The sequence below is a fragment of the Clostridium sp. B9 genome, assembly GCF_050509515.1.
GTDB lineage: Bacteria > Bacillota > Clostridia > Clostridiales > Clostridiaceae > Sarcina.
Genome location: NZ_JBNWKA010000003.1, coordinates 2,241,345 through 2,299,015, shown reverse-complemented (window position 1 = coordinate 2,299,015; position 57,671 = coordinate 2,241,345). Strand labels below are relative to the sequence as shown.

The window sequence follows — 57,671 nt, the reverse complement described above, 5'->3', positions numbered from 1 at the left end:
AAAGACTGCTGCTATAGTTTGGCCTGTAACTGGTAAAATGAAAATAGATTATAATATGCCAGAGATATTTGAAACAAAACCATGGCATAATCAGATAGTTATGTCAGCTTTAGCGGGGACAATAGGATATCAATTAAAATTAAACAATAAATTTGGACATATAAGAAAGGGAACAAAAGAACCATATTTAGATGACTTTGTAACAGAATGCACTAAATATACAATAGAAAATTATAAGCCAAATTTAACTATGGTACATTTAATAGATGTTGATTCACATAGACATGATTATGGATATAGTAGCAAGGAAGCTTTAGAGGCATTAGAAAGGCATGACAAAAGAGTTGGAGATATAATAGAGGCTTTAAAAAGGGCTAATATATATGATGAAACAACTATAGTTTTATTAGGTGATCATAGTGCTATAGATACGGATAAAGAAATAAGGTTAAATAGTGAATTTAGAAAGAAAAATCTTTTAGAAGTTAAAGATGATAATATAAAGAACTTTAAAGCTATTGCAAGAGAATGTGGAGGATCCTCTTACATCTATTTAAAAGATAAAAATGATAATGAAACAAAGAAACTACTTTTAAATATATTAAATTCATTGAAAGAAGAAGGTGCAATAGAGGAAATAATAGATAAAGAAGAGGCTATTAAAAGGGGCGCTAATGACCAATGTGACTATATGGTAGAAGCTTCAAGAGGATATTATTTTAGTAATTCATTTTTTGGAAATATCGTTCAAGACATTAAAAGTATAAAAGAAGATCATGTATATAAGGCTGTTCATGGATACTCTCCTAATAAAGAACAATATGAAACCTTCTTTTTAGTAAAAGGAAGAGGAATAAAACATGGGTTTGAAATTGATGGAGGAGAGCTTGTAAATCATGGACCAACTTTAGCAAAAATACTTGGATTACAATTTAAAAATAGTGATGGAAAAATTGAAGAGAGAATTTTTGAGAGAGCATAGAATTTAAAAAATATGGTAATAATAATTAATTTATTTAAAATTGTTGAAATTGTCGCAAAATTATGATAAATTAAAATGGTAGAAAATAATATTGCCAATAATTATTTCATAAAATATGTAGATATGTAATTAATTAAAAGAACGCTTATGAATAGCGTTTTTTTTGTTTTATATAGTTAATAAAGTGTTAAAAATGTTAATAAAAATGATATAATGGTGTATGTTAGCAATAAATTATATATGGAGGACAAAAGATGAAAATACTTAAATGGCTTTTAATATTCATACCTATAAGTATTATAGGTGAATTTATGCACTTTTCACCAACAATTATGTTTTTATTAGCGGCTTTAGCTATAGTTCCTTTAGCAGGATTAATGGGGGAAGCTACAGAGGAAATATCATTTTATACAGGACCAAAATTAGGTGGGTTTTTAAATGCTACATTTGGAAATGCTACTGAGCTTATAATATCTTTCTTTGCATTAAAAGATGGACTTTTTGATGTGGTTAAGGCATCAATTGCTGGTTCGGTAATAGGAAATATACTTTTAGTACTCGGTGCTAGTATGTTAGCTGGAGGTTTAAAATACAAAACTCAAGGCTTTAATAAAAAGGTAGTAGAGACAAGTTCAAGTATGCTTTTATTTGCAGTTATTGGACTAACAATACCTGCTATATTTACACATACTATAAAACCTGAATTATTAAACACTACATATGAGAGCATAAGTGTTATTGTAGCAGTAGTAATGTTTGCTATATACATATTAAGTTTAGTATTCTCATTCTTTACTCATAAGGATATTTATGCAGTAGAGCAAGAGGAAGAAGAGGGAGAAGCTAAATGGTCACTAAAGAAAGCTATATTTGTTTTAGTAATTGCCACTGTAATTATAGCCATAGAGAGTGAATTTTTAGTCGGAGCAGTAGAACCTATGACACAAAGCTTAGGATTAAGCGAATTGTTTGTAGGTATAATTCTAATCCCTATAATAGGTAATGCAGCAGAGCATAGTACAGCTATTATAATGGCTATGAAGAATAAAATGGATGTTGCAGTAGAAATAGCTATAGGATCAAGTCTACAAGTTATACTATTTGTTGCTCCAGTTTTAATATTCTTAAGCTTGATATTTAAGCCTATGAGCATTATATTCAATCCTTTTGAATTAGTTGCTTTAATAGTTTCAGTATTAATAGCGAATAGAGTAGTTAATGATGGAGAATCTAATTGGCTTGAAGGAGTTCAACTTTTAGCGGTTTATCTAATAATAGCAGCAATGTTTATGATAGTTTAATAGAAAAATAAAAAACTACCTAGGTTTTATTAAAACTTAGGTAGTTTTTTTCTTGTAATTGGATTTACAATAGCATATTTAGAAATAATATATACTAGTTATAGAAGATTTCTTTTAATAGTTTTATAAGCAGTTTGTTGTCCTCAGGTTTCAATACGCATACTCTGAAGAAATATTCGTTTAATCCTTCAAATGAGGTACAGTTTCTTATAATTATTCCTTTTTTCATAAGGATATCATAAAGTTCTTTAGCAGTTAGTTTTTGTGATGAAATTTTGCAAAGTATAAAGTTGCTATAACTTTTAAATACCTTTAAATCTGCCATTGAGCTTAGTTCATTAAATAAATAGTCCCTTTCATTTTTTAGTTTGGTGGTATTTGATTTTATGTACTCTTCATCTTTAAACATAACTTCACCCATTGAAGTTGCAAATATATTTATATTCCATAAATCAAGTTTTTCTTTCATCTTCTTTTTTGTTTCTTTGTGAGATATAAGTCCATAGCCTAATCTTATTCCGGGAGTTGAGAAGAACTTAGATGTTCCTCTAATTAAGAACAGTTTTGGAAATTTATCTACTAGAGTAGTTGATGAATATATTTCAGGTTCAGTAAATTCAACATAAGTTTCATCAAGCATTACAAAAGTGTTAGTATTAGCTAATAATTCAGTTATTTCATCTTTTGAGAAAGCAAATCCTGTTGGATTATTTGGGTTACATATAATAACTAAATCATAGTTAGAAGAGTTTATTGAATATATTAGCTCTTTGACATCAATTTTAAAGTCATTTTCTTCTTTTGAAAAGAATTTAGCTATTTCACAATTTATTTTTTCAAGTTCACTTTCATATTCTGAGTATGAGGGAGAAAGTAAAAGTGCTTTTTTAGGATTTATTATCTCTATGAAAGAAGAGATAAGTTCAGTAGCACCGCTACCTACTATTATATTTTCTTTTAAGCAGCCACAGTAAGTAGAAATTGATTCTTTTAAAGTTTTATATTCAGGATCTGGATACATAGAAACCATATCTATATTATTTAAAACAAATTCCTTTGCTTTTTGTGATGCTCCAAAAGGATTTATATTTGAACTAAAATCTTTAATTTCTTTTTTTTCAAAACCTAGCTTATTTGATAAGTCAAATAAGTTAGCTCCATGATTTGTACTCATAATTAACCTCCTAAGTTAAGTTCTACTATTTATTATATACTTATAATAAAGTTTTTTAAAATAAAAAATAAAAGGTTTAAGTCTTTAATATGACCTAAACCTTTAAAATTTATGCTATATATCCTGCAGTTGTATTTTTTGAACTCATAGCTTTTATTAATCTATTAATAGGTAAAAGAGTAAGTATTATTATACATATGATTCCATCAGCACCTATTAAAGAGCCGTTTACAAATAGTGAATAAATTATTGGAGACATTCCTTCTGGAGCATAGCTTCCGAAGAAAACAACTCCAGAAATAAAATGACACACAAATCTTAAGAAGATTGCAATGATGGCTCCCGAAATTTTGTGGTTTTTAAAGAATCCTGCAACTCCTAATGCCATATAAGGCAATGGATAATCAAATAAAACTTGAACTGGCTGAAGAATATATGGATCTATAAATAGTGATATTATACCAAATAAAAAACCAGTAAGCATACCAACAAGTGGACCATAAGCAAATGCTATAAGTATTATAGGAACCATAGCTCCTATAGTTATACCTCCTCCTTGAGGAAACTTATATATTTTTAACATGTTTAATACAGTAGTTAAAGCTAATGCTATACCAATGGTTGTAATCATTTTTGTATCAAACTTAATATCTTTGGATTTTATAAGTAGTAAAAATATTAATAGACATGCTATTAATGTAAGTAATGTAAGTGGATTAGTTATTATTTCTTTAAAGTTTCCACCTAAGTTAATCTCTGAAAAACTGTTTATAAAGTCATTTATTATTTCAGAAAATGACATCATAATTTAACCCCTCCTTTTAATAAATGCATAGGGAGGGTAGAAGAAAGAATAAAAAAACCGAATTCTTTAATAAGAATCCGGTTAAAATTCAGCCTAAAACGCTTCCCTACGCTGGAATTAACCAGATCAGGTGTTTGAGGGTTAATAGCTATAAGCTATTTCTCAGCCAAAGGGCACCCCTAGCACATGAAAATAATTCTAAATTAATTTTAGCTCTAAATCTTATTTAGGTCAAGTTAAAATAATAAAAACTTTCAATTAATAAATATTATTCCTTAGGCTTTCTTATAAACAAATTATTTATATAAAATTCTTCATCGGTTGATTTAGAAATTGAATTAGATCTACTTAAAGTGCCTAATCTTAAACTGTTTACTGTTCCAACCAAATCTAAAATACCATATCCTAGATTTCTATTAGGGTATTTATCGTTAGGTCTTTTTTTACAACCTCTAATCAAAAATGTTTGGAGTTTTTGAGCATACATTGTTGGATTGTTTCCATCTATAATACTCCATTGGAGAAGTAGAGCACAACAGCCCGCAGTTACAGCAGCTGCTACACTTCCGCCTGAAACAAGGGAAGAGCCACCACCTGGTTTAGTTGCTATTGCATTTATTCCTCCAGCAGCTATGATTGGCTGAACTATATTATTTCTAGTAAATCCCTCACCAGAACTTGACACTATGGCATTATTATTTTGATTATAGTATGCAGCAGTAATTATATTTGCACAAGTACCAGGCTCTGTTAAGGTAGTTTCCTTAGTTGGAGATAAGAATTTAGTGTTTGGAGCGAGTAATTCCCTTTGAAGAATCCATGCGTCATATTTACCATATACTATATATTCTCCTGTTAGAATGAATTTCCATATACCTTCTGTTATATTATTTGCGCGAATAAGTATGGATTCATCACCAGTGAATTCATCAGGTGAGTCGTAGGCAATCTCCATAGTTGTTCCTTCATATATAAATTTAATATTATAATATAGACCAAATAACCCGACTTTAGTATCGAAGACGGTAATGTTTTTTATTGTTTCGCCAGAAGGAGATGATATACTTAAAGTGAATTTATCAGGTTTTTTACCGTAAATTTGAAGTATGATGCCTTTTTGATTCTTATCTATATTTAATTCTATTATGCTATTTAAGCCTTTTCCAGGTATTTTACTAGAAGTATGTGTATCTGTATTACCTTGATTACCAGTTGAGTTAACAACTACAATACCTCTCTTAGTAGATATTTTATTTATATATCTTTCTAAATTGCTTTCACCAGAATGAGGTCCAAGATTACCACCAATACCTATATAGATTACAATGGGTTTCTGATACTTTATTGCTTGGGTATAAAGATATTTAACTGCAAGGATTGTATCAGTATTTTTATATATAGGAATATTATTTTTAGGATAAAATAATTTTGTAGAGCTTTCAAAGGCTTCTTCTAATTTAACTATTATAAATTTACAGTTTGGAGCGGCTCCTATGAAATCTCTGTTTTTACCACGACCACCTGCAATAGAAGCCATTTGGGTTCCGTGTCCTATATCATCTTTTGATGGAACTATTGTATATGGATCTCCTCCAGCTTTGAAAAGTTTTATAGCTTCATTAATTTCATTTTCACTATATTCGCTGCCATGAAGCATTCCTTCGGGAGTTTTATCTGAATCAATAGTTTGATCCCAGATAGAGATTATTCGTGTAGAATCATCTTCTAGCATAAATTCATCGTTTAAATAATCTATACCAGTATCAATCATACCTATTATTACATCCGTTCCTGTAAGGTTTATATACGGGTTACGATGAAAATTTGTTGCAGAGGAAGCTTCTACTGGGGAGACATTTTCCAAGGTATAGAGTGCTCCTATTTCTGCAAGTATAAAAGGTTGTACCTCTTTTAGCAAAATATCAAGCTTGTCTTCTTTTAAAGAGAGTATAGCTATTCGTTCATCTATTATATATATACTTGCATCTGGAATATCTTCAATTATCTTTTCTATATCACCAAAATATTCAATAACCAGGTTTATAAAATCTGGGTCATTATAAAAGTTTTTTATCATAATAGCTCCTAATTAAAGTGATAATAATTATATTATTCATAAAAAAAATTAAAGTTCTATAAATAATGAGAAGATAATATTTAACCTATACCACCATATGCTATTCCTAATACAATTACTAGAACAGTTACTATCACGAATACATATTTTCCAAGAGGAATAAACCATTTTCCAAGAGGGTGTTTAGCACCTTTATTAATCTCTAATAATACTTCTTCTCCTCCAATTATATAGTAGAATACAAAAGCGACAATTAAAGCACAAAGAGGGGAGATTACTATTGTTATTAAGTTTGAAAAATTATCAAATGAGGTCATATTTACTGCAAGTGGAAGTCCTAATATAAAACAAAAAAATGATATTACCAATGAAGTTTTAACTCTATTTTTATTAAAAATAGCCATGAAAGCTTCAACAGGCCCTTCTAACATGTTCACTGAAGAGGATATAGCAGCAAAAATTATGCTAAGGAAAAATAATGAACTTAATAGCGTTCCAAAATTCATCTCTTGAAATACTTTTGGTAAAGTTATAAATAATAGTGATGGACCAGAAGATGGATTTAAGCCATAAGAAAATACAGCAGGCATTATCATAAATGAAGCTAAAAGTGCTGCAATTGTGTCAAAAATAGCTGTCTGTACAGCTGATTTAGGAATATCAAAATCAGTATTAATATAACTTCCGTAAACAACCATTCCACAACCATTAAGAGAGACAGTAAAGAATGCTTGGCCTAACGCCATTACCCATGTATCAACTTTTAAAAGATTTTCCCATCTTGGAACTAATAGGTACTTTACACCTTCAGAAGCTCCAGGAAGTGTTAAAGATCTTATAGTTAAAATGATAAATATCAATAAAAGAAGAGGCATTACTATCTTATTAGCTTTTTCAATTCCCTTACCTATACCTAAACAAACTATTAATAGAGTTAAAATTATTGCTAGTCCAAACCAAAAGATAGTAGAGGAAGTTCCTGCAAATTCATTGAAATATGAAGTGGTATCAATTGAAGTTATATTTCCACTTACACTTAAGAAAAAGTATTTTAAAATCCATCCAATTACAATAGAGTAGAATATAAATACTCCAATTAAACCAAGTGGAGGAAGTATTCCAAAAAGTCTACCACCTTTTAATGATTTACTTTTAAATGATTCCACAATTCCAGTGTAAGAACCAGCTTTAAATTTTCTTCCAAAAGAGAATTCAGTCATAAGTCCAGTAGTACCTAAGATAAAAACAAATAAGAAATATGGTATTAAAAATGCAGCTCCTCCATATTGTCCAAGTCTGTAGGAGAAAAGCCATATATTACCTAATCCTAAGGCTGCGCCTACACAGGAAATTACAAATCCAAACCTCCCAGTAAATTTTTCACGTTCTTTCATAGTGATTACCTCCTAAAAATTTTTTGTTCGTGGCCATCTTTTAAACTAGTGTTTATTTATAGAGATAGATGAAAAATCATCTTAATGAGTAATATAAATCTTATTAATCATTGAGTTGGTTTTAAATATATAGCTAGAAATCAACACTCACTTAAAACAAAGCCTTATTTATAAATAAAAAAATAGGTCATATAGTTAAACTACATGACCTATTGAGAAATCACTTATGTAAGGTCATATAGTATTACCTATGTGACCTATTTTTGTTAACGTAAACTAAGCCATCATAGATACATTCCAAATTTCTTGGAGTTTGTATCTATGACTTAATTTTATTTAAAATCATAAATACAAACTATCTATAATAGCAATAATAAAAGTTATTAAGTTTTGCTATGCATAAGTTTGTATTACTCATAATCTTTTCTCCTAAAATAAATTTAAATTGATTATATATCTAATATTTAAAAAAAGCAAGTACATTTTATTAATTTATATCATAAACTATATTCAGATTTAATGATTTAGCAAGTTTATAAGCCTCTTCCATAGTTGAATCCCAAAGGTCTTTAGGATTATGACAATCAGAATTTATTATGGTTTTAACACCTTTTTGAGAGACTTTTTTCCAAAATGCTTCATGGGGGTATGGATATCTTTCACCATCACAAAATTTAGTTAATCCTCTTCTTAAACCATTAGCATTAAATTCTAATATAAAGTCATATTTTTTAGCAGTATCAATTATTAAATTACAAGCTTCCTCACAATTTTCATCCCAAGGAAAATCATTTATAAATATTAAATCAGGGTGAGCTATAAATGAAAAGTAGTTTGTTTTTATTCCTTCACATATACTTTTAGCATATTCTATGTAATCTTGTGTGCTTTCCAAGGAATATGTATGCTTAAGCTCACCATCCTCATTTAAAAACATGTGTTGACCAAGACCTAAATAATCAAAATTTAATTCGTTTACAAGATAGTTGTAGTAGTAATCATCAGAGTTTAAATATTCAATTTCTAAGCCAACTTTAATTTCAATAGAATCTTTAAATCTTTCTTTAAAAGAACTTAAAGTTGAATGATACTCATCTAGTTCATTAAAATTCATTCTAAGCCCAAATCTATTATCAGGATAAGGTCCATGATCACTAAAACCTAATTTAGAGATATTATTTTCTAAAGCTTTATTTATATAATCTATGTCTTCTCCTACTGCGTGTTTACATCTTTTGGTATGTGTATGAAAGTTAATTTTTTTTAACATAAATCCCACTCCTTTCCTTCAAATTAAAGTATATCAAAAAATAGAATAAAAATTAAATGTTAATAAAATATTAACTGAAGAAATGTTAACAAAAAGTTCTTTGACTTTTTTTGCGCTATAAAATAAAATTAATCCACGCAAGTAATAACGTAGGTTAAGAGCGGATATTTGTTAAAAAAATAATTATTAAAATAAGATTTTTTTATTATTAATATTTAAAGGAGATATGAACATGGGGTAAAATTTTGATTTGATTTTTTGAACTTAAACATTATTTTAAATTTATTATTAGAAGAGGTAAAAGAAAGAAATGAAAATAAGATTAATAAAAGAACATGAGATTGAAAAAGTTAAAAGTATTTATGATAATGTTGTTAAAGAAATGAATTCAAGAGGTCTTTATAACTGGAATTCAACCTATCCCAATACAGATATTATATTTAAAGATATTTCAAACAAACATCTATATGGGTTAGAGTTTTCAGGTGAGATTGTTGCAGTTGCAGCTATAAATGATTATGCTTACGATGTTTATAATGATATAGAGTGGAAAGTTGAAGGACCATTTTTATCTTTTCATAGAATAGCCGTTTGTCCATGTCATAGAGGCAAAGGATATGGAAGGAAAATAATAGATTTTGCGGAGGCTATGGCTAAAGAAAAAGAGTACAAGGCTATGAGAATTAGTGCTTATCATAAAAATGAGAGTGCAGTAAATCTTTATAAAAATTTAGGATATATTCATGTAGGGGATATGTCATCTATGAGAGATATAGTTGAACCTTTCTTATGTCTTGAAAAAGCTATAATGTGATAATGATATAAACCAACTTAGAGTATTATGAAAATACTGTAAGTTGGTTTTTTATTGTTAAATTCGTATTAATGTTAGGTTAATTTAGAATATTTAAATTAGATTGAACATAAATATATTAATAGGGCATTTTACAAAATAGAAGTTTTTTCATCAAATTTTTAACTAATCCTACTTTGAATTTAGGACTAGTTATTTAAATAATAAACAAATAAAGAGTGATTTAAACATATATAGTAAAATGTCTAAGTTTTAGAGAGGAGGTAAAAATAACAAATAAATATAAAAAAACAAGGGGGATTTTTATGAGAAAAAATTATAAGGTTTTACTTACTAAGGCTTTAGCACTTAGTATGGTAGGAGGTCTATTTTCAGCATATCCAGTTTTAGGTGCTGAGAATAATAATGAGCTAGCCGAAGATTTAATAATATCAGAATATTTACATGGACCTTCAAATTCTAAAGCTATAGAAATTTATAATGGAACAGGAGAAAGTGTAAATCTTTCAGAATATGATTTAGCCATATATTCAAATGGAAATTATAGTGGAAGTCCAGTTTCACAAGGGTTAAATGACTCTATAGTAAATCATGGAGAAACTTTTGTAGTTTACAATATTCAAGGGAATGATGAAAACTTTAATTTAAAAATAAATGGAATTGAAAATAAATTAGGAGTAAGTAGTCAGCCTTTAGGTTTTAATGGAGATGATGTTGTACTTTTAAGAAGAAACAATGGATCAGAGTATGAGATTATAGACTCATTTGGAGCTAAAACTATAAAAGGAAGTAAATTTTATACTAGTAAATCTATAAGTGCACAAAGAAAGGGAGAAATAAAGGATGGAGAAAAGAATATAGATAATACTCCTTTTGATATAAATGTGCAATGGGATTCTGAAGTAACTAATTTATATGATGATTTAGGAAAGCATGATATATCTTGGGATGGAGGAGAAACATTACCGCCTTCAGAAGAGATTATTTCAATAGGTGATGCAAGAGAAAAGAATTTAGGAGAAGAGGTTACGGTAAAAGGAGTGGTTTCTTATAATGATAGAAATTCAACACTTCATATACAAGATGAAACAGGTGCTATAGCTATATCAAATTTTGATTCTAAAATTGATTTAAGTGAAGCTACAAAAGGTAACGAGATTGAAGTAAGTGGAGTTTTAGACAATTATAATTCATTGCTTCAAATTCAAGCTACAAAAATAAAAGTCTTAGAAGATAAGGGGATGCCAAACCCTAAGGTTGTAACTATTAAAGAGCTTAATGAACAAAATTTTGATTCTCATTATGTAGAGATAAAAAATGCAATAGTCAATATAGAGGAGAAGACCTTAACTCAAGGAAATGATGTATTAGATATTTACTACATTCCATCAGATATAAATGTGGAAACTGGTGATTTGGTAAATGTAAAAGGTGTTGTAGGAAGGTTTAGAGGAAATGTTCAATTATATGGAGCATCATCAGAGTTTACTGAAATAGTAGATGATAAAGAAGCGCCAGTAATAACTCATGAGGCATTGACAAAGGCTAATTTGAATGAAAATTTAGTAATTGAAGCTATGGTTAGTGATAATCATAAAGTAAGTGAAGTTTCTATTTATTATAAGAGCGTAAATGAAGTTGAATTTAAAAAGATAATAGCAACTGAAAATGATGGGAAATATTTAGCAACTATAAATAAAGAGGAATTAGATAGTTTAGGATTAAATTATTACATTGAAGCTAGCGATGGATTAAATACTTCAAGAGTACCAGTAGAGGGAGTATTTACTGTAGAAATAGTAGATGAAGATTTAAATGGACCAGAAGTTATAAATGTTTATCCAAGCGAAAATTCAAGTATAGGAGAAAATAGAACTCCTATAATAAGTGGAGCCTTTAAGGATGCTGCAGGAGTAGATGTAAGCAGTGTACTTATTAAAGTAAATGGACAAGATGTTACTTTAGATTCTAAGATAACAGAGGAAGGTTTTACTTTTGAAGTTAAAGAAGCTTTAGACGATGGAGAACATAGAGTAGAAGTATCTTTAAGAGATAATTTAGGAAATGCAGCTTCTAAAGAATGGAGATTTAGAGTTGGTAAATTAAATCATTATTATGGACAACTTCATTCTCATACCAATATATCAGATGGTACAGGAAGCTTAAATGATGCTTATGAATGGGCAAAAAACCAAGGGAATGCTGATTACTTTGCAGTTACTGACCACTCAAATTGGTTTGATAATGATACATCAGCAAATATAAATGATGGATCAATGAGTAAGGCTTGGACAGAAGCACAAGCAATATCTGATAACTATAATATTGATGGTGAGTTTGTTTCAATGTATGGATATGAGATGACATGGTCTGGCTCAACTGGAGGCTGGGGACATATAAATACATTTAACACTCCAGGGTTTGAAACAAGAAAAAATAGTGACATGAATTTAAAAGCTTATTATGATACAATCTCAAAGCTTCCACAATCAGTTTCTCAATTAAATCATCCAGGTAAAACTTTTGGTGATTTTGGAGACTTTGGTTTCTATAGTGAAGGTGCTGATAATGTTGTTAACTTAATAGAAGTAGGAAATGGAGAAGGTCCTATAAGAGGAAGTGGATATTTTCCAAGCTATGAGTATTATACAAGAGCTTTAGATAAAGGTTGGCATGTAGCTCCAACTAATAACCAAGATAATCACAAAGGAAAATGGATGACAGCTAATGATGCAAGAACAATCATAGTTGCAGAGGAAAAAACAAGAGAAGCCTTGTATGAAGCAATGAATGATAGACAAGTTTATTCATCAGAAGATAAGAATATGACCATTGATTATTCAGTAAATGGACAAATAATGGGAAGTAACTTAGGTGAACCAGAAAAACTAAACTTCAATATATCAATAAATGATGAAGATAAGGATGATATTATAAAGAAGGTATCTATTATAGCTAATGGTGGAGTAGAGGTTGCATCTAAAGAGTTTACAGGAAATGAAGCTGAATGGAATTTTGAGCTTAGTCCAGAGTACACATATTACTATGTAAAAGTTGTACAAGCTGATAAGGATATAGCAGTTACTGCTCCAGTATGGATTGGTGAAAGTATAAATGTAGGATTAAATGAACTAGAAACAGATAAGGAAATGCTTTTTGTTGGAGATACAGCTAAACTTTCAATAGCATTTTATAACAATAGTTCAAATTTATTAAATAATATAAAAGTAGAATTTTTTGTTGGAGAAGTTTCAGAGGAAAATAAAATCGGAGAAGAAGTTATTGAATCATTAGATGGAAATAGCTTGAAAGAAACTTCAGTGGATTGGATACCAGATAGAGCTGGAGAATTTAATATATATGCAAAAGCTACAGTTAATGTAGACGGTGCAGACAAGATATTTACAAAGAGTTTAAAGCTTGAGGTAGTGAATGAGGGCGATGTCTATAAAGTAATGATAGATGGAGCACACTCTAACCAATATGTAACAGGAAATTATGCAGGTAAAATTGATGCCTTTGAAAAATTATTAATGGATAGTGGTGCTATTCCTATGATAAATATGAATGAGATAACAAAGAGCTCTTTAGAAGATATTGATTTATTAATAGTAACTGATCCTCAAGGTACAGATAATCCTAAATATAATGAGTATAAGAGTAAGTTTACAGAGGAGGAAATTAAAGCTATAGATGAGTATGTTGAAAATGGAGGAAATCTAATAGTAACTACAAGAGCTGACTATAAGGACGGTATTGGTGAATACAGTAATGGAGCTCAACTCAACCCTATATTAGAAGCAATAGGAACTGCATTAAGAGTAAATGATGACCAAGTAGCTGATTATGAGAAAAATGAAGGACAACAATACAGATTAATGCTTAATAATTATGACTCTTCAAATTATAACTTAGTAGAAGGACTAGGAGAAGAGGATTTATTTAGCTTCTATAGTGGAGCATCAGTTGTATTAGCTGATGGTGAAACTGGGGAAAATGTTGATTTCTTAGTAAAAGGTTATGAGACTACAAGTACAGATGATGCTGATAAGGCAGCAGATAATGTACCAGTTGAGAAGGGAAATGTAAATGTATTAGGCGCAGAAGAACTTTCAAATGGATCAAAAGTAATAGTTGGAGGAAGTACATTCTTCTCAAACTTTGAAATTGATGATACTAATGCCCAAACTAAGAGTAATAAAGAAGTAGTTCAAAATATAATAGATTGGATTTTACCAGAGAAAGAAGCAGAGAAAATAAGTATTAAAGATTTTAGAGTAGATGAAAATGGAGATGGTGTTCCTGATAAATTAGGAGAAAAATATGTTCTAGAGGGAATAGTAACATCTCAATCAGAAGCAATAGAGCCTAAAAATGCTTTCTTTGAAGTAATATATATTCAAGATGAAACTGGTGGAGTAAATGTATTTGGAGTATCAAACACTCCTGTTAAAGTTGGACAAAAAGTAAGAGTTAAAGGAACTGTTCAAGCTTATCAGGGAGAATTTGAAATAGAGATAAGTGATGAAGATAGTGATATAGAGATAATAGATGAAACTATAAATGAGGTTGAAACTAAGAAGTTATCAACAGGAGATAGTATGCTTCATGAGAATGAAGGATGGCTAACAGAAGTTAAGGGTACTGTAGTCGATATGGATGAGAGTAATCTTTATATAGATGATGGTTCAGGAGTTTCAAGAGTATATGTTGAAGGATATATATGGGATGGAATAAATGAAGACATGAAAGGTAAGTGGAATCCAAATATAAAGATTGGTGATACTGTATCTGCTATTGGATTAGGTTCAGAAGATCCAGAGGGCAATAGATTGAGGGTTAGAAATACTGGAGAGATAGTCTTACATGAAGAGGAAGAAATAATAGTAAGTCCAGTAAAGGAATTTAAAGCATCTGAAATTAATAAAAAGAATGTTACAGTAACTTGGAAAAGTCCAGAAAATACTACAGGCTTAGAAGGATATATTCTATATAAAGATGGAAAAAAAGTTATGGAAGTTAATGCTTCTAACTTAGAATATACTTTTAAAGGTTTGAATAGACATACAATCTATAACTTTAAGATTGCTGCAAAATATTCAAATGGAAAAATTTCTAGTAAAGAATCAATAACATTAAGAACGAAAAGATAAGGAAAAGTATAGGGAAAGTAGGATGAACTTAGATTTTATTTTCATGTTTGTATGAAAATAACTCTAATTTTGATTATATTTTATGTTTTTAATCAAGTGGTGATTTTTAGTGAAAAATGCAAGTCAGTATTAATGAAAAATTAGAGTTTTTATTAATATAAATAGATAATGGAAAGTATTCAAGAAATTATTTTAGGCTTGAAGATATTACTAGAAATCTCCACTAATTTAAAACAAAATATTTAAATATGTATGTTAGGGAGAAATATATGATAAGGGTGAAAAAAGGGGTTAATGCTTTAATAGTTGTTATTTTATGTTCTTTTTCAATATTAGGAATATCTGAATTAATATTTAGAAGTGGATTTATAAATGATAGATTAAATAAAAATGTAGAATATTATGAGGGCAATGTAAAGAGAATAACAAAAGAAATGTTAGAAAGTGATAAATACATAGAAGGAATAGATTTAGGGTATCAGAATATTGTTATAGAAATTTTAGAGGGGCCATATGATGGGAAAGAGTATGAGATAGTAAACAATGTGAGTAGAATTTATAATATGCCTGTAGAAGAAAATACAAAGGTTATTTTAGGATTCTTTTATGAGGGTGAAGAAATTAAGGATATATCAGTTTATAGCTATAAAAGAAGTAACATAATATTTGTTTTAGCAATTTTATTTGTACTAGCTATTGTAGCTGTTGGAGGATTTAAAGGAGTAAAATCTTTAATAGCTTTAATTTTTACTTGCACTTGTGTAATATTTTTAATGATTCCACTTATGCTTAAAGGAGTAAATCCTATATTGTCAGCTATAATTTCAGCATTTTTAAGCATTGTTGCCACCTTGATTTTGATATCAGGTAATAATAAAAAAACACTAACGGCTATTATAGGTACATTAAGTGGCGTAGTAATATCTGGAGTAATTGCAATGATATTCGGAAAGCTTGCAAAGTTATCTGGAATTAGTATGGAAGAAGCTGAAAGTATGATGTATATAGCTGAAAATACTTCTCTTAATATACATGGGTTGATGTTTGCTGCTATTTTAATAGCATCATTAGGTGCAGTAATGGATGTATCAATGTCTATAACATCAGCTATATTTGAAATAAAAGAGATTAATCCTGAATTGAGTAGAGTTGGATTGTTTAAAAGTGGAATGAATATAGGAAAAGATATTATAGGAACAATGGCCAATACTCTTATATTAGCTTTTGCAGGAGGATCCTTAAATACATTAATAATGCTTTATTCAGCTAATATGAGTAAAAATCAAATTATGAATTTAGATGTTATAGGAATAGAGATTATACAAGGGTTATCAGGAAGTATAGGTATAATATTAACGGTTCCAATTACAGCGCTTGTAGCAAGTTACTTTTGTACAAAAAATATTGTCAAAAGTAAATATAAAGTTAAAATATAATTAACTTATATAAAGAGTTGAAGAAATTATTTTATAAATTGCTAATAATATGGTAGTATATTTCTAGCATATTATGTTATTTAACTAAGACCAAAAGAGGAGAGCTAGAATGAGTAAACAGAAGAAAGAGTTTTTGATTATTGGTACTGGATTAATAGGGTTGTCATTATTTCTTCACTATGTCCACTATCTAATATTTAGAGACCTACATCACACATTAATATTTTTATTTGCTGATATAGCATTTATCCCTATGGAAGTTTTCTTTACGACACTAGTATTAGATAAGCTTTTAGAAAAAAGAGAGAAAGATCACTTAAGGGATAAGTTAAGTATGCTTATAGGAGTATTCTTCAGTGAACTAGGAACAGATGTTTTAAGTACATTCGTTCATACAGATCATAACGCAGAAACTATTGCTAAGGAAGCTATAGTAACAAAAGAATGGAATAAAAATGATTTTAAACATTTGGAGATATTAGTAAAGGAATATGATTATAAGGTTAATATAAATGAAATAGATTTAATAGCCTTAGAAGAGAAGTTAAATGATCAGAAGGATTTAGTAATCAATTTAGTTACAAACCCAATGCTTATAGAACATGAAGAGTTTTCGGATATGTTAATGTCAATGCTTCACTTAAGAGAAGAACTTACTAGTAGGTGTTCTCATAAGTTGGAAAATTATGAAATTATGCATTTAGAAAAAGATATAAATGTAGCTTATAAATATTTAGCTTTTGAGTGGGTACAGTATATGAAGCAATTAAAGGGAAATTATCCTCAATTATTCTTAAAGGCTTTAATAATGAATCCATTTGATAAAAGAAGTTTAAGAGAAAGAGAACGCAAATACTTAAAAGAAAATAAAAATTGTATAGATTAAATAAAAAGGACAAGGTATTAAATCTTAATACTAGATTTATACCTTGTCTTTCTATTCTGTAATATGCTCTATTTTTGAAATGTAATTTTTAACATTTTCTAAAACATCATCGTCTCCAACATACATAATTATGTCATCAGCCATTATTTTGAAGTATGGACCTGGAGAAAGGAACATTTCACCATCTCTTTTTATTCCTATAATTGTAGCTTTTGTATTATGCCAAAAGTTTAAATCACCAATGCTCTTGCCAACAGCAAAGCTTTCACTTTCTACTATGCTTTCAAAAGGGATTACAGTTCCAACATTTCTAAGTTGAGTGGCAAACTCTATTAAGCTATCTATATTATCGTGTAGCTTTTTATCAAGTTCTCTCTTTGCCTTAAGTATTTGATAAGTATCGTTACTAAGTGCTGTAAAGTCCGATTGAGCTTTGAATTTACTTAAAAAGTCTCTAGCATTTTTTTTGCTATTTATTATAATTCCACTTTTTTCGTTAACTGACACTACATCCATATCTTTAAGTAGGGCAATTGAGCGACGGATTGTTTCAGGTGAAACTTTATATATACTAACCAGGGTAGTACGTCCTGTTATTTTGCTTCCTTCTTCAAAATCATTATTAATAATTCTATTTGCTATATCTATAGCTATTTTTATGTAATTTGGTGTTTTTGTACGTTTAGCCATTTTAGACAACACCCTCCTATGAAATATGGTAAATAAGGGAGATAAAGATACCCTCATTGATTTTATCACTTGAGATTGGAAATGTAAATCACTAATGGTATTTGAATGCTAACAACTTATATGATAATATAAAAGTGTCAGTTTGATTCGAAAAGTTTTATAGTGGATTTTAAATAAAACAACTTTGATGAAAGGTTGCTTTATTTTTTATCTAAACTGACAACTTTATATTTTTATAAAGATTTCAGAAAGGGGAGAGATTATGAATTTGAATTTTTTAGAGAAAAACTTTTGGAAGAAAAACTTAATATATTTAAGTTCAATTATATTTTCATTAATTATATTTGTATGGGGAGTGTTTTTTGAGGAACAGTTTCAAAGTGGAGTTAGTACAACCTATAATTTTATAATAAAAAATCTATCTTGGGTTTATTGTGGATTGATTTTAGCTTTCTTTATATATTGCATATGGATAGTATTTAGTAAATTTAAAAATGTAAAATTAGGTGATGACAATTCAAAGCCTGAATTTTCAAATATAAGCTGGTTTGCTATGTTATTTAGTGCTGGAATAGGAGTAGGTCTTGTATTCTGGGGAGTAGCAGAACCACTTACACATTACTTTAAGCCACTTGATATGAAAGGTATGACAGATCCTGCTTTAGAATTTGCTTTTACAAAGTCATTTTTACACATGGGGCTTTCAGCATGGGCTTGCTATGCAGTACTTGCTTTAGGACTTGCTTATATGCATTTTAGAAGAAAGAAGCCTATGCTAATAAGTAGTTTGCTATCACCTTTAATAGGAGAGGAAAGAGCTAATGGAGTTATTGGTAAGATAATAGATATGATGACTGTTTTAGCAACGATGGCTGGAATAATAACATCACTTGGTATGGGAACATTACAGGTTTCTAGTGGATTAAATTATGTTTTTGGAATTCCAGAAACTAATACTATAAAAATAGTTATAGTTCTTATAATAACAGTTTTATTCTTAATATCAGCTTGTTCGGGAGTTGGAAAAGGAATAAAGATAATATCTAATACAAATATAATTTTAGCAATGATTTTATTTGTAGGCGCTATGATAGTTGGACCTTTTGGAGATATGGTAAGTAACCTTATATTAGGATTAAAAGGATATGCTATAGAAATGGCAACAACAAATAATAATATATTCATAAGTGGAGAATGGTATGGGAAATGGACTATATTCTACTGGGGGTGGTGGCTTGCATGGGCTCCGTCAGTAGCTATATTCATAGCTAGAATATCTAAAGGAAGAACAATAAAAGAATTTATTTTGGGTGTCTTATTCGTACCAGCAGGATTTTGTATAGCTTGGATGACTGTTTTTGGAACATTAGGAATAAATGTTGCAGATGCAGTAGGAATTGAAGCAATAAGCAAGGTTGAGACAACGCTGTTTGTAGTATTCAATCAGTATCCTATGGGAAAATTTTTATCAATACTTGCGATAATTCTTATCTTTACATTCTTTATAACAAGTGCGGATTCAGCAACTTATGTTTTAGGAATGATAGTATCTAATGGAGAGATAAAGGTTAAGAATTCTAAAAAGATAGTATTAGGAACTATTCAGTCATTATTAACTCTTGTTCTTTTATTTGCAGGAGGATTAGAGATAATCCAAAACTTCTCAATTATAATGGCTTTACCATTTGGAATTATAATGTTTTTAGGAGTAATAGCTTTTACAAAAGCATTATATAAAAATGAGGTTTTAGAAGAGAAAAGTTTAATAGCTAAAACTAAAGAAAAATTTAATAATTTTAAAATTAAAAAAGTTGAATATGATGCTTAATTAGATTAATAAGCGCTATAAAGGATAAATTTAGACCTTTATAGCGCTTGTTTTTATTATTTTTTTAGGATATATATATAGGAATTTGACATATTATTTTTGTATCAATCATATAAATATAAAGTAATGAAAATATATAATAGTGTAATGGAACTTTGGGGGTGGAATTTTGTTAAAGAATAGGGATAAAATTAAGAGATTGATAGCCTGCGGAATTGCAGCAAGTATAGTGTCAGTTAATAGCTTTTCTGTTCTTGCAACGGAAACTAATAAGAGAACAGAGAAGGTTAACTTAGCTTTAAATAAACCAACTCAAGCATCATCAAGAGAGGTACAAGATAAGTTTGGATCAGAAAAGATAACTGATGGAATTAAAGATAAGCCATCAGATTCAGCTTCTAAACCAGGTGATTCAAGGTGGTCTAGTGAAAGAAGTGTTCCTCAGTGGATTTATATTGATTTTGAGGAAGCAACTACATTTGACCAAGTAGATATTCTTTGGGATGGATCATATTCAAGTAGTTATAGTTTAGAAGTATCAGACGACGGTAATACTTGGACTGAAGTTTATTCAACTACAGAAGGAGATGGAGATCAAGATTCAATTAATCTTGAAAACGATGTAACTGCTCAGTATTTAAGAGTAAGTTGTAATAACTCAGAGCATGATTGGGGAAATGTATCAATTTATGAAGTAGAAGTTTATGACAATGAGGGAGAAGTAGCTCCTCCTACAGAAGAAGGGGTTAACATAGCTCTAAATAAGACAGCTACATCTTCAGGAAATGAAACGAATTCACTTACTCCGGATAAAGTAGTTGATGGAGATACTGAATCTAGAACTTCAAGATGGTCAAGTAACCATTTCACAAGTGGACATCAATGGCTTACTATAGACTTAGGAGAGGTTAGCACTTTTGATAAAGTAAGATTATTCTGGGAAGCTGCTAATGCAAAAGTTTATGAAATTCAAATTTCAGATGACAATGAAAATTGGACATCAGTTCATAGAAATGAAAGTGGACAAGGTGGAGTTGAAACAATAGAGCTTGCAGAAAAGCAAAGTGCTAGATATGTAAGAGTATATTGTGAAGAAAATAATCCAGCTGTTTGGTCAACAGTGTCATTATATGAAATTGAAATATACAATGGAGATATTCCTGCATCAAATAATATTGATGATGTTATTAATAATTTAGAGGTTCCAGCTATAAATAAAGGTGATACTAAGCTTCAAATGCCGACGGTTCCAGAAGGGTTTGAAATATCATTTATAGGAGCTGATTATAATCAAATAATTGGAGATGATTTAACAATAAATGAGCCTTTAGTTGATACTACTGTAATTGTTGATTTTGAGGTTACAAAAGGAAATCAAAGTAGAGAGACTAAAGGGATTGAGATTACTGTCCCAGGTAAATATCAAGGTTCTTTAGGAGAAAATACAAAGCCAGAGGTTGTTCCAAGCTTAAGAGAATGGGTTGGAACTGATGGGAACTTTATAATAAATGACTCAACAAGAATAGTTATAGATCCAGCTTATGAAGAAGAATTAAATAGAACAGCTACAGAGTTTAAAGCAGATTATGAAGAGATTGTTGGGAATACAATTGAAGTTGTATATTCAACAAATCCTCAAAAGGGAGATTTCTATTTCACATTAGCTTGTGAGGATAAGAGTATTGGTGAAGAAGGATACTATATGTATATTGCTGACTACTTAAAAGTAGAAGCTACCCATGACACTGGAGCATTTTATTCAACAAGATCAATACTTCAAATATTACAACAGAATGGAGATACAATTCCACAAGGAATAGTAAGAGACTTCCCAAGATATGAAAATAGGGGATTTATGCTTGATGTTGGAAGAAAGTTCTTCACTATGGATTATCTAGAGCAATTCATGGAGGTTATGTCATGGTACAAAATGAATGATTTCCAAATTCATTTAAATGATAACTATATATGGATTAATGAAGAAAATTATCAAGATGCATATTCAGCATTTAGACTAGAAAATGAAACTTATCCAGGATTAACAGCTAAGGATGGTAGCTATACTAAGGAGGAGTTTAGAGAGTTTATAGAAATGTCAGAAGAACATGGAGTTGAAATAATTCCTGAAATAGATGTTCCGGCACATTCTTTAGCATTTACTAAGTATGACCCAAGTCTAGCATTAGGACCAGGAAGTGGAAGAGATCACTTAAATATAAATAAACAAGAGACTTATGACTTTGTTGATGGATTATTTGAAGAATATTTAGGTGGAGATAATCCAGTTTTCGGAGATAATGATTTTCATATTGGAACTGATGAATACTCATCACAATATTCAGAAGCTTTTAGAAGATTTACTGATAATTATCTTACAAAAGTAAGAGATGAGTATGATAGGACTCCTAGATTATGGGGAAGTTTTGATAGGTTAACAGGAGAAACACCAGTTACTAGTGAGAATATCACTATGAATATATGGAGCTTAGATTGGGGAAGACCTAAATCTATGATAGATGCAGGTTACGATATAATAAATACTAGAGATACTGATCTTTATATAGTACCTCAAGCTGGATACTATAGAGATTATTTAGATACAAGAAATCTTTATAATAATTGGGAGCCGAAAAATTTTGGGAATACTGTATTAGCAGCAGGTGAGCCACAACTAAAAGGTGGAATGTTTGCAGTATGGAATGATCAAATATGGGAAAAAGCTAATGGTATAGGAGAAAGGGATGTTTACGATAGAACATTACCTGCAACTCAAGTATTAGCTGAAAAAATGTGGGCAGCCCCAAATGATGAGAGAAGTTATGATGAGTTTATTGAAACTGCTGAAAAGGTAAAGGATATTCCAAACTCAAATTTAACTTACGATGTTGAGTCTAAAACTGAAGTTGTAATGGATTATGACTTTGAAGGAGAGTCTGTAGATAATATAGAGGATCTTTCAGGAAATGAATATAATGCTACATCTACTAATGTAACTTCAGTAGATGGAAAAGAAGGAAAAGGAATTAAATTAGCTGGTGGAGAAAGCTATATTGATACACCGGTAGAAAATAAAGGCTTAGACTACACTGTATCTATGTGGGTTAAAAAGGATGCTAATGGAGATTATAGTGAGCAAATCTTAAGTGAGTCTAATACAGGAGTATTAAAGGCTTGTCAAAAGGAAACTGGTAATGTTGGATTCTCAAGAGAAGGTTATGATTATTCATTTGATTATAAATTACCAGAAGATCAGTGGGTTGAGTTAACTTTTGTTGGGGAATTAAATAAGACTACTTTATATGTAAATGGAGAGTTAGTTGATACTATAAACAAAGCTAATGGTGGAAAAGTTGGAACTTTCATTTTACCTTTAGATAGAATAGGAAGTGAAACTAATTCATTTAAAGGAAGTGTGGACGAAGTAACTGTTAAGGATGGAGCATTTAAAATTGTAGATCCTACTGCTATTCCGCAAGAGCAAATGACTGCTACTGCAAGTAGTGAACATCCTAATATAGGTTCAGAAGGAATAGCAGAGTTTGCTATAGATGGAGATGAAAGTACTATTTGGCATACTAAATGGAGTCCAGTAGAACAATTACCACAGCATATTACTTTGGATTTAGGTGGAACTTATAATGTAAATAAATTTACTTATATGCCTAGACAAGATGCTTTAAATGGAAGTATAAGTAAGTATGAGCTTCAAGTAAGTACTGATGGTGAAAACTTCACTAAGGTTACAGAAGGTGATTGGACAGCTGATAACACAACTAAGACAGTAAAATTTGATGCTGTAGAAGCTACTCATGTAAGACTTATAGCTAAGGAAGGACATGGTGGGTTTGCATCAGCTGCTGAAATAAATGTTCATCAAGAAATAGAGACTCCAGAAGTAAGTGCTGGAACAAGCTTTTTAACTATGCCAGAGAGTGTAAATGTTAATGAAAACTTTGATGTATTCTTAGGAGCTAACGAAATTAGAGAAGGATTATCAGCTTATGCTGCTGAGTTTACATTAAAATATAATCCAGAAGTATTTGATTTAGTGGAAATTACAAATGGAATAGATGGAGTATTTGTAAATCATAAAGAAGTAGAGCCAGGTACAGTTAAGATAGTAGCTGCTAGTTTAGGAACTCCAATTGAGAGTGCTTCAAACTTAATCAAGGCTACACTTACTCCAAAAGTTGCTTCAGTAAGTGAAACAATAGAGATAACTTCAGCTAATTTAGGTGATGGAGAAGCTGGTAAAGTTCATGAGTTGGAATTAACTAGTGGAACTTTAGCTGTAAATGAAGATGCTCAGGAAATCGTAGTTAATCCAGTAAGAAACTTTGATGCTACTACTATCAATAAGAAGAGTGTAACAACATCATGGGAAGCTCCAGAAACTACTCATGGATTAGAGGGATATGTTCTCTATAAAGATGGTAAGAAAGTTGCAGAAATAGGTGCTGATGAAACTGAATTCACATTTAAAGGATTAAGTAGACACACAATATATAATTTTAAAATTGCTGCTAAGTACTCAAATGGAGAACTTTCAAGTAAGGAATCAATTACTTTAAGAACTGCAAGATAGTTATATAATAAAATTGGGACTAGGGTTTGTTTTAAACTCTAGTCTTTTTTTATATAATAAAGGTAACTGGTTTAGAGAGGAGAGAGTATCATGATTAATTTAACATTACTTGGTACTGGAGGCGGAATGCCTATGCCAAATAGATTTTTATCATCAATAGTCATGAATTTTAAGGGAAGAAAAATACTTTTAGATTGTGGAGAGGGAACTCAGGTAGCTATGAGAATGGTTAGTTGTGGTTTTAAGAGTATAGACCTTATATGTATAAGTCATATACATGGAGACCATATATATGGATTGCCGGGGCTATTATCAACTATAGGCAATAGTGGTAGAACAGAACCAATGTACATAATTGGGCCAAAAGGATTAAAGGGAGCTATAGATGGATTTTTAGTTACACTTCCATATTTACCTTATGAGTTACATGTGTTGGAAGATATTAAAGAAGAAGGATTCATAATAAATAAAGAAGGAATTATATTAAATGGTAAGAATAGTAAGATTAATTCGGATTTAATAATAAAAACATTAGAACTAGATCATTCATCTCCTTGTTTGGGATATTCATTTAATATAATGAGAGGAAGAAAGTTTAATATTGAAAATGCTATAAAACATAATGTTCCTAAGGAATTATGGTCAAAATTACAAAAGAGTAATGAGATAGAGTTAGAAGGTGTTAAGTATGATAGTTCAATGGTATTAGGTGATGAACGTAAAGGTATAAAGATAGTCTATGCAACCGATACTAGACCTATAAAAGAGCTACCAGATTTTATAAAGGATAGTGACTTATATATAAGTGAAGGAACATATGGAGATGATGAAGATTTACATAAGGCAATAAAAAATAAACACATGACTTTTCGAGAAGCTGCAGAAATGGCTAAGGATGGAGGTGTTAAGGAACTACTATTAACACATTTTAGTCCTTCAATTAATGAACCAAAAGAATTTGAAAATAATGCTAGAGATATTTTTGAAAATGCAGTAATAGGCGAGGACGGTTTAGAAAAAATATTAAACTTTCAAGAGTAAATTAAGAAGAAAGAAGTATGTATAATATTTCCATTAGATGTTATAATTAAGGTATATATTTAAGCATAGATATTATCTTATAATAAGGAAAGGAATTGAAGTTTATGAAGGGGTTAATAGTTTTTGGAGAAAAGGGTTCAGGAAAAGATACTGTAGCTAGATTAATAAATGAATATTCGGAGAAAAGTGTTAGTTTCTTTAATATTGGAGATTTAGTTAGGGATATGTCTTGTATATTTTTAGCCACTGATAGATGGAAAGAGAAGAAAAGAGAGTTTTATATTGATACAGCTATAAAGTTAAAAGAAATAGATAAAAATTTTTTAAGCTATTACGTTCTTGGAAGAATTCTTGAAAAATTTCAAAAAGAAAGCTTAAAGGAAATAAGTGATGATCAACTTATAATAGTTACTGGAGGAAGAACATACGAAGATTTCGACTTTTGGAAAGAAAATGGTTTTAAAACTCTAGGAGTTAATTGTGATGAAGATGTTAGAGAAGAAAGGCTTAAAAGTAGAGATGGATATGAACAAAAGTCAGAAGACAATTTAGAAAAAGATACTGGTATAATAATAAAAAAATGTGATTATATATTAGATAATAGTGGGTCTTTTGATGACTTAACAAAAGGGGTTACAAAATTCGTTATGGATAATTCATTATAAAGATTAATAATAGTAATTTAAATAGCCTAAATTAAAGAATTTAGAGTGAAAATATGATAAAATATTTAACAGAATATTTTATCATTTAGAGGTGTTTAAAATGGCAAAAGAGAAAAAACTTAAGACAAATGCTATGAGAATATTAGACTCAGAGAAGATAGATTATGAAATGCTTAGTTATGAAAGTGAAGATGGAAAGGTAGATGGAATTTCTGTAGCTCATAAAATTGGAGTTGATAAAAAATATGTATTTAAAACTTTAGTAGCTCAAGGAACAAGTAAAGAACTTTATGTTTTTGTTATACCAGTAGCTGATGAATTAGACTTAAAGAAGGCTGCTAAAATATCTGGAGAAAAGAAAATTGAAATGATAGCAGTTAAGGATATAATGAAGTGCACTGGATATATTCGTGGAGGATGTTCTCCAATAGGAATGAAAAAGCATTATAAAACATTCATAGATGAAAGTGCAAAAGAATTGGAATTTATGATTTTTAGTGCAGGTAAAATAGGACATCAAATAAAATTAAATCCTAGTGATTTATTGACAGTAGTATCAGGTAAATTTGAAAATTTAATAAAATAATTTTCTTTAAATAAAACCATCACTATAATTAGTGATGGTTTTATTTTATAGCATTTTTTTTGTCATTTTCATTAAGGTAGGAGCATATTTAACAAGTTTATTTTTAGGTTTTGAGTTCATTTTTTTTATAGCGCAACTAACCCCAACAATACCAACTATTGCACCTATACAAGATGCAACTATTATTCTTTTATTGACTTCTACTTTTTTATCTAAAAGACATGAGCGAATTTTGCAATTATTATCATCAGATTCCATGCAATCCCCTATATCTTCCATAGCGTCATAGAAAGTATAGTTTCCCATATTATCATAATCATCACAATTACAATTATCATCTTTTGCATTGTTAAAATCATCTCTATAATGAGATGGGGGAACAAAACGCTTGTTACGTTTTCTAAGTGCCTTATACTCTTTATCCATGTTTACACCAATTCCTTTATACATAAAAAATCACCTCGTTATTAGTATTCTCAAAATATAATGATATAAACATTATTTGGAGAGTAAATATATGGCATGGATTTAAATGAATAGATGAAGGTTTTACATTTTAAGAGAAGTTAGTCAATGTTCATGATTAAAATAAGTTTGAATTAAAGAAATATAAAGTGTAAAGTAAAGGTTTATTAAGTAACTTTAAATGGATTATTGAATAAAATATAGTATATGGATTTTATTCTGTAATTTATTATATTTAAAGGCGTGATTTTAATATGATTATAAATAATGTGAATGAGGCTCAAGAAGGTTATTATGGAAGTAAAGAGGACTATTATGATAAACAAGGACATTGTTATACAAGTTTTTTTATAAGTGATATTATGCTTAATAGCAATAAGCAAGGCAGTGTCGTAATAAATAATAATTTCGATATTTCTAAAGAAAAAAAAGAATTTTTGAAAAAAGAGCTTTTCAAGTATTTTAAAGAAGAAGAGAATAATGAAATTAGTGATGAGGAAATAGAAAAACTAATAAAATTTTTTGTGGAAAATTTAGGAGCTCAATTTTATATTCAAGGAGTAATTGATTCTTATAATTATATGATTAATAGGTCTGATGACTTATTAAGTGTTGAAAGATGATAAAACATAGAAGTTGTCAAAGAAATAAGTATGACAGCTTCTTTTTTTGTTATTTTTGATATTTTTTTGTAACTATTTTATTGATAAAATTCTTTAAAGAATATATTATAGAATATGGAAGATAATTTTTAGTTGGGGGTTTTATAACTATTAGGGAGGATTTTGTATGAATAGGAATAAAATAGCGGCATTAATCGTAGCAGTTTCGGCAACTTGTATTGTTTCAGCTCATAGTAAAAATGTTTATGCCACAGAAAATAAACATAATCAAAGTCAGTTAGAGCAAAATACACAGTCAAGAGCGGTAAAAAAAGGACAAGTAATAAACGTAAGTACAAATTTAAGAATTAGAAAAGGACCAGGAACTAATCATTCAGTTGTTGGATACTTGACTAATGGAGAAGTTTTTAATATAGATGGAAAAAATGGCCAGTGGTATAAAATAAATACTAATGGAAAGTCAGGATACATTCATAAGGACTACGTCAAAGAATTAAACGGAAATTCAAATAGTGGAAGCAATTCAGGAAGTTCAAATAACGGAAATAGTTCAGAAAGTTCAAATTTAGATACTTCTTTAGCTGGAAAAACAGGTAAAGTTGTAAATGTAAGTAGTAGCTTAAGAGTTAGACAATCACCGAGTACAAGTAGTTCTGTTATAGGAAGCTTAAGGGGTGGACAAACGTTTGAGATAAAAGGTAAAAGTGGTCAGTGGTATTATGTGAAAGCTAATGGTATTACTGGATATATACATGGAGATTATGTACAAGTTGTTTCAGGAGGAAACTCAGGTGGAAGCACAGATGGAAATTATGGTGGAAGTGATTCAGAGTTAGATACCTCTTTAGCCGGTAAAAAAGGAAAAGTTGTAAATGTTAGCAGTAGCTTAAGGATAAGACAATCTAATAGTACAAGTAGTGCTATTGTTGGACATTTAAATTCAGGTCAAACATTTAATATAAAAGGTAAAAAAGGTCAATGGCATTATATAGACGCCCAAGGAACTACAGGATATGTACATGAAGATTATGTGAAGGTTATATCAAATGATGAGGGTGGAAACTCAAGCGGTAATAATTCAGGTGGCGGTAGTCAAACTGGAGATTTAGATGAGAGTTGTAATGGGAAAATAGGGAAAATTGTAAATGTAAGTACTAATTTAAGACTTAGAAGTCAACCCAATACAAGTAGTTCAGTTTTAGCCTATTTATTACCAAGTGAAAGAGTGAATTTAAAAGGAAAAACTTCTTCAGGATGGTATAAGGTTAGTCATAATGGTAAGATTGGATATGTAAGTTCAAAATATGTAGAAATAGTTTCTTCTTCAGAAGGGGGATCAGATAATAATAATTCTGGTGGGGAAGTAAATCAAAGTAAATATGAACAGGTATTAAGTATTATGAAAGCACAAATAGGTTCGCCGTATATATATGGTGGTTCAGGAGAAACTTTAACTCAAAGTCTTTTAAGTACTTTAAGAAATAGATTTCCAGATCATGCTAATAGGGGCTTTTATGATATTTCATCACAATATTTAAATGGAAATTATAGAGCCTTTGATTGCTCAGGACTAATGCAATGGTCATTTGGACAAGCTGGTATAAGTTTAGGAAGAACAACATGGGATCAAATAAATAATGGTGTAGAGGTTTCTCCAAGCAATGCTAAACCAGGTGATTTATTATTCTTTAGTAACATGGGCCATGTTGGTATGTATATAGGAAATGGACAATGGATAGAAGCGCCTAATAAAGGAAAGTTTGTTTCTATTGCTTCAGTTCCATGGAGTAAAATAGGTAGAGCAAGAAGAGTATTATAAGGTAACATAATATTTAAATAGGAAATGCGTAAGTTTTTAACTTACGCATTTTGTTGTTTTTAAGGGTAAAGCAATATGTATATACAAAATCTGTAAAATGTATTATAATTTAATTGTAAAATATTGGGAGGGTGATTTTGTGAGAGAAATACTTATTGTTGTTGGAAGTAATGAGGGAAAGAATAGCAATTCATATCATATAGAAAAGTATATAGAAAACATATTAAAATATGAAGCTAATTTTACTGAAATTTTACTAAGTGAAGTTGAAGAATCAAGTAGTGAAAAAATAATTAGAAATTTAGAACGGTATGATAATTTAGTATTTATATCAAATTTGAGAAAAGATGTTTTAAATAATATATCTGATAAATTTTTGATGAAGCTTAATGAATACTTTAAGAAGTTTAAAGGGGATAAAAGTTTATATGTTTCATTTATACTAAATGGAGATATTGATACCTTAAAGAGTGCTGAAGAAATAAACTTTATGTTAGAGAAATGTAATAAATTATGTGAAGGAGAAAATATAATTTGGCAAAAAGGAATAGGGAGCATAAGTGATTTAGAACTTTGGAAGAGAGGGTTAAATAGTGATGAGAGTGAGAATGAACAGTTAATTTTAGAGCTAGAAATGTTTTGTCAGGATGTGAAAAATAACAAAACTTATCATCATAATAGTTTTGCTACTCCTGTTAGGGGGAAGGGGATATTAGGGTTTTTAAATAAAAAATTACAACAGTTTAATTGATGTCTAAAACTTTAGACATCAATTAAACTGTTAAAATTAAAAACTAAAGACCATTTTTGTCTGAAGCTTTTGATAGACCTTTATCCTTTAATATTTCATAAATTGTCTTAGAAGTTGTATCTTCTATTGTATATCCTAATAAGCTTAAAATTTCATTTAATTCTTCTTCAGAAGAAGTTTCTATTTCTATGTATGGAAATGGACAAAAGGATGGGTCGTTTATATCTATTTCAACTAGAGAATTTTTATAGCTGTAACTTTCTCTATATTTTTTTATTGATTCACATAGTTCTAATCCTAAAGATTTAAATATATTCTTACCAGCGGTACCATCTTTTATTATTGTTTCATTTTCTTCCATAACTTTAAACTTATCTTGACTAAGCATTTTTTTTGTTGTCATAAAATAAACAGTTTTATTGTTTATAAGATCTTCAACAGTTCTTATTCTAGCATATCCTTTTTTATCTAGAAGTCTTCTATCTGAGAAATCATAAATATCATTTACTTGATTTTCACGTTTAACATTTTTTGCATTAACATTAGTTAGTATTTCTCTTATTTTATCAACATCTACATCTATAACACGAGTTTCGAATTCTTTCATATAGTAGTACCTCCAAAAAATATTATATTTTTATTATAAACAATTTATGAAGATTAAGCTATGCTTTGAGTTTTATTTTAGAATTTATGCTTATATATTCTATGGTATAATAGATTATTCTTTGATAGAATAGAAGATGTGCTAAAAATTAAGCGTTAATTGGAGGTAGATTAAATGGAATACGTAAATGACATAAATATAATGGAAGCAGTTATACATATATTAGATAATAATAATGATGAGCCCATATTAAATGAATATAAAATAGAATTAACAGATGATGTTTACAAATTTATATATAAGCATGTTGAAAGATGTTTGAAAAGTGAAGATTTAAAATATGCAGTTTTTAATCCAGAGAGACATGTGGTAAAAGAGGTTTCACAAGAATTTTTAAATGGAGCCAATCAAGATATTGTTGAGGTATCTCAAGAGCTTGCAAGACAATTATTTTATATAATGAGAGCTAATCCAGATATATCTAGTAGTGATTTGCTTACTGTTTCAATATCAACAGATCAAGGACCTATGCTTGGAATATTAAAAATGGATTATATAAAGAATTTTACTCATAAAGTAGATTTTGTGGATGATAAAATAGGTATAGGTATAGTAGAACAAGCAGCAGGTCTTCCAGCTTCAGGACAGAAGGTTCAAAAATGTGCTTTTATAAAGCCTGTTAGAGATGAAAATGAAGTGGATCTTATGGTTATAGATAAGAGTAAAAAGTCTTCTGAGGATGATGAATATGGCGCTAATTATTTTGTAAATAATTATTTGGGGTGTAAATTAATACAAAATGAAAGAGATATGACTAAAACTTTTGTAAAAGCAACTGAGACTTGGACAAGAAATAATATTTTAGAAGATGCAGCAAAAGCAGAAGAAATAAGAACAACAATAAAAAGTAAGCTAAAAGAAGATGATAATATAAATATAGAGGAATTATCTCGTGAATTATTTAAGGATGAAAAAGAAGTTAGATTAAAAGAAGATTTTACTACATTTGTAAGAGGACATGGTTTATCAGAAGATGTAGAAATTGATAAACTTTGGGTTGAAAAGAAAATGAAAAGAACTAGATTGAATATAGATAAAGAAATTGATTTGTATATAGATGATGAAACATATCATGATAATTCAAAATTTGAAATCATTAGAAACGGTGATGGAAGTATAAACTTAGTTATTAAAAATGTCAAAAATTATATAGAAAAATAGTATGCTTTAGGGGGAGTTTAACTTCTCCTAATTTTTATTGATTATAGAGAGTAAGTAAAGATACGGAATAATTTAAATTATAATTAATTAAAATATAAGGAAAAGAAAAAAGAGATTAGAAAATCTAATCTCTTTTTTATAATTAAGAATATTAAGCTCTGTTTACTGAACCGAATAATTCCATTTTTTCTTTAACTGTAGCTTTTATAGCTTCGAATCCAGGGTTTAGTAATTTTCTTGGATCGAATCCTTTTCCTTCTAAGTCTTTTCCAGCTTCTATATATTTACGAGTAGCTTCAGCAAATGATAATTGACACTCAGTGTTAACATTTATTTTTGATACTCCTAATGATATAGCTTCTGCAATCATATCTGAAGGGATTCCAGTACCACCGTGTAATACTAATGGCATATCTCCTGTAGCAGCTTTGATTTTAGCTAAAGCTTCGAAGTTTAATCCAGCCCAGTTTTCTGGGTATTTTCCGTGGATATTTCCGATACCAGCAGCTAACATAGTAACTCCTAAATCAGCTATTGATTTACATTCAGCAGGATCTGCGATTTCTCCAGCTCCAACAACACCGTCTTCTTCTCCACCGATTGAACCAACTTCTGCTTCAACTGATACGTTTTTAGCAGCAGCTAAATCGATTATTTCTGTAGTTTTAACTATGTTTTCATCGATTGAGTAGTGTGATCCATCAAACATTACTGATGAGAAACCAGCAGCCATAGCGTCTATAGCTCCTTGGTAGCTACCATGATCTAAGTGTAATGCTACAGGAACAGTTATTTTTAACTCTTCTAACATTCCGTTAACCATTCCAACTATTGTTTTGAATCCACACATGTATTTAGCAGCACCTTCTGATACTCCTAATATAACTGGTGAGTTATTTTCTTGAGCAGTTAATAATACAGCTTTTGTCCATTCTAAGTTGTTTATGTTGAATTGACCAACAGCGTATTTTCCTTCTCTTGCTTTATTTAACATTTCTCTTGTGTTAACTAATGCCATTTTGTTTACCACCTTTCAAAATCTTCCATTAACTTTTAATTTAATATTTATAGGGACATAAAAAGTCCATGCGGGACTTGACCCTTTACAATAACATTATAAACTAAAATTAGTATAAATTCCACAATAAAATTATATTTTTTAAATTAGAAATTAAAATATTTCCTATATTAACCTTTTGAATATCTTTTAAATGGGTTGTATAAACTTTAATTATATGCACAGAAGATAGTGCATTAGAAATATCTTTTGTTTTTACATACTGAGTTAAACTAAGAATTTCTTTGCTTAAATTATCTAACTGTTCATGATTTATGTAAAGAGAAAGAGAAATATAATTTTCATTTAAAATATCTCTTAAATTAATTGATTCATCATATGAAATTTCCCAGTTATTTTTGTTTAATTCAGTTTCTATTTCTTCACATGAATTTAATATTTGGTCACAAACACTATTAAGTTTAATATCGAAGAAAAAGACTATTGATAATAAAATTGAAAATATGGTTAATGATATTATAGTATTCTTCATAGTAAAATATCCTTTTTATCTGTTTGATTTTTTCTTTGTATGAAAAATTCATTTTCAGAATCAATCATAACTAAATATAAATCTTCTTTTGGCGGATAATCTTTAAGTCTCAATTCTTCATCTAACCATATTTCATTTCTATTTAAATAATCTAAAGCTTTTTTATTAAGTTTACCATCTATATATAGAATTATAGGAAGGGTAAAATCATTTGAATTTATATTTAAATCAGATCGCTTTATTGTATCACAATTGCCTTTAGGAATTATTGATATTGTTCCATTAGTTTCTATAATAGCATATTTAATATCTTTAATATCTAAATAGCCTGCACCTCTTAGTTCTTCTAGTATATCATTTATAGTAAGTTTTTGTTTTTTCATCATTTCCAGATTAAGCTCTCCATCGCTTATAATTATAGACGGTGTACCATCTAGTAATTTTTCAAAAAAGTGTATATGTTGTTGTAATTCTGATATTACTATTTTTATAAATAGTAAAGTTATTATAGGTATTACGCCTAGAAGAAGAGGGAGACGGGTATCTTGCATTGGTAAGGATGCTAAGTCGGATAGCATTAGTGTTATTACAAGTTCATAGGGTTGTAGTTCACCAACTTGCCTTTTTCCCATTAATCTGATACTGGCTATTACTAAGAAATACAAGATTAAAGTTCGTATAAATGTTATTAGCATAGATATTACCTCCTCTAGTAAGTTAGGTTAACAAATTTAAAGGATATTTATACAAAAATAGATAACTTTTTTGAATTTTTAAGTGTATAATAACAATAAAGTGGGATTATGAGTTAGAGAGGAATGGTGTTTATGAAAAGCTTTAAAGTTAATGTGGGTGGTAAAGCTTTAGTTGTGAATGAGGGAACAAAATTTTCAAGATTATTACCAAAGAATTATATAGATGAACAAATACCAATCACTTTAGTAAAACAAAATAATCGCTATTATGAATTTAGTGATTCAATAGATAATGATGGGGATGTAGAGTTTATAGATCTAGGTAATCCGTTGGGTAAGATAGCCTATAGTAGAACATTGCAATTTGTTTTTATAAAAGCTACTTTAGATTTATTTAAGGACTCAAGGATAAACATAGAGCATTCAATAAGTAAAGGTATCTTTGGTGAAGTGCATAAGGAAAAAGCTTTGGATGAAGAAGATATATTAAAGATAAAAGAAAGAATGAAAGAACTTATAGATAAAAATATAGTTATAGATAAAATTAAAATGAAAAAATCAAAAGCCATAGATATATTTAAAGCATATGGCATGAAGGATAAGGTTGATTTATTAAATTGGGTTGAAAGTGAATTTGTTAATCTTTATAAGCTAGAGGATAGGTATGACTATTTTTATGGAGATATGGCTTATTCAACGGGAGTTTTAAAATATTTTGATTTATTATTCTATAACCCAGGGTTTGTTTTGATGGTTCCTAGTTATAGAAAGCCAATGGAAGTACCGATTTTTAAAGAACAAAAACAATTATTTAAGGTTTTTAGAGAAAATGAGAGATGGCTAAATATATTGGGGACTCCTGATGTAGGTTCATTAGACTATAAACTAGCAGGTGAGGAACTCCAAGATATAATAAGAATATCAGAAGCATTGCATGAAAAGAAAATCGCGCATATAGCAGATATGATTGATGATAGGCGAGAGGTTAAGCTTGTGTTAGTTGCAGGTCCGTCTTCTTCTGGAAAAACTACATTTTCAAAGCGATTATCAGTTCAACTAAGAGTAAATGGTTATATTCCTATTGCTATATCACTAGATGATTACTTTGTAAATAGAACTCATACACCAATAGATGAAGATGGAAAGCCAGATTTTGAATCAATAAATGCTTTGGATTTAAAATTGTTCAATGAAAATCTTCAAGCTATATTAGAAGGAGAAGAGGTTGAAATTCCTTCTTATAATTTCAAAAAAGGTGAAAGAGAGTGGATTGGAAATAAGCTTAAGTTACCTGATAATGGTGTTTTAGTTATTGAAGGAATACATGGATTGAATCCTAAGCTAACAGAAAAAATAGATAGTAAGAACAAGTTTAAGGTGTATATCTCTGCCTTAACTCAGCTGAATTTAGACAATCATAATAGAATTCCAACAACAGATGTTAGAAAAGTTAGGAGAATAGTTAGAGATTCTTTATCAAGAGGATATGGGGCAGAACAGACCTTAGAAATGTGGAGCTCTATAAAAAGGGGAGAAGAAAAGAATATTTTTGTTTATCAAGAAGAAGCGGATGTTATGTTTAACTCTACATTAGTTTATGAGTTAGCTGTTCTTAAGAAATATGCATTAAATGAACTTGAAAAAATAGAGAAGGAAAGTGAAGTGTATTATGAAGCGAAAAGAATAATAAATTCGCTTAAGTTCTTTGTAGATGTAGATGCTGATAAGGTTCCTAAAAACTCCATATTAAGAGAATTTGTAGGTGGAAGTTGTTTTTATAAATATTAGAGATTAAAATTTAAGTGGTCATATGAAGTTTTTCATATGACCACTTTTATATATTAACTAAAGAGATTAAAGGGCATTTTATAATGTAGAAGTGAATTTTTGGAAGCCTTGTAGTCCTTTTTCATCTAGCTTAAAGACTCCACAATGTTCTAATACAGTAACAAATTTGTTTGTAAGCTCTTTATTCACAAAGTCATTTATATTAGTAGATTGCTTTAAATAAGAGTATTTCTTTTTTAACTCTAGAGACCAAGATTTATGATATTCTTGTATTTGATCTATTAAAATTTCTTCATTTAAAAACTTCTTAATATATTCTAGCTCATTCAAAAGTCTACCAGGTAGAACAGCTAGTCCCATTACTTCTATAAGTCCTATATTTTCTTTCTTTATATGATGAACCTCTTCATGAGGATGGAATATTCCAAGTGGATGTTTTTCTGAAGTTCTATTATTTCTCAATGTTAAGTCAACAACAAACTTATTTTCCTCTTTTCTTACTATAGGAGTAATAGTATTATGAGGTTCCCCATCAGAATAACTCAATATTCCTAAATCTTCATCGGAATAATTTCTCCATTTTTCTAGAATTAAGTTTGAAGCATTAACTAGTGAATTTATGTTCTCTCCTCTTAACCTTATAGTTGATAAAGGCCAGTTAATTGCTTCGAAACTTATATCATTAAATTCATCAAGTTCAAAGCTAAATAATTTTTTAGCAGTATTCATAGGGAAGGTATGACATCCTCCTTGATAATGTTCATGAGAGAGGATTGAACCACCTACTATAGGCAAATCAGCATTTGAGCCTATAAAATAGTGAGGAAACTTGTCTACAAACTCTAAAAGATTTCTAAATGTGTTTTTATTAATTTTCATTGGAACATGGTCTTCGGATAGAATTATACAATGTTCATTGTAGTAAAGATAAGGCGAATATTGTAACAGCCAGTTTCTGTTGTTTATATTTAAGCGAATCATTCTATGATTAGCTCTATCAGGGTGAGTTACAGTACCTTCATAACCTTCATTTTCAACACAAAGCAAACATTTAGGATAATTACTTTTTACAGAATTTCTAGCTAAGGCAATTTCCTTAGGATCTTTTTCTGGTTTTGATAAGTTAATTGTAATATCCATAAGACCATATTTAGATGGAGCCTTAAAATTAATGTTTTTGGCTATTCTATCAGTTCTTATGTAATTAGAGTTTTGGCTTAGTGAGTAAAAATACTTAGTGCTTTCTAATGGTGAAGAGGCATATTTAAGATTAAATTCTTTATTCACTAAGGATGGAGAAGGTAAGAATATATTCATCATATCACTTGAAAATATATCCTTAGCATATAGAGAGTCAGTTATTAATTTCTTCTCAATAGCAATATTAATTAAGTTTTCTAAAGTTTGATGGAAGGATATATCTATTTTTTCATCACATGGAGTATAGCTATTAACATTGAATAAACTAAGAAGTCTATTTCTAGTGTAAATAGTATCCATAGGAGATATAAGTCCGTTTTCTATTGATATTTCTATTAATCTATCTATTAAAGCATTTAAATTCATCATATTAAATTTCCCCCTCATAAATTACTTAAAGAGGCTATCATATTAGGATAGCCTATATAGTTTTAAAGTTCAGTAGGTCCGTTTCCTATAGATGCAATATAGAAAGAAGCCTCATATCCAATTGCTTCCTTATATGCTTCACCTACATTTTTTATAAAATCCTCAACTTTAGAATTATTTACTATAGCTATAGCACAACCACCAAATCCTGCACCAGTCATTCTAGCACCTAAAACGCCAGGTTGTTTCCAAGCCTCTTGGGCTAAGGTATCTAATTCTTTACCAGTAACTTCATAATCATCTCTAAGAGAAATATGAGATTGATTAATTAATTCTCCGAATAATTCTAAGTCTTTATTTTTAAGTGCATTTACTGCATTTTTTACTCTTTCATTTTCAGAGATAGCATGTATACATCTTTTAATCTTTAAAGGATTATCTATTTTATCTTTATGAGCTTCAAATTCTTCTAAAGATAGCTCGCAAAGAGAGTTTATACTACAATATTTTTTTAGGATATCTAAAGAATCATCACATTCTTTTCTTCTTTCATTATACTTTGAGTCTGCTAATTCACGTCTCTTATTAGTATTCATTATTATTATAGAGTTATCCTCTAATTCTAATGGTGCATATTCATAGTAAAGTGTATTGCAGTCTAATAATATTGCTTTATCCTTTTCGCCTAAAGAAATAGCAAACTGATCCATTATTCCGCTATTAACTCCTATATAATTGTTTTCTACCTCTTTGCCTATTAAAGCTGCATCAACTTTTGATATGTTAAGTGAGAAGAATTTATCTAAAATTTTAACCATTAACATTTCAAGAGAAGCAGAAGAGGAAAGACCAGCACCATTTGGAAGTGTTCCATTTACAAGTATATCAATACCTTTATCTACAGCATATCCTTTATCTATAACTGTTTTTAAAACTCCTTTTAAATAGTTTGTCCAATTATCTTCTTTTTTATATGATAGATCATCTAAAGAAAATTCTATTATTCCAAGAGATTCAAAATTAAGAGAGTATGCTCTACAGATTCTATCTTCTCTTACTCTTGCAGCTGCAAAAGTTCCTAAAGTTATAGGACAAGGAAATACAAGGCCACCATTATAATCAATATGTTCACCTATTAAGTTTATTCTTCCAGGTGAGAAAAATAAGGATTTAGGTTCAGTTTTAAAAGTATCAATAAAAGTTGATTTAAGTGTGTTTAATTCCATAATATACCTCCTAATATAATATATGTAACTTAATTATACGATTACAGTGGCGTAAAATCAATTGTTTTACTAAAATTTTTACTAAAATTTTTCTTTTGTTTTATTTATAATGAGTTGTTATAAATAACTTTATAAAATACTGTGTTTTCAGTAGGAAATTATTTAAATTAATAGTTGAATAGATTGAAATAAATTTGATTAATTGTTAAAATTAACCTATATAGCTTTGGGGAGGAGTAGTTTATGAGAATATTTAAGAGTAAAATTAATGATGAAATAAGTAAAATAACATTAGAGAGTAGTAAAACTAAAGTAGAAATTTTAAATTTAGGAGCAACAATAAAGAAAATATTAACTGAAGACAGTAGTGGAAATCTAGAAAATATAGTTTTAACATATGGAAAGGATGAAAATTATATTGAGAATCCTTCAAGCTTTGGAGCTACCATAGGAAGAGTAGCAGGAAGGATTGGAGGAGCAAGTTTTACAATAAATAATACCAAATATGAGTTGTGTAAAAATAATAATCATAACTGTCTTCATGGAGGGTCTTTAGGATTTAGTAAAAAAATTTGGAATTATGAAATAGAAGAGCGAGAAAATGAGGTTTCAGTTATCTTAAATTATATAAGTAAAGATGGAGAAGAGGGGTTTCCTGGTGAACTAAATGTTGAGGTTAAATATACTTTAAACAATAAAAATGAATTAAAAGTAGAATATAAGGCAAATACAAATAAAGACACATTAATAAATTTAACTAATCATTCTTACTTTAATTTATCAGGAGATAGAAAGGAAAATGTATTAAATCAAAAACTTATAATTAATGGAGATAGTATATGTGAGCTAGATGAGTATTTAATTCCAACAGGAAACTTAATAAATGTTTCAAATACTCCCTTTGATTTTAGAAAAGAAAAATTAATAGGAAAAGATATATATGAGGAAAATGAACAATTAAAAATAGGTTCAGGATATGATCATCCTTGGTTATTAAATGGAAAAGGAGAGTATGATGTATTAATTTGTCATGAGGAATCAGGAAGAGTTATGGAAGTAAAAACAAATCAAAAGGCAGTTGTATGTTATTCTATGAACTTTCCAGATGAATTGCCGTTAGAAGATGGGAAGATAGCAAAAAAACATGATGGCATATGCTTCGAGGTCCAAGGATTGCCAATAGGATATGATGATTGTTTTATAGAGGAAGCTATTTTAAAAGCAGGTAAAGAGTATAAGAAAGAAACAATCTTTAGGTTTTATGTGAAATAAAACCTAAGACTTAAAATTCATGTGATATTTTAAGTGATTGGTGATTTTTAGATATACTTAGAAATAATAAATGTTTTAAAACAGAACTTTAAAATAAATAGTTAAAATGAAATAGGAATGTGTTAGGTATTTTACCTTTACACATTCCTATTTTATTAAAAAATATTAATTCTTTTTCATATATTTTCTCATGTCAAGTGCAACTGCTAAAACTATAATTAAACCTTTTATAACAAATTGAAGGTACGGACTTACACCTATAAATGCTAGTCCATAGTTTATAACTTGGAATATAAGAACACCAGTTACTATTCCAGGAACAGTACCAACACCACCTGCAGTAGAAACACCACCAACAACACAAGATGCGATGGCATCAAGCTCGTACATTTCTCCGGTACTAGCTGTAGCACTACCAACACGGCCTGCTTCTAATGTTCCAGCAAATCCATAAAGAACTCCTGCTAAACAATAAACTAATAATAATGTTCTTACAACATTAACTCCAGAAACAACAGCAGCTTCTCTGTTTCCACCTATAGCATAAAGGTTTTTACCAAATTTAGTTTTATTCCAAAGAGTCCATATTATAGCTACTACTATTGCAGCATAAATAACAAGGTATGGTATTTTAAAATTATCAGTTATAGGAATAGATCCTAAAGTAAATTTAGTGAAAGTATCACTTAATCCACCAACGGGCATAGCACCGTATGGAGGTCTATCAAAGTAAATAGAATTTAATCCATATATTCCAGTCATCATACCAAGTGTTGCTATGAATGGAGGAACATTAAATTTGGATACTATAATACCATTGGTAAGACCAACTAATCCGCAAACAACCATAGCCACTAAAATAGGAATGAATATTGGAAGTTCAGGTAAGTTAGGATACATTTTATAAGCATAATCTCCAGCTTGTAAAAGAGAAGCTGAAACAACAGCAGCTAATCCAACTGTACGGCCGGCAGATAGGTCAGTTCCTTCTGTTAAAAGAATACCACCAACACCAAGAGCTATTATAATACGAGATGATGACTGACTTAATATATTAATAAAGTTTTTCATTGATAAGAATTCAGGTGATATGGCACAAATACCTATTAATAGGGCTATTAATACTATGTAAATAGCATTATTCATTAGCCATTGACTATCAAGTTTAAACTTTCTCTTTGATTTTGTTTGCATTTTCTATTCCTCCTGTTGATGAAAGATATTTTGCTGAAAGGTGCATAATTTCTTCTTGAGTTGTTTCGTTAGCATTAACTATTCCTGCAACTCTACCATTACTCATAACTAGAATTCTGTCACATACACCTAAAAGTTCTGGCATTTCAGAAGATACCATTATAATTCCTTTATCTTCCTTTGCAAGATTATTTATAAGTTGGTAAATTTCAAATTTAGCACCAACATCTATTCCTCTAGTTGGTTCATCAAGTAGTAGAATTTCAGGTTTTCTAAGAAGCCATTTTCCTATTACTATCTTTTGTTGGTTACCTCCGGATAGATTTCCTATAAGTGTTTTCTGGCTAGGAGTTTTTACTTTCATAGAATCTATAACCCATTTAGTATCAGTGGAGATTCTTGCATTAGAAAGTAGTCCTGAAGAAGTTTTATAGTTATCTATATTAGCAATAATAGAATTGAAATCTATTGGAAGTTTTCCAAATATACCAGTTTGCCTTCTTTCTTCTGTAACAAGAGCAAATCCATTTTCCATTGCTTTTGAAGGACTATTATTATTTACTCTTTTACCATGAAGAATTATGTCACCGCTAGCCTTTGCTCTAAGCCCAAAAAGAGTTTCTAAAGTTTCTGTTCTTTGAGCACCAACTAGACCTGCAACCCCTAATATTTCACCTTTTCTAAGTTTAAAAGAAACATTATTTAGTTTATGCTTTACATCAGTAAGATTTTTAACTTCTAAAATAGTTTCCTTTGGGATGTGATCCTTTTTAGGGAATCTATCAGTAAGTTCACGACCAACCATAAGTTTAATAATTAAATCCATAGTAAGGTCAGAAGCTTTTTCAGTAGCTACCCATTTACCATCTCTCATTATGGTAACTTCATCGGAGATTTCTAAGATTTCTTCCATCTTATGAGAAATATAAATTATACTTATTCCTTGTGCTCTAAGTTTATTTATTATTCTAAATAAATGATTTACTTCTTTTTCAGTTAGTGAAGATGTAGGCTCGTCCATAACTATTATTTTAGAGTTGTAAGAAACAGCCTTTGCTATTTCGACCATCTGCATTTGAGAAACAGATAAAGAAGAAACTTTTTGTCTAGGATCTACATTTATATCTAGATCCTGGAATATTTTCAATGTTTCATCATACATTTTCTTTTCATCTATAAATAAACCTTTTTTAGGGTATCTTCCAAGCCAAAGATTGTCCATAACATTTCTTTCTCTAACCTGATTCAGTTCTTGGTGAACCATAGATACACCATTATCTAAGGCGTGTTTTGAGTTTTTAAATGCGACCTTTTCACCAGAAATAAATATTTCGCCAGCATTTGGGTGGTAAATACCAAATAAACATTTCATAAGGGTAGATTTACCAGCACCATTTTCTCCCATTAAGGCATGTACAGAACCTTTTTTTACAACTAGAGTAACATTGTCAAGGGCTTTAACTCCTGGGAATTCTTTTGAAATATGCTTCATTTCTAGCAGGTTTGAAGATTTTGTCATATCTTATACCTCCTATTTGGTAAGGGAGACTAGATGTCTCCCTAATATTATTAAAATTTATTTATAAGCATCTTCTGCAACAGTTATATTATCATTAGTTATACCAACATAAGGTACACGGATAGATTTTTTCTCATCTAATTTCCAATCAGTGCCATTAGTTATTTCTTTGCCGTTAACAAGATTCATACAAGAATCAACTAAAGCTTGAGCTTGGTTTTTAGCATCGTTTAATACTGTTCCAGCCATTTTTCCACCTTTAATTTTATCTAAAGCTTCTGGAATAGCATCAACTCCATAAACAGGAACAAATTTTTCAGGAGTTCCATCTAAGTAACCAGCTTTTTCAAGAGATGATATAGCACCTAAAGCCATTCCATCATTATTACAAATAACAACTTCTATTCCATCACCATGTTTAGCCACCCAAGCATCCATTTTTTCAGTTGCTTTAGTAGAATCCCACATAGCAGCATCCATAGCTAATTCTTCAGTTTCTATACCAGCTTTGTTTATAGTTTCAACAGAGAATTTTGTACGAGCTTCTGCATCTGGATGTCCAGGCTCACCTTTTAACATTACATATTGCATTTTTCCATCACCATTCTTATCCCATGATGGATTAGCTTTCCAACCTTCAGCAATAACTTCTCCTTGAATTATTCCTGATTCTTCAGAAGTAGTTCCAACATACCAAACGTTATCATAACTTTGCATTGCAGCTTCATCTGGTTCTTTGTTGAAGAATACTAATGGTAATTCCTCAGCCTTAGCTTTATCTATTATAGTAGGTGCAGATTTTGGATCAACTAAGTTTATTGCAAGGATATCAACACCTTTAGCTATCATAGTATCAACTTGCTCAACTTGCTTTGCTTGGTTATTTTGAGAGTCGTTTATTAACAATTCTGCATTGCCATCACAAAGCTTCTCGATATTTCTTCTTTGATAAGACATAAAGTTATCTTCAAAGCTATATATAGTAGCTCCTATCTTAGGTGAATCGTTTTCTTTAGGACTATCAGTGCTTTCTGATGAAGTTCCAGTAGTATCATTACCAGGTTCGGTTGAACCTCCACCGCATCCAACAAGAGTTCCCATTGCTAATGCTGAAATTAAAATTAATGCTAAACCTTTCTTTTTCATAAAAAAATCCTCCCTATTTCATACCCTTAAAATACTTAAAATGTAAGTTTAAAACAATTATAACAAATAATACCATAAAAATAAAGAGATTTTATCAAAGATAATAAAAAAAAGTAATTTAAAAGAGTAAATTTATTGAGTTAAAATATAAAACTAATTTAATAAAAGGTTAGAAAATTTTACTAAAAAAATATATAATATTATTAAGTGAAATTAAGGGGGGCGGAAAAAATGGCGACAATCAAAGATATTGCAAAAGAAGCAGGGGTTTCAATAGCAACAGTTTCTAGAGTTTTAAATTTAGATGAAACTTTAAATGTTTCAGAAGAAACTAGAAAAAGAGTTATGGAAGTTGCTGAAGAGTTAAACTATGTAACCGTAAAAGAGAGAAAAAATAGAATAAAGAATTATACAATAGGAATAGTCTATTGGTATACAGAGCTTCAAGAGTTAAATGATCCATATTTTTTATCTATAAGAATGGCAGTTGAAAAGAAATGTAGTGAAGAGAATATTAAGTTTAAACCTATAGATTTTCAAAAGATTATAAATGAAGGAACTAAAGAATATAAAGAACTAGATGGAATTCTTGCAATAGGAATATTCGAAGATAAAGAAATAAATTTAATGAAAAAAATATCTGAAAATATAATTTTTGTTGATTCATCTCCAGAAGAATGGAAATATGACTCTGTAGTTGTTGATTTTAAATACGGGGTAAAGAAAGCATTAGATTATTTGGTTTCTTTGGGTCACACTAAAATTGGATATTTAGGAGGAGAATCTATACCTCATAATGGAAATGATAATTTGAAAACAGTAAATTATAGGGAAAAAACATTTAAAGAATATATGGAAGCATTAAATGCATATAGAGAAGAGTGGGTTTTCAAGGGAAGATTTCTACCAGAGCATGGATATGAACTAATGAAAGAACTTCTGAGTTTAGACGAGATACCAACAGCAGTATTTATAGCAAGTGATCCAATGGCTATAGGTGCATATAAGTCTATTTTGGAAGCGGGACTGAGAATTCCAGAAGATATAAGTATAGTAGGGTTTGATGATATATGTACAGCAAAGTTTCTTACCCCTTCTTTAACTACAATCAGGGTTTACACTGATTATATGGCTAATATAGCGGTTGAAACTTTATTAGAGAGAATGAAATCAGAAAGAGATATGTCAAGAAAAATAGTATTACCTGTTCAGCTTGTTGTAAGAGATAGTTGTAAAAAAATATAGAGTAAAAAGCAACTTGCGCTCACTAATGTGAAGCAAGTTGCTTTTTAATATATAGGATAATTTTTTACTGTGTTTTAAGTATATGTGATTCTTAGATTTAATTTGTCTATTATAATTTGGTGTAATTAAGCTATGTAAATAGACTTTTGATTAAATCTAGATTTTTTATGCAGGCATTATAACCATTATTATATGCTTCTTCAAGTTTAATAATATCTTTTTCAAAACTATCAATAGATTCTTTTAAAGTAGGGCGTATTATAACTGCCTTTCCTTCTCTTTCAAGAGATTCACAAAATGATACTGTCTCATTATATTTTTCATGTCTTGATAAAAATGAACTTTTTAAATTAGGATATTTTTTACCAACTATTTTAGAGGCTAATATATTACTTTTTCCTAATGTTTTTTTATATTCTTTAGGTCTTGTTAATATTATAAGATGCTTTTCATTGCCATCTTCGATAGCTTTTTTTATTGGAATTGGGTCTAAAAGGCCGCCATCATAATATTCATTTTCTCCTATTTTAATTGGGGGAAAGAATATAGGAATAGCACAAGTGGCTCTTAATGATGTGAATTTTTCATCTTTAATTTTTCCATCTAAATATTCAGTTTGTCCTGTTTTAGCATTGGTAACACCTATTAAAACTTTTCCCTTATAATTTGAAAGTGCTTCAAAATCATAAGGGAAGAGTTTATTTGCAACCTCATCAAAGATGAAGTCTAATCCAAAAAGACTTTTACATCTAAAGAAGTTTTTAACACCTAAATAGCGTTTATCATTTCTGTATTTTTTTAATATATCAATATTTCTCCTTTTTTGTTTTGAGATGTATGAAAATCCATTGGTTATACCAGCAGATACACCAATACAATAAGGAAATACTATATCATTATCAAGAAGAGCATCCATCACTCCAGCACTAAAAATTGGACGGAATGTTCCACCTTCTAAAACTAAACTAACCATAAGTTTCTCCTTTAAAAAATTTTTATATTTTAAATTATAATACTTAATTAAGTAATTATCAAAATTGTTAAGTTGAAAAAAGGGGGATTATATGGTATGATTTGGGTAAATAAAATAATAAAGTTAGCTAGGGGAGCCAATGATATTTGGCTGAGAGTAGAAAATGAATTTCTTGACCCTTAAACCTGATCTGGATAATTCCAGCGTAGGGAAGCCCAAGACAAATATACTTAAGATTTTAAAGCATATATAGCCTTAGGCTGTATATGCTTTTTTTAATACAATTAGAAGAGGAGATAAAACTATGGCTAAATTATTTAATGCACTAACAATTGCAGGATCAGATAGTTCAGGAGGAGCAGGAATACAAGCTGATATTAAATCTTTTTCTGCAAATGGAGTTTATGGAATGAGTATAATAACTGCAATAACAGCACAAAGTACTCAAGGGGTTTTTGGAATAATGGATGTTACTCCAGAAATTATAGAAAAACAAATAGAAGTGATTTTTGATGATATAGAAGTAGATTCTATAAAAATAGGTATGGTATCTAAAATAGAATCAATTGAGGCTATTAGTAGAGCTTTAAGAAAAGTTTCTAATTTACCTCAAATAGTATTAGATCCAGTAATGATTTCAAAAAGTGGATTTAAGCTTTTATCAGATGATGCTAAGGATGCTTTAATAGAACACTTAATACCTTTAGCTACGCTAATAACACCAAATCTTCCAGAAGCAGAGGTTCTATTAGATAGAGAGATTCTTACAATAGAAGATATGAAACAAGCTGCTATAGATATAAAAGAAATGGGAGCTAAATATGTGCTAATAAAAGGAGGCCATTTAGAAGGCGCTGCTACAGATTTACTTTTTGATGGAGAAAACTTTGTGTTATTTGAGCAAGAGAGAATAAATACAAAGCATACTCATGGTACTGGATGCACACTATCTTCTGCTATAACTGCTAATTTAGCAAAAGGCATGAATATAGTTGATGCAGTAACAGAAGGGAAAAAATATATAACTGAAGCTATAAAACATGGATTTAAATTAGGAAAAGGTGTTGGACCAACTCACCATTTCTATAAGTTTTATGAGGAGAAATAGGGCTATGACAGTATTGAAAAAAGAAAATCCATTAATTCATATGATAACTAACTATGTTACTGTAAATGACTTAGCTCAAGTAACAATAAACTATGGTGGATTACCTCTTATGGCAACACATCATGAAGAGTTAGAAGAAATAACAGGAATGGCAAGTGGGCTTTTAATTAATATAGGTACATTAGAACCCTATTCTATGGAGTCATCTTTAATAGCTATGGATATTGCCAAAAAAAGAAATATACCTAGAGTTTTAGATCCAGTAGGGGTTCAAGCTTCTACCTTAAGAAAAAACTTTGCAAAAGAATTAATTTTAAAAGGTGAGCCAAGTTTAATAAAAGGTAATTTAGCTGAAATAAAGACTCTTATTGGAGAAACATCAAAATCAATTGGTATAGATTCCTTTGAGAATGGATTAAGTGAAGCGGTGAAAGAAAAAATAAAAGCTTATGCAGAGGAAAGAGATGTTATAATAGTTGTTTCTGGAGAAGTAGATTTTATAACTAATGGAGATAAGGCTGCTTTAGTAGAAAATGGAGTAGCTAAGATGAGCAAAATTACAGGAACTGGATGTATGCTAGGCGCTTTATTAACAATTGCTTTAAGCTTTTATGAGGATAAGGATTTAAGGTTTGAAGAGGTAGTAAAAGCAGTAGCGGCTTGGGGGTTGTGTGGAGAGATTTCAGAAGAATGTCTAAAAGATGGAGAAGGACTGATGAGTTTTAAACATAGACTTTTAGATACTCTATCATTAATAGATGATGAGGTAATAAGAGAAAGAAGGAAAGTTTCTTATGAATAATGAGTATATGAAGGAATTATATTTAGTAACGGATTATAGAATACCATTTAATGAATTATTAGAAAAAACTAAAGGAGCATTAGAAGGTGGAGCTACTTTAGTTCAATATAGAGCTAAAAATATGGATACTAAGGTTATGTGTGAAGAGGCATTAAAGCTTAGAGAGTTGTGTGATGAATTTGGAGCAGTATTTTTAGTGAATGATAGAATTGATGTTGCCTTAGCAGTAAATGCTCATGGGGTTCATATAGGACAAGATGATATGCCATGCACATTAGCTAGAAAAATAATGCCAGAAGGTTCAATCATAGGAGTAACTGTTCATAATAGAGAAGAGGCATTAAAGGCAATTGAAGAGGGCGCAGATAATTTAGGTGTTGGAGCATTGTTTTCAACAAATAGTAAAGATGATGCTACATTAATGAGTATGGAAACACTAAAAGAAATAAGAGAAGTTTCTAATATACCTCTTTATGGAATTGGTGGAATAAACACAGATAATTTAACTGAAGAGCACTTGGAATTAATAGATGGGGTTGCAGTTATATCAGCATTATTAAATAGTGAAGATATAGTAGAAAAAAGTAAAGAGTTTATAAGCATATTAAATAAATAAAATTGAATAATACCTTTCAAAAGGGCAATAGTTTAAGAAGAGGTTCTATAATGAGCCTCTTTTTCTTATTACTTTTAATAGTAAATTTTTATAGTATAATAATTAATAAGAATCTTTACTATTTTTATAAGTTTAATTGTATAAAAGTATAAATTATGCTTTTTATATTTAACTTGGATTAAAGAAAATAGTAGAACATAACTGAAATTTAAAAATATTAGGAGTAGATAATGAGAAGAGCCTTTGAGATATTAAATAATATTTTTGGATATAAAGAATTTAGAAGAGGGCAGCTTGAAGTAATAGAGAAGATTTTAGGCGGGAGAGATATTTTTTGCATATTACCAACTGGTGGAGGTAAATCACTTTGCTATGAGATACCAGCTTGTATATTAAAAGGTAAGACCTTAGTTATATCACCACTAATATCTCTAATGAAGGATCAAGTTGATAATTTAAATTCCCTAGGAATTAGTGCAAGTTATATAAGTGGAGGAAATAGCTTCGATGAGGTGAAGGAAAAGATAAATGGATTCATAGAGGGAGAGGTTAAGCTTTTATATGTTTCGCCTGAAAGGTTAAGTAATAATTATTTCTTAGATAAGATTAAAAATGTTAACATAGAGCAACTTGTAGTAGATGAAGCGCATTGCGTCTCTATGTGGGGACATGATTTTAGAAAGAGTTATGGATTAATTAAACCATTTGTAGAAAAATTAAGAAAGAAACCTACAATAACGGCATTTACAGCAACTGCTACAGAAGAAGTAATGGAAGATTCTATAAAGCTCTTAGGACTTACTAATCCATTTTTATATAAAGGCAGTTTTAGTAGGGATAACTTAGAGATAAATATACTTAAAGAAGTTGATAAACTTGAGACAATAAGTGAAATAATAAGTGAAAATGAAGAAGAATCAGGAATAATATACTGTTCTACTAAAAATGAGGTTGAAGAGCTTTATAAACATATGAATTATAGAGGCAAAAGTGTAGGGAAATATCATGGTTCCTTAAGTGAAAAGGAGAAAAATTATTATCAAGATGAATTCTTAAGTGATAATTTAAAGGTTATGATTGCTACAAATGCTTTTGGAATGGGAATAGATAAGCCAGATGTTAAGTTTATAATTCACTCAACATTTCCTAAAAGTGTAGAAAACTATTATCAAGAAATTGGGCGTGGAGGAAGAGATGGTAGTTTAGCGAAGTGTTATCTTCTTTATTCAGAACAAGATATAAGAGTTATGGATTATTTAATAAGTTCAACTACTGAAATAAGCAGAAGAACTATAGAGCTTAATAAGTTAGAAAAAATAATAAACTTCTGTAATTATGAAGAGTGTTTAAGGAAATACATATTAGATTATTTTGGAGAAAAGAACTCTATAAAATACTGCAACAACTGTAGTAATTGTTTGAAGAATTCAGATTTTACTGATATGACAATAGAGGCACAAAAAATACTTTCATGTATTTATAGAACTAAGGAATCTTTTGGAGAAAGTGTACTTATTGATATATTAAGAGGAATTCATGGACCTAAGATTGAGAAATATAAGCTATATGAATTATCAACCTTTGGAATAATGAAAGAATACACAAATAAATTTATAAAAGATATTATAAATGAACTTTTGGAGATACATGCCTTAGAAAGAAAAGAAGGCACATATTCTATGTTTAAATTAAACTTAAAGTCAATCACTATATTAAAAGGTAAAGAAAAAGTTTTTCTTAATATAAATAAGAGTGGAGAAGAAACATGCAAAGATTTAGAGTTGTTTAAAAAGTTTAGAATATTAAGAAAAGATCTTTCAAGAAGAGAGGGTGTAAAACCATATATAATTTTTACAGACTCTATGATCATAGAAATAATAAATAAGATGCCTAAGAATAAAAGTGAGCTTGAAGATATAAAAGGTTTTGGAGAGCAGAAGATTATAAAATACGGGTCATTTATTTTAACAACTTTAAGAGATTATGAGAAACATAAGAAAAAGAATAGATTATTAAAGCAAGTTTAAGAGAAAACTTATAAATTGTATGAAGAGGATTAGTTTAGAATTATTACTTTAATTCAGTAATTCTCAATACATATTTATAAGTTTTTATTTTATTAATTATATAATTAGATTTTTTACAAAGTAATATAAAATATTTTGTCATAGAATAGGAACCTGTTTGAATATATTTATGGTAAAGGAGGGATTATAATGGATTTTAAAGAATTTATAAAAAGTGATAGGGAAAAACATAATAAGCAAAAGTTTAAGGGAACATTCATAGATTATTTGGAGATTGTCAAAGATAATCCTGATATTGCAAAACTTTCTCATAAGAGAATTCATGACTTGATAGTTGATAAAGGGTTTGAAATATTACGCCCAGAGGAAAATGCAAAAATAAAGAAGATATATGGAAATGAGAAAATAAAGAAATACAATTTCTTTAAGGAAGATTTCTATGGTATAGATACAGTTATCATGAAAATAATGAATTACTTCCATTCAGCATCAATGAAAGGGGAGGAAGCTAGACAGGTTTTATATTTAGTAGGACCAGTTGGAGCTGGAAAGTCATCTTTAGTAGAAGCTATTAAAAAATCTTTAGAAACAGCACCACCAGTATATGTTTTAGATGGATGTCCAATGCACGAAGAACCTCTTCATTTAATACCTAAACACTTAAGAGGTGAATTTGAAGAAATGCTAGGGGTTAAGATTGAGGGGGATTTATGCCCAGTATGTAAGTATAGATTGCTAAATGAATTTGGAGGAGAATATGAGAAGTTTCCAGTATCAACAAAGAATTTCTCAATACGTTCAAGAAAAGGAATAGGAGTTGTTCCTCCAGTAGATCCTAATAACCAAGATACATCAATATTAACAGGTTCTATAGATATTTCTAAAATGGATATGTATCCAGAGGATGACCCTAGAATATTCTCATTAAATGGAGCATTTAATGTTGGTAATAGAGGAATGGTTGAGTTTATAGAGGTATTTAAAAATGATGTTGAATATCTACACACTATAATAACAGCAACTCAAGAAAAATCTATACCTTCACCAGGAAAGGGTTCAATGATTTATTTTGATGGTCTTATAATAGCTCACTCTAATGAAGCTGAGTGGAATAAGTTTAAATCAGACCATACAAATGAAGCTATTTTAGATAGAATTGTAAAGGTTGAGGTTCCTTATTGTTTAGAGCTTAGTGAAGAAACAAAGATTTATGAAAAGATTTTAAAGAAATCTAACTTTGATGCTCATATAGCACCTCATACAATGGAAATTGCTTCAATGTTTGCTATACTTACAAGATTGCTTCCTTCTATGAAGGTTGATCCAGTTACTAAACTTAGACTTTATAACGGAGAGGAAATAGTAGAAAAAGGAACTACTAAGAGAATTGATGTTTTAGAGCTTAAAGAAGAAGCTGGACCTATGGAAGGAATGAAGGGAATATCTACAAGATTTATTATTAAAGCTATAGATAATGCATTATCAAATGCAGAGCATATGTGTATAAATCCATTAAGTGTAATGGAAAGCATAATAAAATCAGTTAAGGATATGGATATTTCTCAAGATGATAAGAAGAAATATTTAGGATATATTCAAGATACTATTAGAAAAGAATACAACAAGATTCTTGAGAAAGAAATTACAAAGGCATTTATTCATTCTTTCCAAGAGCAAGCAGAAAGTTTATTCAATAATTATATAGATAATGCAGAAGCTTATGTAAACAAGACTAAACTTAAAGATTCTGCAACAAGCGAGGAGTTAGAGCCAGACGAAGAATTTATGAGAAGCATAGAAGAGCAGATTGGAATCGGAGAATCTTCTGCAAAAGGCTTTAGAGCTGATGTGACATCATATATGTTCTATATAGTTAGAAGTGGCGGAAAAATGGACTATAGATCTTATGAACCACTAAAAGAAGCCATTGAAAAGAAATTAACAGCTTCAGTAAAAGATTTATCAAGAATTATAACAAAATCTAGAGTAAGAGATAAAGATCAAGATAAGAAGTATAACTCAATGGTAAATCAAATGGAGAAGAATGGTTATTGTCCACATTGCTGCGATGTAATCTTAAAATATGCAGCTAATAACCTATGGAAGGATTAAGAGAATGGCCATATTCAGAGATCAAGCTGAGAATCAAGTAGAACATGATAGATCTATAGAAGACAGAAGACGTCATAGGCAATTAGTAGAAAAGTCAATTAAAGAAAACTTAGGTGATATACTTTCGGAAGAGAGTATAATTGGAGAAACAAAAAACAAAAAATATAAAATTCCTATTAGAGGAATAAAAGAGTACCAGTTTATATATGGCTCTAATAATAAAGGGGTTACAACTGGAACTGGGGAAGAAAGAAGAGGAGATAGGATAGCTAGTGATAAGAGAAAAGCTATCGGAAATAATAAGGCTGGAAATCAAGAGGGAAAAGATATATATGAAACTGAGATAACCCTAGAGGAACTTATGGACTATATAGTAGAAGATCTTGATCTTCCTAATTTAGATAGAAAGAAGTATTCTGAAATCATAGTTGAAAGTGCAGCTAGAAAAAGAGGATATCAAAAGTATGGTATAAGACCAAGACTTGCAAAAAAGAGAACCGTTATGTCCAAGATTGCAAGAAAACAAGGAAAGAAAAGAGCTTTACTTGAATTAGGAGAAGAAAATAGTATAGAGAGATTTCCTTTTAGAGAGGATGATTTAAGATACTACAAGGTTAAGAAACAACCTAAAAAAGAGAGTAATGCTGTAATGATTTTTATAATGGACGTTTCAGGCTCTATGGATAATACAAAAAAATATTTAGCTAGGTCATTCTTCTTTGTTCTATCAAGATTTATAAGAAGAAAATATCACAATATAGCTTTTGAATTCATTTCCCATACTACAACAGCTAAAAATGTAAATGAGTATGAATTTTTCCATAAGGGAGAATCTGGTGGAACTTATATATCTTCAGGAATAAATTCTGCTATAGATTTGATAAAGGAAAAGTATCATCCAGGAGTATGGAATATTTATCCTTTCTATGCTTCAGATGGTGATAACTGGAGTGAAGATAATGAAAGAGCTATGAAGGCTGTAAATGAAATCTCTGATTTAAGTAATATGTTTGGTTACATTGAACTTTTACCATCAACTTATTCAACAACGATGTTTTATAGATTTAAAAAGGAAATAGATAAGAAAAATTTTGTTTCTGTAGTAGTAAAGGAAAAGAAAGATTTATGGAATGCTATAAAACATATGCTTTCTGAAGAGTTGCAAGAAGAGAATAATTGATGAGAGTGTATATAGATAAGGGGCTTTTGAAATGGATTATAATTTAAGAGATTTAGAAGGTTGGAACAATAAAATAGAAGAAATAGCCAAGAGTGAAGGACTAGATTATTATCCACAGGAATATGAAGTTATTGGATATAATGAAATGTTAAGTTATGAAGCCTATGTGGGAATGCCTTCTAAATATCCACATTGGAGTTATGGTAAGGCTTATGAAAAGAATAAAACATTGTATTCACTAAATATGACTGGATTACCATATGAAATGGTTATAAATTCAAATCCTTGCCTGGCTTATTTAATGAAGGATAACACATTGTTACTTCAAATTTTAACTATGGCTCATGTTTATGGTCATAATGATTTCTTTAAAAATAATAGACTTTTTGCAGAAGGGACAGATGCAGATAACACATTAGAAATGTTTAAGTTGGATGCAGATACTATAAGAGGATATATAAATGATCCAAGTATAGGGTATAGTCAAGTAGAAAGAATATTAGATGCTGCTCACTCAGTTAGATATCAAGTACCTAGAGTTATTGGCGAAAGGAGAGAGTCTCAAGAGGAGCAAAGAAAGAGAATATTAGATATATTTAATGACAGAAAAGCAAATAGAGGACCTTTGGATACATTGGAAGATTTGCTTCCACCAGATGTTAGTAGGATTCCTTTAAATCCAGATGATGACATACTTCAATTTATAATTGATTACTCTAATTTGGAGGAATGGGAGAAAAATATATTAAAGATTGTAAGAAGAGAGAGCCTTTACTTTATTCCACAAATTGAAACTAAAATTATGAATGAGGGATGGGCAAGCTATTGGCATTATAATATTTTGAAAAAACTAGAATTGCCACAGGGACTACATCTAGAATTCTTAAAGAGGCATAATGATGTAGTTGCTCCTATATCTTATGGATTAAATCCTTACTATATAGGATTTAGAATTTTTCAAGATATAGAAGAGAGATATGGAAAAGAGAAAATCTTTGAGGTTAGAGCTTTAGAAAGAGATAGTTCTTTTATAAGAAAATATTTAACTAAGGAATTATGCGAAGAATTAAATCTCTTTCAATACGTTAAAAAGGGATTTGATTATGTTGTAGATGAGGTTTCAGACGATTTAGGGTGGAAGAATATAAGAAATCTTATAGCAGATGAGTGTGGAGTTGGATCAATACCTTATATAAGGGTTAAGGAGCTTAATAAGAAGGATATGACTTTAAACCTTGAACATGTTTTTGATGGAAGAGAGTTAGAGGCTGCATATGCTAAAAAGACATTAAAATATATAAATGTTTTATGGGGAAGAAAAGTTACTTTAACAAGTAAGGGAAAAGATGGAGCAGATATTTTATTTTTGTGTGATGAATAATGAAAGTCTTTCATAGTATATAAGGTAATTAATTTATCTTGGAGAAATTATAATGAAAAATTTAAAAGGTTCACAGACAGAAAAAAATCTTTATAAGACATTTGCAGGAGAATGTCGTGCTAGGACTAAGTATAACTTGTTTGCTGAAGAGGCAAGAAAAGAAGAACAGCATTGGATTGCTGATGTTTTTGATGAAACTGCAGGAAATGAGTATGCTCATGCAAGAGAAGTTTATAAAACTTTTTTAGGTAATGTAGGTAGTATAGAAGAAAATTTACTTACAGCAGCCATGGGAGAGACTGATGAGTATAAGGAAATTTATAAGCAGTATGAAGAAGTTGCAAGAGATGAAGGGTATAATGAAATAGCTGATTTCTTCAAAGAGCTTAGAGAAGTTGAGGAGTCACATAAAGAAAGATTTACCATGCTTAACAAAAAGCTTGAAGAGGGTAGTTTATATAGCTCTGAAAATAATGAAAAATGGATATGTTTAAATTGTGGCTATATATATGAAGGTAATGAAGTGCCTAAGATGTGTCCTTTATGTAAGTATCCACAAGGATATTTTAAGCTTATATGTGAATGCTAAAGGAGTTTAGTTTATAATGGGTCATTCAGATGTGTTTAAAAGGCATTTTAATGAGGTAAATAATTTAAGTTCTCTTCTTAACAGTTATGCAAACACTTATAGACTTTTAGTTGGAGCAGCTGGAGAGCTTAATAACATTGCTAAAGTTAGAAAGCGAGATTTAGACCAAGCTCTAGATAGAGTTGATGAAATGGGAGAAATAATAGATTCGGTTCTAGAGATAATAAAAGAAAATGAAGATGCCTATATAAAGTATATAAAGCTTAAGTCAGAAGTTATAAATTCTAAAGCTTCTAAAGATGTTATTTTAACAGAAGTTGAACAAGATTTGCTTTTTGATAACTCAACTAATAGAGAAGATGAATAAATAAAAAGCCTATTAAAGAAAAACTTTAATAGGCTTTTTTTAGAATTTTTTTAATTGTATGTTGCTAACCATTAAATATGCGAATAATGCTAAGATTATTACTGGGAATATAATGTTTGTAGGATTATTTACTGTTAATACAATAAATAAAGCTACAACAGCACCAGCTATAGTTATTGGTACGCCTCTGAATACTCCATCGAATTCAGTTGCATTATATCTAGCTAATCTGAAAGCACCACAAATAGGGAAAGCAAGTAATATAGCATATCCTAGTATTCCTCTTGGTCCTAATGATTCAAAATTATAGAATACAAAAGTTAATACAGATGGTGCAACACCAAATGATACTAAATCAGCTAATGAGTCTAGTTCTTTACCAAGATCACTAGAAACATTTAAGTAACGAGCAACTCTTCCATCATATCTATCAACTAATCCAGCCATAATAATAAATATTCCAGCCAATAAGTAGTTAGCTTCAAAGGTTGCTAATAATGATAATATACCAAAAGACAGGTTTATAAAAGTAAATATATTTGGTATACTACTTTTTCTCATATAATCACTCCTAAATAAATAAATTAACAATAAATAAATTATATCAATAATGAATATTATAAGCTATTAAATTAACCTTAAATACATATTAATAATTTAAGTTTAACCTTAAATTATTATAAATATAAATTAAAAAATAGTTATTATTGCATAAAACTTGATTAAAATAAAAGCATACTATCACTATCTTATCGACAAGGTCATAAACAAATGATATAATTTTATAATATTGTAGAATTTGTATAATATACTAAAAATGATACCATTAATTAAAAGAAATATCAATTCAATTTATAATAAGGGTTTAAAATTGGAGGCGTAAAAAGTTGAAAAAAGTAAGATTTATATATAATCCATATTCAGGAGAAAATGCTATATTAAAAGAATTAGATAAGATTATAACAATGCACCAAGAGAAGGGATATACAATAGTTCCTTACAGAATTCAGAAGGGTGTAGATGTTATACAAGCTTTAGATGTAATAGATTCTTCGTATGAATATATACTAATAGCAGGTGGAGATGGAACTATTGATACTGTTGTTAATGCTATGAAAAAAAGAGAAATAGATTTACCA

General features: G+C 29.5%; 46 protein-coding genes and 2 riboswitches (2 of these 48 cut by a window edge). Of the genes, 28 read left to right on the top strand and 18 right to left on the bottom strand.

From position 1 onward, the window contains the following. Together ACQZHJ_RS10225 and cax are read left to right on the top strand one after the other, a co-directional pair. Positions 1 to 982 carry the 3' portion of an alkaline phosphatase family protein gene (locus ACQZHJ_RS10225; RefSeq protein ID WP_430485454.1) on the top strand. 308 nt of this gene lie to the left of the window's left edge, so 982 of the gene's 1,290 nt are visible here — the last part of the coding sequence; its start codon lies beyond the left edge, outside the window; it ends in the stop codon at positions 980 to 982. Between the two features lie 254 nt (positions 983 to 1,236). After that, positions 1,237 to 2,283: a calcium/proton exchanger gene (gene cax, locus ACQZHJ_RS10220; RefSeq protein ID WP_430485453.1), complete on the top strand. Its 1,047-nt coding sequence runs from the start codon at positions 1,237 to 1,239 to the stop codon at positions 2,281 to 2,283. 94 nt (positions 2,284 to 2,377) lie between these two features. Here the strand turns inward: cax and ACQZHJ_RS10215 are convergent, their stop codons facing one another. The 5 genes from ACQZHJ_RS10215 to ACQZHJ_RS10195 all read right to left on the bottom strand — a co-directional run bounded on the left by ACQZHJ_RS10215 (position 2,378) and on the right by ACQZHJ_RS10195 (position 9,003). Then, on the bottom strand, positions 2,378 to 3,457 hold the full coding sequence (locus ACQZHJ_RS10215) for a pyridoxal phosphate-dependent aminotransferase (RefSeq protein ID WP_430485452.1): 1,080 nt from the start codon (positions 3,455 to 3,457) through the stop codon (positions 2,378 to 2,380). Positions 3,458 to 3,566: 109 nt separating this feature from the next. Then, positions 3,567 to 4,262 (bottom strand): energy-coupled thiamine transporter ThiT, encoded by a 696-nt coding sequence (gene thiT / locus ACQZHJ_RS10210; RefSeq protein ID WP_430485451.1) that lies wholly within the window; start codon positions 4,260 to 4,262, stop codon positions 3,567 to 3,569. Between the two features lie 86 nt (positions 4,263 to 4,348). Further along, positions 4,349 to 4,453: riboswitch (TPP riboswitch) on the bottom strand. A gap of 77 nt (positions 4,454 to 4,530) precedes the next feature. Continuing rightward, entirely contained in the window at positions 4,531 to 6,339 is a 1,809-nt protein-coding gene (locus tag ACQZHJ_RS10205) for a S8 family peptidase (protein ID WP_430485450.1), read from the bottom strand. Between the two features lie 80 nt (positions 6,340 to 6,419). Then, positions 6,420 to 7,733: a sodium-dependent transporter gene (locus ACQZHJ_RS10200; protein WP_430485449.1), complete on the bottom strand. Its 1,314-nt coding sequence runs from the start codon at positions 7,731 to 7,733 to the stop codon at positions 6,420 to 6,422. A gap of 487 nt (positions 7,734 to 8,220) precedes the next feature. Then, positions 8,221 to 9,003 (bottom strand): histidinol-phosphatase, encoded by a 783-nt coding sequence (locus ACQZHJ_RS10195; protein WP_430485448.1) that lies wholly within the window; start codon positions 9,001 to 9,003, stop codon positions 8,221 to 8,223. 310 nt (positions 9,004 to 9,313) lie between these two features. Here ACQZHJ_RS10195 and ACQZHJ_RS10190 point away from each other — a divergent pair, with 310 nt between their 5' ends. From ACQZHJ_RS10190 to ACQZHJ_RS10175, 4 genes are all read left to right on the top strand, one after another. Further along, a complete protein-coding gene (locus tag ACQZHJ_RS10190; protein ID WP_430485447.1) occupies positions 9,314 to 9,817 on the top strand; it encodes a GNAT family N-acetyltransferase in 504 nt (167 codons plus the stop codon). A 305-nt stretch (positions 9,818 to 10,122) separates the two neighbouring features. Next, entirely contained in the window at positions 10,123 to 14,970 is a 4,848-nt protein-coding gene (locus tag ACQZHJ_RS10185) for a CehA/McbA family metallohydrolase (RefSeq protein WP_430485446.1), read from the top strand. Between the two features lie 269 nt (positions 14,971 to 15,239). Then, entirely contained in the window at positions 15,240 to 16,406 is a 1,167-nt protein-coding gene (locus ACQZHJ_RS10180; protein WP_430485445.1) for a YibE/F family protein, read from the top strand. 109 nt (positions 16,407 to 16,515) lie between these two features. Continuing rightward, positions 16,516 to 17,292: a hypothetical protein gene (locus tag ACQZHJ_RS10175; protein ID WP_430485444.1), complete on the top strand. Its 777-nt coding sequence runs from the start codon at positions 16,516 to 16,518 to the stop codon at positions 17,290 to 17,292. Positions 17,293 to 17,343: 51 nt separating this feature from the next. Here ACQZHJ_RS10175 and ACQZHJ_RS10170 read toward each other — a convergent pair whose 3' ends face one another. After that, positions 17,344 to 17,982: a TrkA C-terminal domain-containing protein gene (locus tag ACQZHJ_RS10170; protein ID WP_430485443.1), complete on the bottom strand. Its 639-nt coding sequence runs from the start codon at positions 17,980 to 17,982 to the stop codon at positions 17,344 to 17,346. A 262-nt stretch (positions 17,983 to 18,244) separates the two neighbouring features. Here ACQZHJ_RS10170 and ACQZHJ_RS10165 point away from each other — a divergent pair, with 262 nt between their 5' ends. The 5 genes from ACQZHJ_RS10165 to ybaK all read left to right on the top strand — a co-directional run bounded on the left by ACQZHJ_RS10165 (position 18,245) and on the right by ybaK (position 26,687). After that, a complete protein-coding gene (locus ACQZHJ_RS10165) occupies positions 18,245 to 19,810 on the top strand; it encodes a BCCT family transporter (RefSeq protein WP_430485442.1) in 1,566 nt (521 codons plus the stop codon). Between the two features lie 169 nt (positions 19,811 to 19,979). Beyond that, positions 19,980 to 24,395 carry a discoidin domain-containing protein gene (locus ACQZHJ_RS10160; RefSeq protein ID WP_430485441.1) on the top strand — a complete coding sequence of 1,472 codons (4,416 nt, stop codon included), beginning with the start codon at positions 19,980 to 19,982 and terminating at the stop codon, positions 24,393 to 24,395. A gap of 90 nt (positions 24,396 to 24,485) precedes the next feature. Continuing rightward, on the top strand, positions 24,486 to 25,436 hold the full coding sequence (locus ACQZHJ_RS10155) for a ribonuclease Z (RefSeq protein WP_430485440.1): 951 nt from the start codon (positions 24,486 to 24,488) through the stop codon (positions 25,434 to 25,436). 104 nt (positions 25,437 to 25,540) lie between these two features. After that, positions 25,541 to 26,101: an AAA family ATPase gene (locus ACQZHJ_RS10150; RefSeq protein WP_430485439.1), complete on the top strand. Its 561-nt coding sequence runs from the start codon at positions 25,541 to 25,543 to the stop codon at positions 26,099 to 26,101. Between the two features lie 100 nt (positions 26,102 to 26,201). Next, a complete protein-coding gene (gene ybaK, locus ACQZHJ_RS10145) occupies positions 26,202 to 26,687 on the top strand; it encodes a Cys-tRNA(Pro) deacylase (protein WP_430485438.1) in 486 nt (161 codons plus the stop codon). Positions 26,688 to 26,732: 45 nt separating this feature from the next. Here ybaK and ACQZHJ_RS10140 read toward each other — a convergent pair whose 3' ends face one another. Beyond that, positions 26,733 to 27,137, bottom strand: coding sequence for a hypothetical protein (locus ACQZHJ_RS10140; RefSeq protein ID WP_430485437.1), 405 nt, complete (start codon positions 27,135 to 27,137; stop codon positions 26,733 to 26,735). A gap of 269 nt (positions 27,138 to 27,406) precedes the next feature. Between ACQZHJ_RS10140 and ACQZHJ_RS10135 the strand changes: the two genes are divergently transcribed. The 3 genes from ACQZHJ_RS10135 to ACQZHJ_RS10125 all read left to right on the top strand — a co-directional run bounded on the left by ACQZHJ_RS10135 (position 27,407) and on the right by ACQZHJ_RS10125 (position 30,345). After that, on the top strand, positions 27,407 to 27,775 hold the full coding sequence (locus ACQZHJ_RS10135; RefSeq protein WP_430485436.1) for a DUF2164 family protein: 369 nt from the start codon (positions 27,407 to 27,409) through the stop codon (positions 27,773 to 27,775). A 166-nt stretch (positions 27,776 to 27,941) separates the two neighbouring features. Next, on the top strand, positions 27,942 to 29,594 hold the full coding sequence (locus ACQZHJ_RS10130; RefSeq protein ID WP_430485435.1) for an SH3 domain-containing protein: 1,653 nt from the start codon (positions 27,942 to 27,944) through the stop codon (positions 29,592 to 29,594). Between the two features lie 139 nt (positions 29,595 to 29,733). Continuing rightward, positions 29,734 to 30,345, top strand: coding sequence for a hypothetical protein (locus ACQZHJ_RS10125; RefSeq protein WP_430485434.1), 612 nt, complete (start codon positions 29,734 to 29,736; stop codon positions 30,343 to 30,345). A gap of 43 nt (positions 30,346 to 30,388) precedes the next feature. Here ACQZHJ_RS10125 and ACQZHJ_RS10120 read toward each other — a convergent pair whose 3' ends face one another. After that, positions 30,389 to 30,952 carry a class IV adenylate cyclase gene (locus ACQZHJ_RS10120; RefSeq protein ID WP_430485433.1) on the bottom strand — a complete coding sequence of 188 codons (564 nt, stop codon included), beginning with the start codon at positions 30,950 to 30,952 and terminating at the stop codon, positions 30,389 to 30,391. A 174-nt stretch (positions 30,953 to 31,126) separates the two neighbouring features. Here ACQZHJ_RS10120 and ACQZHJ_RS10115 point away from each other — a divergent pair, with 174 nt between their 5' ends. Beyond that, positions 31,127 to 32,173, top strand: coding sequence for a nucleoid-associated protein (locus ACQZHJ_RS10115; RefSeq protein WP_430485432.1), 1,047 nt, complete (start codon positions 31,127 to 31,129; stop codon positions 32,171 to 32,173). Positions 32,174 to 32,324: 151 nt separating this feature from the next. Here ACQZHJ_RS10115 and fba read toward each other — a convergent pair whose 3' ends face one another. The 3 genes from fba to ACQZHJ_RS10100 all read right to left on the bottom strand — a co-directional run bounded on the left by fba (position 32,325) and on the right by ACQZHJ_RS10100 (position 34,418). Continuing rightward, the gene (gene fba / locus ACQZHJ_RS10110; RefSeq protein ID WP_430485431.1) at positions 32,325 to 33,191 is read right to left on the bottom strand and encodes a class II fructose-1,6-bisphosphate aldolase; all 867 of its coding nucleotides are present in this window, start codon (positions 33,189 to 33,191) and stop codon (positions 32,325 to 32,327) included. 109 nt (positions 33,192 to 33,300) lie between these two features. Next, complete coding sequence (locus tag ACQZHJ_RS10105; RefSeq protein WP_430485430.1) at positions 33,301 to 33,723, bottom strand: DUF4363 family protein; 423 nt, start codon at positions 33,721 to 33,723, stop codon at positions 33,301 to 33,303. Then, positions 33,720 to 34,418: a DUF421 domain-containing protein gene (locus ACQZHJ_RS10100; protein ID WP_430485429.1), complete on the bottom strand. Its 699-nt coding sequence runs from the start codon at positions 34,416 to 34,418 to the stop codon at positions 33,720 to 33,722. Before ACQZHJ_RS10100 ends, ACQZHJ_RS10105 begins: the two co-directional genes overlap by 4 nt. Before the next feature lie 132 nt (positions 34,419 to 34,550). On the opposite strand from ACQZHJ_RS10100, the gene ACQZHJ_RS10095 reads away from it, so the two are divergent. Next, a complete protein-coding gene (locus ACQZHJ_RS10095; protein WP_430485428.1) occupies positions 34,551 to 36,206 on the top strand; it encodes a nucleoside kinase in 1,656 nt (551 codons plus the stop codon). A gap of 78 nt (positions 36,207 to 36,284) precedes the next feature. Here ACQZHJ_RS10095 and galT read toward each other — a convergent pair whose 3' ends face one another. After that, the gene (gene galT, locus ACQZHJ_RS10090; RefSeq protein ID WP_430485427.1) at positions 36,285 to 37,775 is read right to left on the bottom strand and encodes a UDP-glucose--hexose-1-phosphate uridylyltransferase; all 1,491 of its coding nucleotides are present in this window, start codon (positions 37,773 to 37,775) and stop codon (positions 36,285 to 36,287) included. Positions 37,776 to 37,837: 62 nt separating this feature from the next. Next, entirely contained in the window at positions 37,838 to 39,001 is a 1,164-nt protein-coding gene (locus ACQZHJ_RS10085) for a galactokinase (RefSeq protein WP_430485426.1), read from the bottom strand. A gap of 243 nt (positions 39,002 to 39,244) precedes the next feature. Between ACQZHJ_RS10085 and ACQZHJ_RS10080 the strand changes: the two genes are divergently transcribed. Beyond that, positions 39,245 to 40,273: an aldose epimerase family protein gene (locus ACQZHJ_RS10080; RefSeq protein WP_430485425.1), complete on the top strand. Its 1,029-nt coding sequence runs from the start codon at positions 39,245 to 39,247 to the stop codon at positions 40,271 to 40,273. A 165-nt stretch (positions 40,274 to 40,438) separates the two neighbouring features. Here the strand turns inward: ACQZHJ_RS10080 and mglC are convergent, their stop codons facing one another. Genes mglC through mglB form a run of 3 tightly spaced genes read right to left on the bottom strand, consistent with a single transcriptional unit; the run spans position 40,439 to position 44,132 of the window. Next, positions 40,439 to 41,467 carry a galactose/methyl galactoside ABC transporter permease MglC gene (gene mglC / locus ACQZHJ_RS10075; protein ID WP_430485424.1) on the bottom strand — a complete coding sequence of 343 codons (1,029 nt, stop codon included), beginning with the start codon at positions 41,465 to 41,467 and terminating at the stop codon, positions 40,439 to 40,441. Beyond that, the gene (mglA, locus tag ACQZHJ_RS10070) at positions 41,439 to 42,986 is read right to left on the bottom strand and encodes a galactose/methyl galactoside ABC transporter ATP-binding protein MglA (protein ID WP_430485423.1); all 1,548 of its coding nucleotides are present in this window, start codon (positions 42,984 to 42,986) and stop codon (positions 41,439 to 41,441) included. Before mglA ends, mglC begins: the two co-directional genes overlap by 29 nt. Before the next feature lie 57 nt (positions 42,987 to 43,043). Beyond that, positions 43,044 to 44,132, bottom strand: coding sequence for a galactose/glucose ABC transporter substrate-binding protein MglB (mglB, locus tag ACQZHJ_RS10065; RefSeq protein ID WP_430485422.1), 1,089 nt, complete (start codon positions 44,130 to 44,132; stop codon positions 43,044 to 43,046). A 231-nt stretch (positions 44,133 to 44,363) separates the two neighbouring features. Here mglB and ACQZHJ_RS10060 point away from each other — a divergent pair, with 231 nt between their 5' ends. Beyond that, entirely contained in the window at positions 44,364 to 45,377 is a 1,014-nt protein-coding gene (locus ACQZHJ_RS10060) for a substrate-binding domain-containing protein (RefSeq protein WP_430485421.1), read from the top strand. 130 nt (positions 45,378 to 45,507) lie between these two features. Here the strand turns inward: ACQZHJ_RS10060 and ACQZHJ_RS10055 are convergent, their stop codons facing one another. Further along, positions 45,508 to 46,350 carry a patatin-like phospholipase family protein gene (locus tag ACQZHJ_RS10055; RefSeq protein ID WP_430485419.1) on the bottom strand — a complete coding sequence of 281 codons (843 nt, stop codon included), beginning with the start codon at positions 46,348 to 46,350 and terminating at the stop codon, positions 45,508 to 45,510. 119 nt (positions 46,351 to 46,469) lie between these two features. After that, positions 46,470 to 46,579: riboswitch (TPP riboswitch) on the top strand. A 75-nt stretch (positions 46,580 to 46,654) separates the two neighbouring features. On the opposite strand from ACQZHJ_RS10055, the gene thiD reads away from it, so the two are divergent. From thiD to ACQZHJ_RS10010, 9 genes are all read left to right on the top strand, one after another. After that, complete coding sequence (gene thiD / locus ACQZHJ_RS10050) at positions 46,655 to 47,458, top strand: bifunctional hydroxymethylpyrimidine kinase/phosphomethylpyrimidine kinase (protein WP_430485418.1); 804 nt, start codon at positions 46,655 to 46,657, stop codon at positions 47,456 to 47,458. A 4-nt stretch (positions 47,459 to 47,462) separates the two neighbouring features. Further along, complete coding sequence (thiM, locus tag ACQZHJ_RS10045) at positions 47,463 to 48,260, top strand: hydroxyethylthiazole kinase (RefSeq protein WP_430485417.1); 798 nt, start codon at positions 47,463 to 47,465, stop codon at positions 48,258 to 48,260. Further along, the gene (thiE, locus tag ACQZHJ_RS10040; RefSeq protein ID WP_430485416.1) at positions 48,253 to 48,876 is read left to right on the top strand and encodes a thiamine phosphate synthase; all 624 of its coding nucleotides are present in this window, start codon (positions 48,253 to 48,255) and stop codon (positions 48,874 to 48,876) included. Before thiM ends, thiE begins: the two co-directional genes overlap by 8 nt. 230 nt (positions 48,877 to 49,106) lie before the next feature. Next, positions 49,107 to 50,903, top strand: coding sequence for a DNA helicase RecQ (gene recQ, locus ACQZHJ_RS10035; protein ID WP_430485415.1), 1,797 nt, complete (start codon positions 49,107 to 49,109; stop codon positions 50,901 to 50,903). A gap of 189 nt (positions 50,904 to 51,092) precedes the next feature. After that, positions 51,093 to 53,015, top strand: coding sequence for a PrkA family serine protein kinase (locus ACQZHJ_RS10030; RefSeq protein ID WP_430485414.1), 1,923 nt, complete (start codon positions 51,093 to 51,095; stop codon positions 53,013 to 53,015). A 4-nt stretch (positions 53,016 to 53,019) separates the two neighbouring features. Beyond that, positions 53,020 to 54,195: a sporulation protein YhbH gene (yhbH, locus tag ACQZHJ_RS10025; RefSeq protein WP_430485413.1), complete on the top strand. Its 1,176-nt coding sequence runs from the start codon at positions 53,020 to 53,022 to the stop codon at positions 54,193 to 54,195. 31 nt (positions 54,196 to 54,226) lie between these two features. After that, positions 54,227 to 55,576: a SpoVR family protein gene (locus tag ACQZHJ_RS10020; RefSeq protein WP_430485412.1), complete on the top strand. Its 1,350-nt coding sequence runs from the start codon at positions 54,227 to 54,229 to the stop codon at positions 55,574 to 55,576. A gap of 52 nt (positions 55,577 to 55,628) precedes the next feature. Further along, positions 55,629 to 56,165: a rubrerythrin family protein gene (locus ACQZHJ_RS10015; protein ID WP_430485411.1), complete on the top strand. Its 537-nt coding sequence runs from the start codon at positions 55,629 to 55,631 to the stop codon at positions 56,163 to 56,165. Between the two features lie 16 nt (positions 56,166 to 56,181). Then, complete coding sequence (locus tag ACQZHJ_RS10010; protein ID WP_430485410.1) at positions 56,182 to 56,532, top strand: hypothetical protein; 351 nt, start codon at positions 56,182 to 56,184, stop codon at positions 56,530 to 56,532. A 39-nt stretch (positions 56,533 to 56,571) separates the two neighbouring features. Here the strand turns inward: ACQZHJ_RS10010 and pssA are convergent, their stop codons facing one another. Then, a complete protein-coding gene (gene pssA / locus ACQZHJ_RS10005; protein ID WP_430485409.1) occupies positions 56,572 to 57,093 on the bottom strand; it encodes a CDP-diacylglycerol--serine O-phosphatidyltransferase in 522 nt (173 codons plus the stop codon). Between the two features lie 326 nt (positions 57,094 to 57,419). Between pssA and ACQZHJ_RS10000 the strand changes: the two genes are divergently transcribed. Next, on the top strand, positions 57,420 to 57,671 hold the beginning of the coding sequence (locus tag ACQZHJ_RS10000; RefSeq protein ID WP_430485408.1) for a YegS/Rv2252/BmrU family lipid kinase. Its footprint extends 630 nt past the window's final position; the window shows 252 of its 882 coding nt (coding positions 1-252); the start codon lies at positions 57,420 to 57,422; its stop codon lies off the right edge, out of view.

What these genes read in the sequence shown, in the direction of transcription:
- ACQZHJ_RS10190 (WP_430485447.1), top strand. Translation starts at nt 9,314, where the DNA reads ATGAAAATAAGATTAATAAAAGAACATGAGATTGAAAAAGTTAAAAGT.
- ACQZHJ_RS10185 (WP_430485446.1), top strand. Translation starts at nt 10,123, where the DNA reads ATGAGAAAAAATTATAAGGTTTTACTTACTAAGGCTTTAGCACTTAGT.
- ACQZHJ_RS10060 (WP_430485421.1), top strand. Translation starts at nt 44,364, where the DNA reads ATGGCGACAATCAAAGATATTGCAAAAGAAGCAGGGGTTTCAATAGCA.
- ACQZHJ_RS10155 (WP_430485440.1), top strand. Translation starts at nt 24,486, where the DNA reads ATGATTAATTTAACATTACTTGGTACTGGAGGCGGAATGCCTATGCCA.
- ACQZHJ_RS10130 (WP_430485435.1), top strand. Translation starts at nt 27,942, where the DNA reads ATGAATAGGAATAAAATAGCGGCATTAATCGTAGCAGTTTCGGCAACT.
- cax (WP_430485453.1), top strand. Translation starts at nt 1,237, where the DNA reads ATGAAAATACTTAAATGGCTTTTAATATTCATACCTATAAGTATTATA.
- ACQZHJ_RS10215 (WP_430485452.1), bottom strand. Translation starts at nt 3,457, where the DNA reads ATGAGTACAAATCATGGAGCTAACTTATTTGACTTATCAAATAAGCTA.
- recQ (WP_430485415.1), top strand. Translation starts at nt 49,107, where the DNA reads ATGAGAAGAGCCTTTGAGATATTAAATAATATTTTTGGATATAAAGAA.
- ACQZHJ_RS10150 (WP_430485439.1), top strand. Translation starts at nt 25,541, where the DNA reads ATGAAGGGGTTAATAGTTTTTGGAGAAAAGGGTTCAGGAAAAGATACT.
- fba (WP_430485431.1), bottom strand. Translation starts at nt 33,191, where the DNA reads ATGGCATTAGTTAACACAAGAGAAATGTTAAATAAAGCAAGAGAAGGA.
- ybaK (WP_430485438.1), top strand. Translation starts at nt 26,202, where the DNA reads ATGGCAAAAGAGAAAAAACTTAAGACAAATGCTATGAGAATATTAGAC.
- ACQZHJ_RS10015 (WP_430485411.1), top strand. Translation starts at nt 55,629, where the DNA reads ATGAAAAATTTAAAAGGTTCACAGACAGAAAAAAATCTTTATAAGACA.
- pssA (WP_430485409.1), bottom strand. Translation starts at nt 57,093, where the DNA reads ATGAGAAAAAGTAGTATACCAAATATATTTACTTTTATAAACCTGTCT.
- ACQZHJ_RS10020 (WP_430485412.1), top strand. Translation starts at nt 54,227, where the DNA reads ATGGATTATAATTTAAGAGATTTAGAAGGTTGGAACAATAAAATAGAA.
- thiE (WP_430485416.1), top strand. Translation starts at nt 48,253, where the DNA reads ATGAATAATGAGTATATGAAGGAATTATATTTAGTAACGGATTATAGA.
- ACQZHJ_RS10180 (WP_430485445.1), top strand. Translation starts at nt 15,240, where the DNA reads ATGATAAGGGTGAAAAAAGGGGTTAATGCTTTAATAGTTGTTATTTTA.
- ACQZHJ_RS10010 (WP_430485410.1), top strand. Translation starts at nt 56,182, where the DNA reads ATGGGTCATTCAGATGTGTTTAAAAGGCATTTTAATGAGGTAAATAAT.
- ACQZHJ_RS10165 (WP_430485442.1), top strand. Translation starts at nt 18,245, where the DNA reads ATGAATTTGAATTTTTTAGAGAAAAACTTTTGGAAGAAAAACTTAATA.
- mglB (WP_430485422.1), bottom strand. Translation starts at nt 44,132, where the DNA reads ATGAAAAAGAAAGGTTTAGCATTAATTTTAATTTCAGCATTAGCAATG.
- ACQZHJ_RS10135 (WP_430485436.1), top strand. Translation starts at nt 27,407, where the DNA reads ATGATTATAAATAATGTGAATGAGGCTCAAGAAGGTTATTATGGAAGT.
- mglC (WP_430485424.1), bottom strand. Translation starts at nt 41,467, where the DNA reads ATGCAAACAAAATCAAAGAGAAAGTTTAAACTTGATAGTCAATGGCTA.
- ACQZHJ_RS10095 (WP_430485428.1), top strand. Translation starts at nt 34,551, where the DNA reads ATGAAAAGCTTTAAAGTTAATGTGGGTGGTAAAGCTTTAGTTGTGAAT.
- mglA (WP_430485423.1), bottom strand. Translation starts at nt 42,986, where the DNA reads ATGACAAAATCTTCAAACCTGCTAGAAATGAAGCATATTTCAAAAGAA.
- ACQZHJ_RS10170 (WP_430485443.1), bottom strand. Translation starts at nt 17,982, where the DNA reads ATGGCTAAACGTACAAAAACACCAAATTACATAAAAATAGCTATAGAT.
- galT (WP_430485427.1), bottom strand. Translation starts at nt 37,775, where the DNA reads ATGATGAATTTAAATGCTTTAATAGATAGATTAATAGAAATATCAATA.
- ACQZHJ_RS10175 (WP_430485444.1), top strand. Translation starts at nt 16,516, where the DNA reads ATGAGTAAACAGAAGAAAGAGTTTTTGATTATTGGTACTGGATTAATA.
- ACQZHJ_RS10140 (WP_430485437.1), bottom strand. Translation starts at nt 27,137, where the DNA reads ATGTATAAAGGAATTGGTGTAAACATGGATAAAGAGTATAAGGCACTT.
- ACQZHJ_RS10105 (WP_430485430.1), bottom strand. Translation starts at nt 33,723, where the DNA reads ATGAAGAATACTATAATATCATTAACCATATTTTCAATTTTATTATCA.
- ACQZHJ_RS10205 (WP_430485450.1), bottom strand. Translation starts at nt 6,339, where the DNA reads ATGATAAAAAACTTTTATAATGACCCAGATTTTATAAACCTGGTTATT.
- ACQZHJ_RS10115 (WP_430485432.1), top strand. Translation starts at nt 31,127, where the DNA reads ATGGAATACGTAAATGACATAAATATAATGGAAGCAGTTATACATATA.
- yhbH (WP_430485413.1), top strand. Translation starts at nt 53,020, where the DNA reads ATGGCCATATTCAGAGATCAAGCTGAGAATCAAGTAGAACATGATAGA.
- ACQZHJ_RS10120 (WP_430485433.1), bottom strand. Translation starts at nt 30,952, where the DNA reads ATGAAAGAATTCGAAACTCGTGTTATAGATGTAGATGTTGATAAAATA.
- ACQZHJ_RS10200 (WP_430485449.1), bottom strand. Translation starts at nt 7,733, where the DNA reads ATGAAAGAACGTGAAAAATTTACTGGGAGGTTTGGATTTGTAATTTCC.
- thiD (WP_430485418.1), top strand. Translation starts at nt 46,655, where the DNA reads ATGGCTAAATTATTTAATGCACTAACAATTGCAGGATCAGATAGTTCA.
- ACQZHJ_RS10030 (WP_430485414.1), top strand. Translation starts at nt 51,093, where the DNA reads ATGGATTTTAAAGAATTTATAAAAAGTGATAGGGAAAAACATAATAAG.
- thiM (WP_430485417.1), top strand. Translation starts at nt 47,463, where the DNA reads ATGACAGTATTGAAAAAAGAAAATCCATTAATTCATATGATAACTAAC.
- ACQZHJ_RS10195 (WP_430485448.1), bottom strand. Translation starts at nt 9,003, where the DNA reads ATGTTAAAAAAAATTAACTTTCATACACATACCAAAAGATGTAAACAC.
- ACQZHJ_RS10085 (WP_430485426.1), bottom strand. Translation starts at nt 39,001, where the DNA reads ATGGAATTAAACACACTTAAATCAACTTTTATTGATACTTTTAAAACT.
- ACQZHJ_RS10055 (WP_430485419.1), bottom strand. Translation starts at nt 46,350, where the DNA reads ATGGTTAGTTTAGTTTTAGAAGGTGGAACATTCCGTCCAATTTTTAGT.
- ACQZHJ_RS10080 (WP_430485425.1), top strand. Translation starts at nt 39,245, where the DNA reads ATGAGAATATTTAAGAGTAAAATTAATGATGAAATAAGTAAAATAACA.
- ACQZHJ_RS10100 (WP_430485429.1), bottom strand. Translation starts at nt 34,418, where the DNA reads ATGCTAATAACATTTATACGAACTTTAATCTTGTATTTCTTAGTAATA.
- thiT (WP_430485451.1), bottom strand. Translation starts at nt 4,262, where the DNA reads ATGATGTCATTTTCTGAAATAATAAATGACTTTATAAACAGTTTTTCA.